Here is a 57,671-nt window from a genome sequence, read left to right as displayed (position 1 = left end):
ATAGCGCAAGCAGCAACGAAACCAGCACTGCGCGGAAGCCGAACAGGGCTGCTGAAGCCAGCGGAACGCCAGCCGGAATCCATGAGGATTGGACGTTCGACATTTTCCTATCCTAGCGAATTCGGCGTTAACGCTCCATGAACCATAGGCTCGCGACGGATCACTTCTTTGCGATCCCTAAGCGGAGGTTTGCTTAGGAGCGATGATAGGGGTGGCCTGACAATATGGTGACGGCGCGATAGAGCTGCTCAGCCGCCATGATGCGCACCAGCTGGTGTGGCCAGGTCATGCGGCCAAAACAGATGATGGCGTCGGCGCGGGCATGCAATGCGGGGTCCAGCCCATCGGGCCCACCAATCGCCAGCACCAGGTCGCGCCGCCCGTCGTCCCGCAGCCTTGCCAGCCGATCGGCGAAGTCGGGGGAATCGGGCGTCTTGCCGCGTTCGTCGAGCAGGATCAGCGCGGCGCCATCGGGCAGGCTGCGCTCGAGTAGCGCAGCTTCCTCGCGCTTGCGCAGTTCCGTGGTGGCGGCACGGCTTTCTGCCACCTCGATGACGCGGGCGAAATCCAGCCCGATCGCGGTGCCGGCCTTGGCGAAACGATCAAGATAGCGGGTCGCGAGCTCGCTTTCGGGCCCGGACTTGAGCCGGCCGACGGCAAATAGGGTGATGCGCATATTGGAACCTGCAGTCTTGCCGGCCGCGCCGCGTTTTGGGAAACGATGCGCAACGGATGGAGTCTGGGCGCCACCCCCGAGCCCATGCAAACCGCATGGCTGGAGTGACGCGTGAATTCGCACACGCCCGACAGATCCTTCAGGCCCGGGCCCCGGATCTGGGTTCATTCAGTCGGTGCAGACAACCGTATGAGACCGATCCGACCGGGACGGTCAGTGCAGTTTTTCGTCCTCGGCTTCTGCCTGCCACATCTTCTCGATATTGTAGAATTCCCGGATTTCGGGTCGGAAGATGTGGATTATGACATCACCGGCATCGATCAATACCCAGTCGCCGGTCGCCAGACCCTCGACCCGCGGGGTACCGAAACCGGCATCCTTGAGTTCGCTGATCAGACGGTCGCAGACTGCGGCAACATGACGGTTGGAGCGACCGGAGGCCACTACCATGAAATCAGCCAGGGCCGATTTACCCTCAATGTCGATGAAAACGACGTCTTCCGCCTTGGAGTCCGCGAGATTTTCACGGACCAGTTGAAGCTGGCGCAAAGCGGTACGTTCGCCGCTACCCGCCGCCTGGGAGAAACCGCTCGTCGCGTTTCCCTTATCGTGTGCTGTTCTCAGGGTGGTTCCTTTCCTTGTCCTGAACAGTCCAACAAACGACGCACGCGTCAAAACAAATGCGCCGTACCTTCAAGATAGTCATGGACCCATTACAATTTCAAGACGTCGAATTTGACGGGTCTGCGCGGGCCTGGCGGATTGCGCTGGAAGACAATGGCGAACGCGGGCCATGGATGAAGGTCCATGCGGGAGCCTTGAGGAACGGCAAAACACCAGCGTCATCCTCGTCGATGCGGGCCTGATCGTAGGCCTTGGCCATTTTCGATGACAGATAGGCGAGTGTCGCACCAGGCCGGTCGATCACGGCGATGGGGAAGGTTTCGGCAATGCCGCGCCAGTTCTGCCAAAGGTGGAAATATTTCAGATTGTCGGCGCCCATCACCCAGACAAAGCGCACGCCGGGATTACGGGCCTTGACGAATGCCAACGTCTGCGCCGTGTAATGCAACCCATTGGCCGCCTCAAACGCAGTGACCTTGACCCGCGGGCCGGGGGCAATCTGCCGGCTCAGTTCGACGCGTTCTTCAAGGGTTGCCAGTTCTCCATGGTTCTTGAGCGGATTTCCTGGCGTCACCATCCACCACAATTGATCCAGACCCAGTCGTCTCAGGGCGATCTCTGCAACCAGCACATGGCCTTGGTGGGGCGGATTGAAGGACCCGCCGAACAGACCGACGCGCATGCCTTTCTCAACATGCGGCATTTTCAGGAATGGCGGCGTATAGGTGTGCTCCACCGTCAGGGCCGGGTCTGGCCCGCGCCGTGCACGCGATATTTGAAGGATGTCAGCTGTTCGACGCCAACCGGGCCGCGGGCGTGCATCTTGCCGGTGGCGATGCCGATCTCCGCGCCCATGCCGAATTCGCCGCCATCGGCAAACTGGGTCGAGGCGTTGTGCAGCAGGATTGCGGAATCAACCTCGTTGAAAAAGCGGCTGACGACGCCGGCATCCTCGGCGATCACCGCTTCGGTGTGGCCCGACGAATAACGGGAGATGTGGTCGATGGCGCCGCCGATGTCATCGACAAACCGCGCCGAGATGATGGCGTCGAGATATTCGGTGCGCCAGTCCTCATCGCTGGCAGGTACGGCCTCGGACAGCAATGATTGCACTGCATCATCGCCGCGCACTTCGCAGCCGGCGGCGGCAAGGTCCCCGAGGATGCCCTTTGCCACCTGCGGTTCGAGGTGACGGTCAAGCAGCAGCGTTTCGACTGCGCCGCAGATGCCGGTACGGCGCATCTTGGCGTTGGTGACTATGGCGCGGGCCATTTTCGGGTCGGCGGAAGCGTCGACATAGATATGGCAAATGCCCTCGAGATGGGCGAACACCGGCACCCGTGCATCGGCCTGTACCCGGGCGACAAGGCTCTTGCCGCCGCGCGGGACGATGACGTCGACAGCACCATCAAGGCCGGTCAGCAATTCGCCGACAGCGGCGCGGTCGCTCAGCGGCACCATCTGGATGGCGTCGGCGGGCAGGCCAGCACTTTGAAGACCATCGACCAGGCAGGCATGGATGGCGCGGGAGGAATGAAACGAATCCGATCCACCGCGCAGGATGACGGCATTGCCTGCCTTGAGGCACAGGGCGCCGGCATCGGCGGTGACATTGGGGCGGCTTTCATAGATGACGCCGATGACGCCGAGCGGCGTGCGGACGCGCTCGATCTTCAGCCCGTTGGGTCGTTCCCAAGCGGCAATCACTCCACCAACCGGGTCATCCAGTTGGGCGATGGCACGAATGCCTGTGATGATCGCGTCGATGCGGGCGTCATCCAGCTGCAGCCGGTCGATAAAGGAACTGGCCATGCCACCGGCTCGGGCGGCTTCGACGTCGCGCGCATTGGCAGTCAGGATCTCGGCACGGCGATTGTCGATGGCGTTCGCCATGGCTTCCAGTGCGCGGTTCTTCCGCTCGGTGCCGGCAATCGCCAGTGGCCGGGCTGCTGCCTTGGCGCGGCGGCCGATATCGGCCATCACTTCGGCGACGTCGGATTGTGGACTGGTCTTTTCAAGCATGGCGGGTCTCCCGGCGGGCGATCAAGCGCATTTCTTACGCAATCAGCGGGATGGCGTAAAGCGGCGTTGCGCCATTGCCACGGATCAAACGCCCAAGCCCTTGCCGGAGGTAATTACCATGTCGTCGCGGTGGATCATCGCGGCGCGACCGGAATAGCCGAGAATGGCCTCGATCTCGCTCGACTTGCGGCCGGCGATACGGCGCGCTTCCTCTGCGTCATAGCCCGACAGTCCACGGGCGATTTCGCGGCCCGACGCATCGCAGAGGGCTACCGGGTCGCCGCGGTGGAATTCACCGACAATGGATCGAACGCCGGCCGGCAGCAGGCTTTTGCCCGAGCGCAGCGCTCGTTCGGCTCCGGCGTCGATCAACAATCTCCCCGATGGATCGAGCTGTCCGGCTATCCAGGTCTTGCGCGCCGATTGCGGCGTGCCGGAAGGTGCAAACCAGCTTGAGCGGGCACCGTTGTCGATGGCGGAAAGCGGGTGGTCGGTCTTGCCGGAGGCGATGATCATGGCGCAGCCGGCGCCGGTGGCGATCTTGCCGGCGTCGATCTTGGTTTTCATGCCGCCGCGCGAGAGTTCGGAGCCGGCATCACCGGCCATCGCCTCGATATCCGGGCCGATGGCGTCGATGATCTCGATGTACCGTGCGTCGGGATCGGTAGCGGGTGGTGCGGTGTAGAGCCCGTCAATATCGGACATCAGCACCAGCAGATCGGCGCCGATCATGGTGGCAACGCGGGCGGCCAGCCGGTCGTTGTCGCCATAGCGGATTTCCGAGGTGGCGACGGTGTCGTTTTCGTTGATGATCGGCACCGCGCCCCGGCGCATCAGTTCGGTCATGGTGGCGCGGGCGTTGAGATAGCGCCGTCGTTCCTCGGTGTCGCCGAGGGTGAGCAGGATCTGGCCGGCGACAATGTCATGGCCCGACAGCCCGGTGGACCATGACCGGGCGAGGGCGATCTGGCCGACTGCGGCTGCGGCCTGGCTTTCCTCAAGTCGCAGCGCACCGGCGTGAAGCCCGAGCACGGTGCGCCCCAGCGCGATGGCGCCGGAGGAAACTACCAGAACCTCGGATCCGGCGGCCTTCAGTTCGGCAATGTCGGTGCAAAGCGAATCCAGCCAGGCCACCTTGAGGCCGCTTTTGCGGTCAACCAGCAACGCCGAGCCAATCTTGATGACGATGCGCTTGTGCGCCGAAACAGGCTTGCGGTGGACGGCCATGCTCAGTCTTTCTTGCTGCCCGCATCGGCCTTTTCGGCGTCTTCGGCCTTGGCGCCAACAATGATGTCGCGCAATGCCCTGAGCGCCCCGGTCATGCCTTCACTGGTTATGGCGGAGATCTCATAGGGTGTGTGGCCAGCGGCCTTCTTCAGCGCCCGCACCTTTTCGGCGCGCTGGATGGCATCGACCACGTCGACCTGGCTGAGCGCCACGATCTCGGGCTTTTCGGCAATGCCCTGGCCGTAGGCTTCAAGCTCGTGGCGAACGGTTGTGTAGGCCTGACCGACGTCCTCCTCGAGTGCGGAAACCAGATGCAGCAGGACCCGCGTGCGCTCGACATGACCCAGAAAACGGTCACCGATGCCGACACCTTCATGCGCGCCCTCGATCAGACCGGGAATGTCGGCGAGCACGAATTCGCGGCCGTCGATGGTGGCGACACCGAGATTGGGGTGGAGCGTGGTGAAGGGATAATTGGCGATTTTTGGCCGGGCCCGGGTGACGGCGGCGAGGAAGGTCGATTTACCGGCATTGGGCAGGCCGATCAGGCCGGCGTCGGCGATCAGCTTGAGCCGCAGCCAGATGGTTTTTTCCTGGCCTTCCAGACCGGGATTGGCATGGCGCGGGGCCTGGTTGGTTGCGGTCTTGAAATGGGCATTGCCGAAACCGCCATTGCCGCCGGCAGCCAGCCGGTAGCGCTGGCCGATCTCGGTCAGGTCGCAAATCAGGGTCTCGTTGTCTTCTTCAAAAATCTGGGTTCCGGCGGGGACCTTGAGGGTGACGCTGTCGCCGCCGGCGCCGGTGCGGTTGCGGCCCATGCCGTGGACGCCGGTCTTGCCCTTGAAATGCTGCTGGAAGCGGTAGTCGATCAGCGTGTTGAGCCCATCGACGGCCTCGACCCATACATCGCCGCCACGACCTCCGTCACCGCCGTCGGGACCGCCGAACTCGATGTATTTTTCGCGCCGGAAGGAGACGCTGCCGGCGCCGCCGTCGCCGGAGCGGATATAGACCTTGGTTTCGTCGAGGAACTTCATCTGGCTGGACCGATCCGGATTTCATGCGTCAAGCGGTCAGGCCCTGTCGGGCGGCCGCACGTGCGGGCATCGATAAACGCCCGCGGCTTAGAGGTCAAAGAATATCGCATTTCGCGTGCACCGGCGGCCCCAATGCCGCCGGCGTTGATGTGTCGTGTTGACCTGACCCGGGGGCTGACCTCAGGCGGCCGGGGCGCGGTGTTCCCCCGACCAACTGATCAGCGAGAACCAGGTCTTGCGGTCAAGCCGGAACCACTCCATCGACGCGGCAGCCCGCAATGCCAGCACCGGGACCATTTCTGTGCCCTGGAACTGGAAGCCGCTCTTTTGCAGCACCCGCCGGGACGCCGGGTTGGTGACGCGGACCCTGGCATCAATGTGATCGATATCGCGGGTCCTAAACGCCATGCCGACCAGGGCATGGACCGCCTGTGTGGCAATGCCCTGGCCCCAGAACGGCTCACCCACCCAGTAACCCAGTTCGGTGGCGTTGCCATCCTCGGCGCATTGCAGTGCACAACAGCCGAGAAAGCGGCCACTGTCGGCCTCGGTGATCGCATAGACGCAATTGCCATTCTCGCGTTTGGCCGAGGTTCGCACGAAGGTTTCGGCGTCTGAGCGGCCATAGGGATACGGCATGCGTGCCACCATGGTGGCAACCGCCGGATTGTTGGCGAGAATGGTAATGGCGTCGATGTCTTCGACATGGGGTGCGCGCAGCACCAGGTTCTCGGTGAGCAGAACCGGGCAGTCAAACACATCGACGGAGCACTGGCCGGCGCTGTCGGGCAGGGGGAGCGTGGCACTCAAGCCGTCGCTCAGACTAGTGCATAAACCGTCTCTGGGCGCCCGAACGCCGTCACCGGGGCTGCAACTGGGTTCTTGTCTCATGGTCATTCCTCCGTTTGGACAAAAAGAAAGGGGAGATGGTGTCCCATCTCCCCTGTCCATTTTCCGGTAGTCCGGAGGATGCCTGCAAAGGCCGGGTCGATGAGACGCCGGCCTGCAAAATGCGATCCGGCTTATTCCGCTGCTTCCGCTTTCGCGACAACGGACACATAGGTTCGGCCGTTGGCTTTCTTGCGGAAGTCAACATTGCCAGGCTGCACGGCAAAAATAGTGTGATCCTTGCCAAGGCCAACGCCTGTGCCGGGATGCCACTTGGTGCCGCGCTGACGCAGAATGATGTTGCCGGAAATGACGGATTCGCCACCGAACTTCTTCACGCCGAGGCGCTTGGATTCGGAATCGCGACCGTTACGCGTTGAACCGCCAGCTTTTTTGTGTGCCATGGGTCTGCTCCTGTTCCGCCCTTGGGGGCGATTGTCTGTTTGCGGCTTTTGGCCGCCAGGGCCCGAACGGGCGGTTAATTACTTGGCGAGAGCCTTGGCCTGATCACGCCAATCCGAGATCTGCTCGGCGCTGAACGGCATGGCTTCGTCAATGCGGGTGATGTCGGCATCCGAAAACGCTGCGACCTGAGCAAAGGTGGTGATGCCCTGTTCGGCAAGCTGACCGGCTGCGACCGGGCCGATGCCCTTGATCTTGGTCAGATTGTCGGGCTCGCCCGCCGGTGCGGTGAACAACGGCGACGCCGATGTTGCCGCGGGAGCAGCATTTGCTGCTTCAGCCTTGGGGGCGGCTTCCTTCTTCGCGGCAGCCTTCTTGGAGGGCTTGGCGCCCCCGGTCAGAATGTCGATGATCTTGACGACCGTCTGATGCTGACGATGACCGCGCATGCGCTTGGAGTTCTGCCGGCGGCGCTTCTTGAAGGCGATAACCTTGCGGGCGCGACCCTGCTCGACAACTTCGGCAACGACCATGGCGCCTTCGACAAGCGGAGCGCCTACGGTTGCGCCTGCGCCTTCGCCGACCATCAGGATTTCGTTGAACTCGACGGTATCGCCAGCGGCGCCCTCGAGCTTTTCGATCGCCAGAACGTCATTGGCGGCGACGCGGTACTGCTTACCGCCGGTTTTAATGACTGCGAACATCTTTTGTCCTTTCGTGTTCGTCCGGCTCTCACCTTGCGGCGGGCCGTCTTTTTGCCAGTCGGAACTGATCGGCCGGTCCGTTTGTCGGATGGCCGGGTGAAGCCTGCCTGAGTTCCAGTTTCATGGAATTCTCAACCAAAGGCCAACGGCGCCGGAAGCCCCACGCCGCATTCGGTTCGCGGGATACGTGAGCCAGTGCCGTGAGTCAAGCCAAATTGGCGGTTTCGGCCCGGCAAGAGAGGCAACAGGCAAACTTACCCCTTGTGCAAGCGGGCCGCGCCGGTTATGGAGGCGACCGCGCACTGATGTTGCGCCGACCAAAGACGCGGAGAGGTGGCTGAGTGGTCGAAAGTACCGCACTCGAAATGCGGCGTGGGGGCAACTCCACCGTGGGTTCGAATCCCACCCTCTCCGCCAGCCCCTCGGGGCACCCAAAGCGGAAACTTCCAAGTTTTTGATAGATAAGGTTTTTTTGAGACTGGCCGCCCAGAACAAGGGCTTTTGCCAATGTCAGAAAGTCAATTTGTATCGTTGCCTGTATCGTCGGGGGTATCATCCCAAAACGCGGAAATTATTTCCGCAAATCAGCCCAAGACACGTCGCCCTCGCTCCTCACCCGGTCTTTACCTGATCAAAACGGGTTCGGCCTATATGTTTCAGATGCGACTGCCCAAAGCGATCGCCGGTGAGGTCAAGCGGCCTATCCGGGTTGGCCTCGGTGTCATCCCGAAACCTCAGGCCCGCAAGATTGCCGACAAGCTGGCCACGATCGCACGTGAAAAGTTTGAACGGATCGAGATTGCCATGTCCAAGGCGAACAACGATGAGAACGGTTTCTGGCCATTGATGGAAGACATGTTGGGCGGCGATGTTGATGGCCTCGATGAGGAAGCCAAAGGCAAGCGCGCCTGGCAAGCTGTGACCATGAGCCTCAAGTCGGCACTTTACGACATCAGCAGTCCTCCTCCTCCGTCAACAGCCGAAGAGGAAGGCAATTTTGCAATGATGCGCGGGCTTGTGCAGATTGCACAGGAAAAGGCGCGCAAGGATGCGGGTGAAGATTACAACAAGGCACTCGGCGATAACGCCGAATTGCTCGCAAGGCGTTTGGTCGAGAGAGCAAAGGACGATCCAGTGTCGCTTCTCATGCCCCCACTTGGAGGCGGCTCAATAGGCAAGGGCAAGATCAGCGCACGGGCCGGACTCGTCAATGCGAAGGTAAAAACGGAGGTCGACAAGGATCGGCGATTTGTAGAACGTGAGCCATCCGACAAACCGTTGTTCAGCATTGCTGCTAGCGAATATCTTGCGCAACGGGTCACGGCCATGGGAGAGGCCAGCGGCGACATCAAGACTGCCGAGATGCGTCTGAACATATTCGTGGAGCTGATTGGCGATCACCCGATCGATCGCTACACGCCGACCGATCTTCAGGCTTTCATCAATTTGATGCAGTTCTGGCCGAGCAAACATAATGATAAACCGTCTCATCTGTCAGCTAGAGAGATCATCGACAGCAATCGGGATTTCAGCAAGAAATCGATTGCGAAGAACACGCTGCAGAATGGTTTCATGGGTGTCATCAAGCCGGTCTTCAGCAATGCAGCCACGCAACATGATTTCGACAACCCAGTGAAAAATGTTGCGCTTAAATACCCCAAGGCTGCCCGGGATGCGGTTTCCGCAGAGCCGTTGTCAGCGAAGAAGCTGACGCAGCTTTTCCGCACGGGCGTTCAATCGCCGTATATCGACGATGTCATGATGCCTCTGCTTGGTTTGCTGACCAGCCGCCGTCTGGGTCTGCTCACGCATCTAGTGGGGACCGACATCACGGAGAAGTTCGACGGAATCTGGGTAGCAGAAGTGGAAGGGATTGCGATGGTCGGAGGTAAGTGGGTCCGACGACCAATCAAGACGACAGAAAGCGGCCGGTATTTTGTACTTCACAATTTTCTGGTCGAGATCGGCTATGTCGAGTGGGCCCGAAAGCAGGGCGACAACTTCCTGTTTCCACAGCTTATGCAACTTGCTAATCCCGCGAAAAATGCGTCGAAATACATGAGACGTCTTTTTGACAAGGCAGGCATCAAAGATTCGCCAGGCGAACGCTTTCATTCTCTGCGCGGTGACTACATTAGCCAGGCACGTGAGGACAAGAAGATCGGCGAGCGTGAACGGCGAATGCAGGCAGGGCATGCGCTCGGCGGCGACGATCACAACAAGTACGGATGGAAAACCCTGACTGAGTCCGAAGCCGAGATGTTCGCTACTTTGCCGCTCAATCCAAAGATTGATTTTTCGATGTTCCGAGACCTGGATTTTGATCAGCTAGCAAAAACGCGGCGGCGGCCCGAAGACCTATAGCAAATGCCTGATCGGAAAGGCCAAAGCCCCGCTGGGGAATTGAGCGGGGCTTTGGTAGGTGTTTGGGGCAGGAATTGAGCGGCGTAACCGCCGAACTCGTGCCCCCTGTTATCGCGACATGCGTGCTTCAGCGGGTGCCTTGTTGACCGCCATAAGGTTGTCGAGTGTTGCATCCAATTCGGCATATGAAATGCTTGGTGTGGTCTCATCAGCGTCGGTTTCCTTATCGACCACAATTTGATCATTTTTCGTGACGTCGTTGTCAGCTTTTGCGACATCCAAGACGGGAGCAGTGGCCGGTTTTGGGCTGACAACATATGGTTCGCCATGGACTGCGAAACGTAGCGCCGGGTGCGCTACTTCGATCACCCATTTTTCCATTTCATCGCGGTGAGGCCATGAGCCAACACCGCCCAAACGATAGAGGCTGTCCTGGACGGCTCCCCAGCCGGTCTGATCGCCAATCTTCGCATGGCTAAGATTGCCACGCGGAAGATGGTCGACAGGACGAAGTGGTGCGGCGATGTCTTTGAAGAGGTCCGATGCATGCCGCGCTCGGAGTTCAACTCCAGTGGCGAGTGCTCGCAGGATGATCCGTTTTCCCGCGGTAACCCGGGATATGGCTTCCTCAAGCTCTTCAAGGACCAAGGCTGCAAGCCGATGAAACTCCTCCATGTCGGATTTGAGCTTGGCAGCAGCCATTTTTTGTAACCCTGCCTGGCCGCCCAGCTGTCTCGGATCGATATGCTCTTCAGCTTCATTCTTCTTGCCGCCGATGAGCGCCTTGATTTCCATGGGCTTGAGGCTCTTGCCTTCGTCAAATTGCTTGATGACATCCTCGATCTGATCCGGCTCACCTTTCGCCAGCTCGAAGAGTGCGGTTGTTCCCACTGCATGCTGTTCAAGTCGTTCGCGGTGATCAGCAAGTCGCTCGTGCACGGAGATAAAACTCCAGGCCGAACGGACACTGTAGCCGCAATTTTCTTTCAGCCAGCGGCCATAGCGCTTGATTGGCTGAACAGACTTTGCTTCAGCCAGGCACTCACCTAGTTCAAACACCTGCCCGGTCGACTTGCGATGCAATGAGACGATTCGCTTAACGAGTTCAGACAGGCGCGCTTCAGCTTCTGGCGAGAGCGGCTCGTCAATTTCCTTCGGTGCCCGCGCTGCGCGCACCTTCTTTTCGCGGCAGTGTTGTTTTCCGCACGTGTTTTCTTGGTCTGCTTGGCTGCGGCTGTGCGCTGTACTTTTCGGTCTATCGAAGACATGGCTTACTCCATTTACTTTTACCACTACAATGTTGTAGATATAACCATTGTACTTCAAAATATTAGGTTGTAGCAAATACACTATTTTGAATATAGCCAAAAACAATACATTCCGGAACGGCAATGTAAGGCTTAGATTGATCCAGATAATTATTTTTACAATTTTTGGTTGCTACAAATTGTGGTATGGAGTCGCTTCACAATTCTTTATGAAAGCTGTCATGACTACCTTTCCGAAACAGTGGAGCGTTTCATCCCTTGAGCCGACCCTCGGTTGGGTAGGGAAGTTGCTACTTTGCCCACTTTAAACTGGTCCTAACAAAAGTTCTGTCCTGAAAGGCGACTGCCTTTCGGACGTAGGTGCGCATGCATACCTTTCGAACTGATCGTCAATGCGGGCAGCGGCCTTACGCCCTGGTTTGGGCTTTCTGAGATCGGAGCAATTGCCCGAATACGGCGGTGCATTGGGGAAAGTTCGAAAGGCTTAGGATGTCGGGAACCACAGTTGATTGCGCCCGTGACAAATGACTGGAATGGGGCCGGGGACTGTCTGCTTCCTAGCGCCGAGCCGGCTAAGCTGACATTCACCCGCACTGGACGCTTTGGCGCTTCCGGCCCTTTGCGGACCTTGCCGCATTTCGCAGTTAACGGCAGGAATGAGCCCATATTGACCGATGCGCGATACTCCAATGTCAGATGTGCTGACTTTGCATGCTAAAATTACACGTGTCTGATGTCAGCATTAAGGGACAAAATAGCGGTATTTAATAAGAGAGCGTTCTTGGCCCATCGTAACCGCTGAGTGGTCAACGGTGAGACAAACAAATCGAATACGCAAAGGGTCTGGCGTCACTGCGAGGGGTTGCAGGGCCGGTAATATTGATCCCGCAATCGCCACCCAAAATTACCCGATATCAGATAACTTCCGCTTCGTTCTGATGCGTAATCGTACAGTTAAGAAACGTCTCAGTCCCCAGAATTACTGCGCTCTCGCCCGGCCCAATCGGGAAATAGCGCCGATCACGGTTCCAAATTTTCGTGCGTATCATCACCGGCCCGTCTATCGAGCACCGAAACGCTGACTGTGTCATCATGCAATTTGGCATCGATTGCCCAGCCGCGGTTCGCACCTCAAACCGCATGATTTGCTTTTCTTCTGTAAAACGTGGTGTGAAGTCGAGGCCCTCAATCTGGCCGTCGATTCTAAGCACCTCATGACAATCCATGCCATCAGGAAGCCGCGTTAACCACCATTTCGAGCCGAAGCTAAGTCCTAGAAACCCCACGATCCCGACAGCTATGATCACGATCCAATTACGGCCATGCATCGCTTTACGCGTTTCGTCGTTAGCTTGAGACATATCCGGCAGCCCTGATTTAGTTTTCAGCATTCATCGGTAAGTAGAATAAATGATCGAAATTGGCATCTGGTGTGCAAATCAAGGCTTAGGCATTCTCTTGAAATGAGGCCTCCGCCCGAAAAACTGAATTCGACATATCTGCGACAGCTTGTACAGATTTGAGAAATCATATCTCATTAATTATTCATATAGCTTGTTTGGTGGATGCGTGGCCAGATTGAAATAACCTTCACCATCCAGCATTCACCAGCCGTTGGAGCAGATGCAGCGAACTGGCGCTTTGTCCGCAAAGCAGACCTCGATCCATCCCGCAGCGAACTTCCGGTTTCCGCCCAAATTGACGACGGCTCATCGTTTTCTGTATTGCTCCAACAGCCCCGCTAGAACTGAATTGTTCTCTGTCAGAACTTCGGAACACCCGCGTCATCTATTAACCATGCCGGAGCTCTTGTTCCGGATACGTTCTTTTGGTCTTGCCGGAGAAGCAACCCCGGACTATTTTTGTTTTGTCGCCAGAAACTGATGTTCTGCAGCGACTTAACGGCCCCCGCCGATGCGGCTAACATCGAACGAGGGCCTGACCCGCAACCTTCTCTAGAAAGGCCTAAGGCTATGTTGACCTTTACCGTTATCTCCCCTGTTGGGAAAGACCCATCGCATCCATCTCCCGTTGAAGCCCGATCGCGGCTATATCTGGCCGGCGATATATCGCCGTTACCGATGTCAATTTCGCACAGCTGATCGTTACACCACAAAGCGATCTCGCTCAGCTTCTCGCCGACACCCATGGTCCGGCCGCCCATCAGGGGCGATCAATGCGGAAATAATTTCCGCATCTGACCCTCCGTGTCTGGACGTATGCTGCGTTATCGCTCCTCAACAGGAGACCCCCATGAACATGAATACCCTCAAGTCTACTACCACACCCGTGTATGCATATTCCGCCGATTGTCCGGAATTGAAGCTGCAGTTTAAAGAGCTCATCAATGAGCTTGTCGAATCCTCGCTGTCCGCGGATGCCTTGGCAGAAGCGCTCTCTGGCAGCATTGACGATCTCGCGACAATGCTGCGGTCTATGCCTGCACTGGAAGGCCGGCTGATTGAACGCGGCATTGCTGCGGTCGCCAAGAGCAATCCAGACCTGGAAGTAATCACGCAGAACCTGCGCCTGCCGGTCTTACCGGCAGCTCTACAACTGGTTGAACTGAATGACCCAGCGAAATATCGGTCATTGACGTTCGATGCCGATCAAGGTGGTCGCAAAACCTATACGCCCGATCTTATTGTTCTCAATCGGCTCACGAAGGTGGCCCATGTGGTGGATGCGAAACGCAGCATCAATACTTATGACCGTGCGCGGATCGAGGAGCTGATGAAACGCATGAAAGCGGCTGGGCTTGTGGTGTCTGACTTCCTCTATAAAGAGCACAAACGCTTGATCGCCGAAGAGGTGAGAGTCGTGATCCTAACGGCCGATAATCGAAAGACTGATCTTAATGGCGGCATTTGGCATATCTCGCACCTTGATCACCTCGTCGAAATCGCCGGCGCCGGCGAAGCAATCGGATTGCTACAAAGGAAATTCCGCTCGCGCATCCAGGCAAACTGGGAGCTGGCTTGTGAAACCTTCTCCAGCAAATCCGGTCATCAGATAACGACGGCGGTCGATGTAATGACTGCGGCAGAAGAGACTGAGCCTGATGATGAGGATGATCAGACCTGTGGCGGAAGCTCTGGCATCGGGACCCGCAGAGAGCCGCAAATGATCAAGCTGGGATTTGCTCAAGTGCCCGTTCGGCACTGACAGGCAATCAGCTCAATCCATCAATCTACCTTTTTGTTCACAACAGCCGCCGATCTTCCGATCTGGCGCTTGGAGAAATTTGTCATGCGTAAATCCAATTCCATCCCCCCAACAACAACGTCGTGCCATTCCCTCAAAAAGCGGATGTTCAACATCATGCTGGTCCGATGACCACTTCTCGAAAGCAGTCAACTGCTACCAAACCTCGGAAACTGAAGCCAAACCGCAAGGCGCAAAGTCCGGCTGAGATTGAGCTTGAGATTTTCGCGATGTCTTGCGAGGGCAATCCGACGCCTGACCTCGTTGACGAAATGGCACCGAGGACAGTCCAGAAAATTATTGATCACGCTGGAACAGCTGAGGCCGGCAACACCAGGCTGCCCAGGGCTTGCAGCGCAGACTTGAGTTGTTGTGCCGGTTCAAGCACCCAGCAGGCCTAATTCTTAAAGACTGGCTTGATGGCAATCGGCGGTTTCTGCCTGCGAATTTCCAGACAATTGCAGATTACTCTGCATGCTCTGAGGAGGAACAATCATGAGCAAGATCAGCAAACGTGTTTCTCGGTATCTCCTATCCCGCCAAAGCCGCGCTGCCCGGCTCGAAGCTTTTGGTCGTGCCGCAGAAGCTGGCGTTCTTGAAGAGCATCAGCTCGGCGTAACCTCGCGTGACGGCACAGTCTGGCGGCTTTCTGCGGACCAGGCAGCTCAGTTCTCGGGTGATGTTGATCATGATCGGGACCTGACGCGGAACCTCCTGAAGGTGTCATCATGCAACAGGAAACGGCTCGAAATGAAGCTTGAATCTGGCGAGTTCAATGATTTCGACGATGAGGAGTTTGGAGAGGTCGGCGAAGTCGACAAACCTGTTTGTTCAGTGCGCGTCGATCAAAATGGGACCACGCCGAGTTCATCGAAGTTGCTCAGGCTTCGGGACCACGTACTTTCAATTGTAGGGGGCTTTGCGCCCACGCTGAACGTTCGTGAAGTCGCGACAGCCCTATTGCTCGCGAGGGCTTTTGAGAAAGATAAGAAAATCCTCGATCGACTGCTCGCGGTCATGAAGTCCGAGTGCCCGATCATCGCGGTGCAGATTCCGGTTCACGGTTTTGAAAAACAGCTCGGCCGTATGCTTGAAAAGGGCTTGATTCTGCCATTCTACACATCTCTTGAACCGATCTCGGATGGCCCAGGCCTCACAGGGCACTATAAATCATTGGCGGATTCAAAACGACGAAGGTCACTCGCTTGCTGCGGGAGCGCTTTGTTAGAGCGGCTTGATCGTCATGATGATATGCGGCGGCTCGTGTCGAACAAGGTGCTTGCTGCATCCAAGCCTTTGATCATCTCTGATGAGAGAGAACAGCCACTAGCGGCACGTCTTGCTGCCGTCGCGGACATTGTGATCCAGGGTAACGGAATTGATGCAAGCCTGATCGCTGATGTGCTCGCCATCTGTTGTCAAATCCCTGTTGGTCGCTCGTGGTTTCTGATGAGCGAACTCGAATTCGAGCCGCTCCATCTCGGCATCGATGATCTGGCTATCGCAATCCGCCCAGGTCGATCCCTGACAAAAATCATCGGAATCCTGACCACGCTTGAAGCTGAAAACGCGGCACGAGCAGAAGCCAAGGATGACGACGAGAAAGATTGCGAGCTTGGTTCGTTGCTGAACAGATCGGGCCGCTCGGACGCAAGGAAGCGCGAGAAATACTCTGGCTGCTTCGACATGATCGAGCCAGTCAAGACAACGACCGGGTCAGAAACAGCCAGGGGGCAGAAGGCAAAGCAACCTGTCAAACCACCATCCGGAAAGGATTGCCTCTTTGTTGAACGGTTGGCCGGTTATGGCGATGCCCGGCATTGGGCTCTTGACCTCAAGATCGACCTTGAGGCGTTCGGGAGCAAGGAAGTCGAGTGGTCCGATCTCAGCTCACGGCTGCTGCTCTCTGGGCCGCCCGGTACGGGCAAGACGACCTTCGCCAAGGCGCTTTGCAACACGCTGGGTGTGCCACTGATCGCGACGTCGGTGGCGAGATGGCTGGAAGCGTCGAATCTTGGCGATGTTCTGGCAGCCATTAACGCCACTTTCGAGCAAGCCAATAGCTATGCGCCTTGCATCCTCTTCATCGACGAGATCGACAACATTGGAAATCGCGGCGGCAGTGACCGACCTTACGACGATTATTGGTCGAGCCTCGTAAATCGAGTGCTCGAATTGCTCGATGGGGCAGCGAAAACCGTAGGCGTCATTGTCGTTGGCGCGACCAACCGGCCGGAAAAAATCGACCCTGCTCTTCTGCGTTCAGGGCGTCTTGAGAAGCACATTGTTATCCCGACCCCAGATACGACTGCGCTAGCGAAAATCATTGCGCATCATTTGGGAGATGATCTCGACGCGGTCCTTAACAGCAGTGAGACCGGCAGTTCCGCCGGTTCCAAAAGTGCATCTGGTACTTTGCGCGTCCACTGCATCGACAGCACTGCCCATGACGGCAGCGATAAACACTGTGACAGCAAAGAAGGAGTGCTCATCAATGGATAAGTCTCATATCTCCGCCGCAGCACCCGATTTGAACCCAGCGCTCCAGCCCTTGGCGCTGGCTGCCGCCGGCAGGACAGGTGCAGACATCGAACGGCTGATCCGTGAAGCACGTCAGAAGGCCCGTCGGGAGAAGCGATCGCTGTATTACAGTGACATTCATGCAGCGCTTACTGCTGGCCAGTCGGCAATGTCACCAGAGCTTGTCTGGCGAATTGCAGTTCACGAAGCTGGGCATGCATTTGCATGGACCGCTTTTGATATCGCAACCGTTTCAACCGTAACGGTCGGCAATGGCTCCGGTGGCTATGTCGAAAGTCAGATGCGCAAAAATGTCATTCAGACTGAAACATGGCTCAATCAGATGATCGCCTGTACGCTCGCTGGCAGGGCCGCGGAAAAGCTCATTTTTGGTGATCATGTTGTAGGCTCCGGTGGCAATGACACGTCTGATCTTGCACATGCCACGAGGCTGGCGACAGATGCAGAGGCCAATCTCGGATTCGGGACAACCCAGCCGCTATTGTACCGTTCAGTGAAGGATCACTCATCGATCCTTTCGCTCGATCGCCAGTTGGCGCATCATGTCCATGCAAGGCTTGAGGTCGCAGAGACCATGGCCGTCGAAATGCTATCGCAGCATCGCGATGCGCTCCTGTCACTGGCAACCCGTCTTGCTGAGGCAAGGACCCTTGATGGTAGCGAAGTCAGAGCGTTGCTTGCTCAGGAAATGAACGTAGCCGCAACGGGCCTAGAAAAGCCGGCGCCCTGAAAGCACGATTCAGAATTCGGCTTCCGCGTTACCCATCCGGGCGCCAACGATTCTAAAGTACGTCTTTGCGATTCTGTACTCTGATACGGCGTTTCCGATTTAGGCTTCGCAGTTTCAGACATCAGTCCTTGCGTTGCCGGACTCTGCCTCGGCGATTCCGGTTTCAGCCCAACCGATTCCAAACCAGGAATCTGCGATTCTGGTCGGGGAACTTAACTGTATCAAGCGCTTCCAGCAGCCTGCAGTTCTGAAGTCACTGAAACTTAACCCAGCACGGCTACACACTGAGGTTGCAGTCGGTAATATTTATAGCTTTAGGTTAGAAAGATGGATAGCGGCATTATCGTTTACTTGCCCGTTTCGATTATCAGTCTCATCTCACTCGCATTCTTGATACTCTGGCATCTCAGGATTGCGACCTCTTGGCAATGGAGTGCAGGGTTTGCTCTCACGGCTACCGGCTTCGGATTTTCGGCATTCCCGATAGCTCCGGCATTCGACGCATTTGTATCCGGCTTTATATTCATTGGCGCAGCTTACTTCTACAGCAGCGCTGTGCTCTTGCATTTTGATGCGCCAATGCGGCGGTGGGAACGGCGGCTATTTGCTTTCACGTATGTGCCCTTTAATGGCTATACTGTATTCATATCGGCCAACCTGAACGACCAATTGCTGGTCACAGACGTCGCCTTTGCAATTTTGCTTGGCTCGGCATTGCTGATGGCGATACCGAGGGCTTCCCGTCCAGCCGATAAAATCATGATCGTCGCAGGCTGGATAGTTACCATCGATACGCTCGTACGCACCACGTTCTTCTACTTTTTCACCGAGTCCAGCGATCAGCTCGCTGACTTCGTAAATTCCGACTATAATCTCGTCGTCCACATAACAACGATAACGATTTGCATGCTCTTCCCATTCTCCGCATTGGGCGCAATGGCATCGGCGGCAATTGACAAACATCGTGATGCTGCGGGAAGAGATGCACTGACGGGACTCCTCAACCGTCGCGGTCTCAATGAAGTTGTTGAAATGTTGACGAAGAACAATGCGCTCAACGGCTCGATCCTTATCTGCGATATCGATCACTTCAAGCAGATCAACGACAAATATGGACATGCGGTAGGCGACAAAGTCATCGTGGTTTTGGCCAAAGAGTTGCAAAACGCGACAGGTTCCCATGGATATGCCGCCCGACTTGGTGGCGAGGAATTCGTTGCTTACTTTCCTGGAACCTCTCAGGAAGACGCTACGCGTCTTGCTCAGCTCCTGCGGGTTGCCTTTTCTGGGCGCGCCTGGAGGCTTGACGGAGTTTTGTCAGAAGTGACTGCGAGCTTTGGTGTATCGGCTATCCGGGATGGTGAGATTACACTGCATCCCGCGATAGACCGGGCTGATAAAGCACTTTATTCAGCGAAGGCCTCGGGCCGCAACAAGGTCGTCGTTTCACCTGCGGAGGACTTTTGGTATTTTGCTGCCGGGAACCGCTTTGAACAATCGTCCGTATCCCTGGGAGCTAAGGGCAAATTTCTCAGATCGCATTAGGGGCTGTTGACGTTTACCGTGTGTGAATGAGCGTTGCGGCAATTGAGATGAAGGCTTTGAAACTCTGGTCGGTTTTGCAAGAGCGCATTGCTATCCCTCTGTTTTCCTGCAGTTTGCCAAAGTAGTTTTCGATCAAATGCCGCCATTTGTAGGTTTCCTTGTCGAACTCTGCCGGGAACCTCCGGTTGGATTTTGGCGGTATGACCGGGGTTATGCCGCGATCCAGCAGGCCATTGCGCAGCCAATCCGCGTCAAAGGCCCTGTCCGCCAGCAAATATCCGGCGGACAAGCCGCTGATCAACGCATCGGTCTCGCGCAGATCATGAGCTTGGCCTGGCATCAGACAGAAATCGACGAGATTACCGAGCGCATCCGTCAGAGCCAGTATCTTCGACGTTATGCCCCCCGAGAGCGTCCAATGGCCTGGCAAAGAGTCCCCCTTTTGCGCCTTGTCCTGAGCGATGAACCTTGACGATAGTACCGTCGATCATTGCGTATTCCAGATCGGCGTCTGAGGCTAATGCTTTGAACATACTATAGAAAGCATCCGCTTTGACCCATCTGCGGAACCGCTTGAATACAGAATTCCATTTGCCAAACTCAGCGGGCAATTCACGCCATTGCGCGCCCGTGCGGACGATCCAGAGGACTGCCTCCACGAAAAGCCGTGGGTCACGTCCGGTTTGTCCGGGATCGGTGGTTTTACCCAGGCAGTAAGGTTCGATGATCGCCCATTGCGAATTGGATAGGACTCTTCGGGTCAAGGTTGCTCTCCTCCGTTTGCAACCTTGAATCAGAAGTCAGGTGATTTGGGAATCCCGAACGTCAACAGCCCCTAGTCCTTACGGGCCCCTCCTCCTTATCATGCCGCTCAATTATGGAAATTGCTGCATATGAATCAGCTTACAAAACGCGTCGCAACTTGACTTCCATTAAGGGGACTTGCGAGGGATAGGTTTCAAGTCTCCGGTGAATTGAAGCCGACTGCGATGACGTGCGGGCAACTCGAAAAAAATCATCGCAATTTATCCTGTTACGATTCTGAATTCTGTCCTGCCGATTCTAAACAAAGAAGCTGCGATTCTTCTTCGCACGGCGTTTGCAGACAGAAGGTTGGAAACCTCGAAACCAACCCCGCTGCGCAATTCCGTTCCGGATTGTCAACATTGACAGGCAGACGGCGTTTGTTGCTTGCATCGTCGGCTAGCAGACTGAGTCTCCATGATGAAAAAGGAGATCAGGATGACAAAGAAATCAAAACGGGAAATCAATGCCAAACAGCGAGCGCGGCAGCAAAGAGTGAGGGACGAGGCCCGCAATCGGCGTCGGCCATCACGGGATGACCTTGCTCGGATGCTGTTTTGGAAAATGATCATGAGCGCCAGGAAGCACCATCTGGGACGGCGCGAGGCGTTGGATCGTCTGCGTGATGAAATTGTTGATGGCCTTGAGCTTCAGGGTTTTGATGTCCGAGAAAGCGAAGATGTCTTCGAAGAGCTTACTGCACGTTATGCCGATGGCCTATTCCCGTTCCGCCCGAAGCGGCATCTCAACTCAGCATGATCGGTCGCTATATAGCGCCGCTATCCAAATGCTGTTTGGTCCTTCCTGCCTGTCTTCCCCCCATTACTAACTATAACGACGTTTGAACATGAATCGCCTATCCATGACGTAATTCCTGCCGTCCCGAATGTGCTGGCGTGAGAGCCATTTCTGACCAATTGATCATCCATCCCAATTCGATGAGGTTTCACAAAGATGTTCAAAATGCGTTGCGCATCCGTAGGCTGTCATTAGATTGGGGAGCCGATGATTTGATGGCGACAGGGGTACTTGATACGGATAGTCGACAACTCCACAACCCTTTTGGGGAATGACTTGAAGGGCGAACTTAATGGGGCGGCCAAATTCTGCGTGGCTGCAGCCTGTTTTTCCATTTACGCGTAGGACGCCCTCAAATCCGACTTGGGCGAGGTCACGATCAATTAGTCAAACCGCATCTCCGGAAGGGTATGCCGCATATCCAAGTCCAATCCTTGAAACACTGGCCCCAACTCTCTGAATATAATTGAGCGCATACTCGTATCGGAGTTTTGCAATTACTGTTCCTTTAAACTCAGGCATTTCAACGGTCGAGTCGGTAAGTTTGAGCTGAACAATTTTGCAAATACCGTCCGAAATTAATCCTTGATCCTTCGCTAGGAACGTTCGCCAAGTTACCTTCTGCGTAGCAGGCTTCTTTTCGTCCGGGATCGAGCGAAGGCCGAGACAGATGACCTTCCCAGTATTTTGATCGTGAACGAAGCAACAGGAGCCGCTGTTTATGTGGTCATTTTCCAGCTCTTCGGGCTTTATTGGAAGCAGTTGCAGTGCTGTGAACGGGCGCAGTTCATTGCTCGAACCGGTAAAGGCAATCGTATTCTGACCGGGTTGCAGATCACAAGCAGGTGTGGCGCAAACCCACCAGTCATTGCCAAGTTTAAAAATGTGTCCACTGTCCAGCTGGTCAGAGCCTGGCTTCATTGGCAAAGTTGATACATAACTATTGAATTGATCGACTGCAGATTTCTTGATTTTCCCATCGGATAGATCGATACCGTAATGGGAAGCGAAAGTTCTGCCGCTGGCTTCATCAGCCTCGATGATGCGCTCGCCGAATGCCACGATTTCGTCCGTAATCAGAAAAGAGATTGCCTCAGATTGTCTTGAGACATGTTCTTTCAGTTTGAATTCTCTTGATAGCGCTGCTTGCGGAGGAGGAACTCCTTCCCGGGCGGGCTCCAGAATGCTGTCATAGAACTGCGCAAAAACATGTGTCTTTACGAGAGATTTATCTTCAGCCTCGACACCCATGCTACTAAGCTCGTGCCGATATTTGGCGGAGAGTAATCGGGAAGGCGTAGGCTGCCAGTCTTCGAGAGCTTTTTGCATCTCTCCAAGCAAGTCATCAGGACCTTTCTCCACAAATGTCACGAAACCTTTCGAGCTGCGCAACCACTTGCACCCACCTCGATCTTTCCATTTAAGCCCTTCAGGCGGGGCTTCAGTGAATTCTGAAAGTTTAGTTTTCTCAAATTCACGAATTGCCCAATATAGAAAGGTCTTTAGCTTCCCCCTTTTAATCCAAGATCCTTTCCCCACTTTTGAAGTGGCGCAAGCCGCCCCTCACCTCGCATGAAACTAGCTATTCCCAAAGCGTCTTTCTGGCGTACTTCAAGATACTCTTGGGTTGAAAAAATATTGCTCAGGTGATTCCGGTCAAATTCTTCTTCGTCTCCCATTTCGTCCAATATGTCATCCAGTAACTTTAGCTCAGCAAGCAATTTTCCATCGAATTGCGAGGTGCAGCTCTGCATTAGGGAAAGCAGGCACTCCGCCATCACCTCGTCCAGATCATCCTCACCGGTATGAACAATGATCAAATTAAAGTGGTTGTTCGAAAGAACCATGCGAAGGATTTCCCTCGCTTTTTTGCCTCTTAACCCTCCAGGGCCTTCCAGATTGTAATCGAGTACCAGAAGGTCTGATTGATGCAAGTGGTCGGCGAGTTCTGATGGGCTTTCTTGCGGCTTGGTACCTGCCGCAATCGCAGCAGGGGAAGGCGCAAGCGCATCGTGAATATCAATTACGAAACCGGGTTTCTTGTTGCGGAATTCTTTGATTACTTTCAAAGGCCCGTTTGGTTGCGTGGTCCACTCTTTTTTTCCGAGCGCGCATCCAAAGCGTCGTTCTTTGCGCCAGCCTCTATCTTTGAGTTAAGTATCTCTTCCCAGGTTGGATACTGATCGTCGACGATCAAAACCGAGCGCAGCGGATCAATAAAGGCCTCACGGACCAAATCGGAAAAAGAAGCTGGGTCAGGCAAATCTTGCTCCCCTAAAATCAATCAAGAAATTTGCTCCTGAAAGTACGCGATGCTTCCGTTCGCTCGCATACTCAATCGAATGCCCACCTGCCATTAGATTGACGCGGCAAAGATACAATCCAATCCCTCGTCCGCCACTGGATTTCCGCGTGAAAAACATCTTGAAGAGGCTTTCCTGATCAAGCGGATCGATCCCAGGCCCATTGTCGGAAACAATGACCTTTCCATCTTGCACTGAAAGTAACACCTCGGGATTTGCTGTAAGAGAATTGACGAGCCAATAGACACTGTTGTTCACCAAATTCACGAAGACCGGCAGAAGCCTGGAAGGCTGTTCCTCAATGGAAAATGCCTTAAAATCGCTCGAAGCACTTATCCTGATCTCTCTATTGTTAGCTACGGTTTCGAAGAAACGTGCAAGATAGTCCACGATTTCTTCGCCGGTGATTAGCCGACGCGTCCGGCTTCCGGAAACTTTCAATGGCGAAAGGAAATCGAGCTGCTGGCTAAGGGCCTCAAACCCTTCTTGGACCAGACGGGTACCCGGCACGTCCCCCGCAGCCCGAATCTGCCGGATGCCTTCACGAATCATACGTTCGTTGCTGTTAAGCTCATGTCCCAAAATCTCGACGGTTACTCCCAGCTGGGCCACCTGATTGAGGCGGTTCAGATCGTCGCGGAGTTCTACATTTTCCGCCATTCCTTGTCGGGCGATCAACTCGATGTTGATGTTCTCGCTCATCACCTCCAAGGCATCCAAGTAGGACTGGAAGGTGTCTTCATTTTCCGTGTCGAGTTTGATTTGCAGCACCTTCATGTGTTGCAACGCATCATCAAGCCCAAGTCGCCCCATTCGAACTTGATCAACAAGCGGAAGTGCTAAGGCATGGAATGCTTTGTTTCGCTCATCAAACAAGGCGCTGACTCGATCTCGCTCGGAGCCCTGGAGTTCGTCGATGGCCTTGCGCCATGACTTGAGACGACCATGAAGACGACTGGCATAGCTGTTCAGCTGTCTCTGGGCAACTTCATCAGGTCTAGCCGGATTTATTTTCTCGATGGCTTCCGCGCGCGTCTCTTCTAGTGATCTTATGCGTTCCTGCATTTCAACATACATGGTCCGATAGGCTCGATAGTCGTCTTCAGCGGAGCCAAGTTTTGTTGGTGCAGCTGTGAGTCTTAGGTCACTTAGCTGCTCGCTCAAATCGTTGATCAACACTTGGGCATCCTCAAGCCCCTGCTGATCCTCAATTGATAATTCTGACGGCAGCTGGCTTGTGCTTTCAATCAATTTTGACAGTTGAGGCAGGTTGTTCCTGAGCTGGGCTCTGAATTTACGAGCATTCTTTTTGGCGAGTTCTTTGCGCTCAGCATCTGCTTTCTCTCGCAAATTCCGAGCTTGAATATCGGGCAGTACCGTTTTGCGAAGATCGGATGAACTGCCAAAAAAATCATATGCAGCTCGCCGTAAAATGTGCTGAACTAACGTCCGCAAAGCCTTCGCGCTGCGATTATCAATAAAACCTTCTCGGCCAGCCTTGTCCCGGAGATTGGGGTTCCTCTCACGAGAGATTGCTACCCGACCAAACATTCTTCGGGCGTTCCAAAATTCTCGGCCAGCATTGATGCTGCGACGAGTTTCAATCTGGAAGAAGTCATTATCAATTCGGCCATAAGGCAATACCCGTAGTCCATTTCTAAACACCAAGAAACCGCTGTACGATTGACCAAGATCCAAGAAATAGGAGTGCTCTGCGTCCGACAAAGTAGAATTCGAGCGACTGATTTCAAAAGTAGCAACATGCAAACTAAATGGACCGACAAATGTTGTTGGACCACTCGGCATCTTGAAATCCGCTGGTGGTCGTATTTCATAATCTGCGCCAAGCTTTCGCCACTCTCCGAAGGCCTTTATTTGGCCTCGGAACACGCCATCTGCGTCAATATTGCCTGAGAGAACATGCTCCATTTCTTCCGTAATAGAACGATTGATAGTTTGGCGATCGTCTTCAATTACAACCTTTGCGCCGCGACCGTTCCAAGTCTTGACCTCATACGAAAACTCGGGATCAAAAGAATTGTATTCGGTGGCACCAGGATCGACGTATGGATCCGTAAAGGCAGATAGCGTCGCGAAAAACGACTCCCGAATGCCGGTTACATTAGCATCTGGCTGTACCGAAGGTAGTTGTGCTCTAAGATCATAGTTGATGTCAGACACTATCAAAGCGGTTCCGTGTTCCCGGTCGCCCTTCCAGATCAGCCAAGGTTCAAAATGCCGTTCCTCGAAACGTGCATTGATGATCGTACTTGCAATGAGTTTGGAAGGCTCTTCTGCATCCGGATTGCCTTCCAAAGTTACACGATCATAAGTTTCCCAAGCGAGTTTCAAACGCTGTGCCCGCTCCGTATCCCGCGAGCTGCCCCAAATGTTGTCCGTTAGCCGGTCGAACATTTCAGGCAAGAGATGGAAAAGTTCATCCTTTTGTCCGAACTGCGTAACCGGAACTTCGATGTCTGATAGAACAAGGTAGGGGTTTTCAAAAATGCGCCAGTCGATCAGGGCAGCAACGAAGTCCTCATTCCTTCTTTTGCTCACGACCAAAAGAAGCGGGCCAAGATTTGCCGAGGAAAGACGGCCAATGCCTTTTTGGCCTTGTTTGGTTCGCTTGGGCAGGCCATCGCGGTCAGCCTGATCTGCTATGCTCTTATCGAATTTTGAATCCGTTCCGACGACAAGCCATCGGTTGACAAATTCATCGTAGCTCATGCCATGACCATCGTCGAAAATGGCCGCAACCGGTTCCTGATCGTCGAAGATGTGAAGGCTCACGTTGCGCGCATATGCATCATAAGCGTTCTTCCAAAGCTCGGAAATCGCAGTGGGACAGTCCGCTATTTGTTCCCGGCCAAGATGGTCGACTGTTCGGGCGCGCGTTTGGAAGGCCACTGAATTTATCATGCGAACCGCACTTCGCCATCGACTTGATTGAGCTCCAACGGAAGGCCGGTCTCACTGGACAGCAATGCCGACATTTGCCGTAATATTACCTCGCCAAGTTTGACCGGTACAGCGTTCCCAATTTGCTTCCCCGCGGCCATTAAGCCGCCGGCAAATTGGAAATTATCCGGAAAAGTCTGAATCCGTGCCGCCTGCCGTGCAGTAATTCCATGGTTTTCGCGTGGGTGTACGAAACGCCCCTTCGAAGGATTGATGCAAGCCGTTGTCATTGTCGGTGCCGGCTGGCTGGGGTCGATTCGGCCGTAGACATCCTTATGGCCATTGTGTTTTTCATGGCACGGCAAAGTGCGGCCGGAATCTCTCCGACTTCCACCATTGTGCGGAGTTCTGGCGAAGACCTCAGTCAGCGCCTCAGAGTGCTGCATATGAACATTGTTGGGGTCACCCGCTTTCACCGGACCGAAAACTCTTTGACATGGTACCCAGGGAAGTAGGTCGGGATTTTCCTGTCGCAATTTTTCAGAGCCATGTGTTGGAGGAGGCGGCCAGGCAAAAGAGCCTCTGTCAACGTTTTGTTCAACACCCAGAACAAAAACCCTCTTTCTTCGCTGCGGCAGTCCGAAATCACGCGCATCTAATACGACGGGGTCATACATATGATACCCCTCGCGCCTGCCTTCCTCATAGAATTGCTCAAGATACTCGCAGTGCCGCTCCCAGAGAATCCCCGGCACATTTTCCATAACGAACACCTTCGGTCGCAAGGCGCGAACAAATTCGAAGTAGCGGTGGATCAATTTGTTTCTCGGATCCTTGATACCTGCATTCTTTATTCGATGAGTTGAAAAACCTTGGCAGGGAGGTCCGCCAAGCAGAATGTCGCAATTCCCGTTGTCGCCAAAATGCTTTTCTCGCAGTTCATCCGGACATAGATTTGCGATGTCCGCTTCATAGAGGGTAGGTGAATCTGGATCGCCTTCCTTGCAAAAGTTCAATCGATACGTTTCAGCAGCCCATCTGTCCAACTCAACGGCGAATACGACATCCATTCCGGCCTGTTTAGCAGCAAGCGAAAGGCCGCCAGCTCCAGCGAAGACGTCTACTACTTTAACTGGTCTGGGTTGGCTGCTGATCATGTAAGCTCTTCATTGGTGATAATATGCTTCTTCTGCGTAATTGGTTTAATCGTTAAAGTCCAAAGGAAGAGCCACAGAATTTGTCACAATTTGCAACGCCCGTTGGGTACGATTCGAACGGTGTGATCCTCTCACTTTGCGCGTAGGTAGGCCAGTAGGCGATCTGTTCCGGCCGCTATCTCGCATTCCCAGATTATCCAGACCGTCCAGCCGAGCTTCTCAAGGGCTTCCACGTTGGTTTCGTCCCGTTTGAGGTTTCTGTCGAGCTTCTCCGTCCAGAACGCTTCGTTGGTAGTAGGGCGCTTCCCGCGTTTGCAACAATGGCCGTGCCAAAAGCAACCATGGACAAAAACAGCGACCCGGTGTTTCGGGAGAATTAGGTCAGGCTTTCCTGGAAGGTCTTTCCTATGGAGGCGAAAACGATAGCCGGCACAATGGAGAGCAGATCGGACGCTAAGTTCGGGCTTGGTATTCTTGCCCGCTATGCGGGACATGATGTCGGATCTTTTTGCTTTGGTGAATACGTCGGCCATGTTCATCCTGATAGTCGGTTGCCTTGGATTGGCGGATGGTTGAGGCACAGAGGGTGATGGCAAGGGGGCACAGTGTATGGAGGGTTGACAATTGGCTCTGCGCAAAACGATCTGGCCATCAACTTGCTCCTCAGACCGAGGTAATCAATCAACCCAAATACGTCCACCTTTGCAAACTGGAATGCGTATTTATCTGCAGCCTGCAGTTTTCGGAATGCGGAAATTATTTCCGCATTGAGCGATGGCTGCGCAACTTAAAAGCTACAGGTGGCTGAGGCGACTTCCTCAGCCCGTTCCAGTCGTAAGGACCCCCACGTATATCGCGACCCTAACGACCCTAATTGGAGCCAACGAGCGGTGCTGGTGACGACAAGTTACGAAATCGCTGTCTTGCGATCGAATAATTTCCGGGGTATCGTTCAATGTATCGTTGAACACGCGGTCAGGCTTAATTAGGCAATTTCTATCAATATTTTCAGGAGTTTGGTGGAGAATCCCACCCTCTCCGCCAAATTTCTGTCTAAGTAATTGTATTTACATTATTAAATTCTATTGGTGTGCTGAGTGTGCACTAGAGCCCGGCGGTTGGTTTCTGAGACACCCAAGGCCGCCTAGCGCCTGAGAGCAGCAAACGTCGGGGCGCAACAGGGAGTTTTGGTTCAACGATTTTCACTTATGGGCGAGGTTGGATCACAAGGATACTCAGGCGATTCTGGATATCTTCACAGAAGACGCCACCTACAGTACACCCCGTTTCATGATCTTATCCTAGGCAAGGCAGCCATCAAAGACTATATAGATAGTGGGGCGGGGGAATACCAGAAAGACATCAAGTTCTCTTATGAACTTCTTGGTGAAACTGATGATTTCGCGGTGGTACGTTGGAAGGCTTCTTCGGGGTGGATTCCTACGGATGAAACCATACGGTTTGATGGAATCTGTCACGTGTATCTAAACGACGACGGCCTTTGCTTCCGCTTCGACGAATGGTGGCACAGCGTTCCGCCACTTCCGGAAGAAAACGCGCCAAACAATTGAACTCTAATTTGCTGGGCGACCAATGCTGCATAGTCTACGAAAATTGCTCAAACCATTTGGCAATGCCATCATTGAGTGATTAATTTGCTGCCGGGCTAGCGTTAACGCTCAGGAGACGCTAAAAAGGCGCAGACATATTTGGCAATCAAGCCTCGGACCGTTCGCAGAACCGCGAATCGGTGCGGGGCTTTTTGATTTTGTGGCCCATGATGAAGCGAAACATTGAGATCGGCCTTTTACACTCGCGCAGCGGCGACTATTCCGCCTTGGCGATGGTTGCGCGCACAGGCATTCTGCGCGGTGTCGCCGAGATCAACGCGGACCCTGCGCTGGACGTCGGGTTTTCGGTGGTGGAGCGCGACCCTGAAGGCCGGCTTGATCGCTATGCGCCTCTGTGCCGTGACATGCTGCAAAACACGGGTGTGCGACATATTTTCGGCTGCATCACCTCGTCGAGCCGCAAGGAAGTCATCCCTGAACTGGAGCGTTTTCACGGCGCACTCTGGTATTCCGCGCCCTATGAAGGGTTCGAGGCCAACGAGCATGTGGCTTACACGCATTCGTGCCCCAATCAGCATCTTTTGCCGCTGCTGGAATTTGCGACGCCCAGGTTTGGCAATCAGGTCTGCTTGGTGGGGTCGAACTATATCTGGGGATGGGAAATTGCCCAGATAGCCCGCGAAAAAATCAGCACGTTGGGCGGCCAGATCCTCTCCGACCGTTATCTTCCGATTGGCGATACCGGGCTCGACCAGATCCTTGAGGAAATCCGGGCACTGCAACCTGATTTCGTCGTCAACTCGCTGATCGGCGAGAGCTCCTACAGCTTTCTTGCCCGGCTGGGGAAAATGCGCGCCGAAGCGGGTAACGCGGAGATGCTGCCGGTTTTGTCATGCAACTTCACCGAAGGCGAAATTGCTGCAGCGGGCACTGCGGCTGAAGGAATGTATGCGGCTGGTCCGTTCTTCGAGCAAGATGTGGTCGGGCACGGGTCGATCGCCGAAATGTCCAGACTGGCGGTGCATGAACTGGCCGGGTATCTCAATGCCAATCCGGGCGCAGAAATGCTGCCGCTGACCGACCTGATCGCGCTGGCGGCGAAACAGGGGCGCCCTCTGCGTCTGGACAGTGAAAACCAGCATGCCAGCCAGCCGGTGGTGATCGCACAGTTGCGCGGCCGGAAATTTGAAGAAATCCTGCGCCTTCCCGAGATTGCCGCCGACCCCTACTGGACGCGGCGCGATCGGTCGTCCCTGCCCCGCTCCAACCTCAGGGTGGTATCATGACGCGGATCCGCACCGACAATTTAGGCGAGGCCAAGGCTTTTGTGTTGCACCGCCCGCATCCCTCCATGCAGCCGCTATTGCGGCAGTTGCATGTGATCGGCCTGGATGTGCATGAGGCCTGGCCCGAGCTCCCGGCTGAGGCAGTGATGGCAGATTTCGTGTTCTACGACGCCGACATGGCCCATGAGGAGCAGTTTCCCTGGAAGCCCGGCGCTTCGCCGATGCCGTTGATCGCTCTGATCGGCTCTGAAGCCCCGGGCCGGTTGCGGTGGGCAATGACGATGGGTGCCCATGCACAATTGCTCAAGCCCGTCAGCGACAAGGGTGTCTATGCAGGACTCCTGGTCGCGCGCAGCAATTTTGACCGCACCAACGAGGCCGCGGCCCATATCACCGATCTCGAGGCACGGCTTTCGGCGCGCCAGACAATCGTGCAGGCGGTGATGATCTTTGTGCTTCGCGGCAAAAGCCAGGCTGAGGCCTATGAATTGCTGCGCCAGACGGCAATGGCCTGGCGCATAACCATCGAAGAGGCTGCCCAACGTCTGGTTGCCAACCACTCAAGCGAAAAGGTGTCGGATGACAGTAAACGCGTCGATCTCCCTTGAGCCAGTTGCCGTCAGTTCGCATTCGGTTTGGCGGAAGCTGGCCCAGCGAAAGCTGGCAGTGATTGGGCTCGTGATCATGTTCATTTGCATTCTTGGCGCGACGCTGGCACCCTGGATTACGCCTTTCGATCCCAACGAGCAGCATTTTGACGGGCTGACGATCGAAGGCGCCCCGCTGCCCCCCGGTGCGGTCTATTGGCTTGGCACGGATCTACTGGGCCGCGACCTGTTTTCACGCCTGCTTTTCGGCGCTCAGACGTCGCTGGTGATCGGAGTTGTGGCCAATGGGGTCGCACTGCTTATCGGTACGCTTGTCGGGGTTACCGCGGGATATTTTCGCGGCGTGGTGGGCGCGGTTTTGATGCGCTTTACCGATCTCATGATGGCCTTTCCAGCGTTGCTTCTGGCGATCTGCCTTGCGGCAATCTTTTCCCCATCGCTGTGGATCGTGGCAATGGTGATTGCCTTCGTGAACTGGGTGCAGACGGCCCGGGTGATCTTTACGCAGACTTCATCGCTGGTCGAGCGGGATTACATCGCTGCAGTAAAGACGCTGGGTGCGGGCCATGTGCGCATTCTCTTTCGTCATATCCTGCCGCATCTGGTGCCAACCTTGATCGTCTGGGGCACGCTGGGCATTTCAACCACGGTTCTGCTGGAGGCGACGCTGTCGTTCCTCGGCGTCGGCGTGCAGCCGCCAACACCGTCTTGGGGCAACATCATTTTTGAAAACCAGACCTACTTCCAGTCGGCGCCCTGGCTGGTGTTCATTCCCGGCGCGGCCATTCTGGCGCTGGCGCTGGGCTTCAACCTGGTCGGTGATGCCCTGCGCGACATTCTCGATCCGACACAACAGGGGCGTGACTGATGCCAGCTTATATTCTGCGCCGCCTGATCCAGTCCGCCTTGATCCTGCTGGGCGTGTCTTTCATCACTTTCGTGCTGCTATACATCCTGCCCGCAGACCCGGTGCGCCAGATCGCCGGTCGGTCGGCCACGGCTGAGACGGTCGCCAGCATCCGCAGCCAGCTTGGCCTGGATAAACCCTTCATCGTGCAATACGGCACTTATCTGTGGAACCTGTTGGGCGGCGATCTAGGGCGCTCCTATCTGCAGAAAACCGAAGTGGGCGCATTGCTTGTTTCACGGCTGCCAGCCACGCTTTTGCTGATGGTCGCGGCGATTTTTTGTGAGCTGGCAATCGGGCTGACACTGGGCATGATCGCGGCGCTCTACCGTGGACGGCCGTTGGACAACGTGCTGATGCTGGGAAGCTTTGTCTCGGTATCCGCCCCGCAATTCGTTGTTGCGCTGCTGCTGCTCTATGTCTTTGCCGTCAAATTGGGCTGGTTCCCGATTGGTGGCTACGGCACCTTCGCACATCTGGTGCTGCCGGCGCTGACCCTGGGTATCCTTGGATCCGGCTGGTATTCACGCATCATGCGCTCTTCGATGCTGGATGTGCTGCGCGCCGATTTCATCCGCACCGCACGCGCTAAAGGCTTGAACCGCACCCGCGTTATTCTGGCCCACGCGTTGCCCAACGCCATTCTGCCGATCATCGCCATGGTTGGCATTGATATCGGCATGTTCATGTCAGGCATTGTGGTGGTGGAAAGCGTCTTCGGCTGGCCCGGTATTGGCCAGTTGGCCTGGCAGGCGATCCAGCGCGTCGACATCCCGATCATCATGGGTGTCACGCTCGTGTCGGCCTTTGCCATCGTGCTCGGCAACCTCTTGGCCGACCTTATCGCCCCCCTTATCGACCCGCGTATCCGTTTACGCTGAATGCAACCTACCAATGGGAGAGAAAACGATGAAAAAACTACTATTGTCTACCGCACTTGCCGCTCTGATGGCGGTTCCGGCGTTTGCGCAGAGTGACGAACCCAAGCTTGGCGGCAACATGATTGTCACCTACAAGGACGACGTCGCCACGCTTGACCCTGCCATCGGTTATGACTGGCAAAACTGGTCCATGATCAAGTCGGTGTTTGACGGGCTGATGGATTATGAGCCAGGCACCACCGTGCTGCGCCCCGGCCTGGCCGAAAGCCACACCCTGTCCGATGACGGGCTGACCTATACATTCAACCTGCGCCAGGGCGTGAAGTTCCACAACGGCCGCGCGATGACGGCCGATGATGTTGTCTATTCGCTCAACCGTGTGGTCAACCCGGCCACCCAGTCCCCCGGACAGGGCTTCTTCAGTATGATCGAAGGCTTTGATGCAGCTGCGGCGGGCGAGGCAGATGGCCTTTCGGGAGTGACTGCGCCTGACGCAAACACTGTGGTCATCAAGCTGTCGCGGCCAGACGCCACCTTCCTGCATATCATGGCACTGAACTTCTCGTTCGTGGTGCCGAAAGAAGTAGTGGAGGCCGAAGGGGCCGATTTCGGCAAGAAGCCCGTCGGAACCGGCGCTTTCAAGCTCACCGAATGGTCTTTGGGCCAGCGTCTGACGTTTGAGAAGAACCCTGATTACTGGATCTCGGGCGTGCCTTATCTCGACAGTTTCACCGTCGAGGTTGGCCAGGAACCTATCGTGGCCCTGCTGCGCGCCCAGAACGGCGAAGTGGACATTCCCGGTGACGGAATCCCGCCTGCAAAATTTGTCGAGGTAATGAATGACCCCGAGCAGGCAGCGCTGGTTGTCGAGGGTGGCCAGCTTCACACGGGCTATGTCACCATGAACGTCACTGCCGCCCCTTTCGACAAGGTCGAAGTACGTCGCGCCGTCAACATGGCCATCAACAAGGATCGCATCGTGCAGGTCATCAACGGCCGCGCGGTTCCTGCAACCCAGCCGCTGCCGCCCACCATGCCCGGTTACACCAAGGACTACGCCGGCTATGCGTATGATCCCGAAGCTGCGAAAAAGCTTCTGGCCGACGCGGGCTATGCCGATGGATTTGAAACCGAGCTGTTCGTGATGAACACGGACCCCAACCCGCGAATCGCCCAGGCCATCCAGCAGGACCTGAAGGCGATCGGTATCGATGCAGCGATCAAGTCGTTGGCACAAGCCAACGTGATCGAGGCGGGCGGCGCAGGCACCGCGCCGATGATCTGGTCTGGTGGCATGGCATGGATTGCCGACTTCCCGGATCCCGCCAACTTCTATGGACCGATCCTGGGATGCGGTGGCGCCGTGGAAGGCGGCTGGAACTGGGCAAAATACTGCAACGAGGATCTGGACGCCAAAGCTGCAGAAGCAGATTCCATTGTCGATCCGGCCAAGGGCGATGAACGCCTGAAGATGTGGTCCGATATCTACATGGCCGTGATGGAAGACGCGCCATGGGCGCCGGTGTTCAACGAGCAGCGCTTCACCATGAAATCGGCCCGCCTTGGCGGTGACGATGCGCTTTTTGTTGATCCAGTGTCGATCCCTGTCAACTACGACTACGTCTTCATCAAGGAGTAAGGCACGGCATGTGCAAGCACTGTAACCACACTATCCACGCCCATCAGCACCATTTCGGCTGGGACAATAGCATTGCCCCTGCCTTGACTGCTGCGCCGGGCGAGACAATCCTGTTCCAGTGCCTCGACAGTTCCGGGGGCCAGCTTGGCCCCCGTTCCATCGTCGAGGAAGTGGCAAAACTGGATTTTGGCAAAATCAATCCGGTTTCCGGCCCCATCTTCGTCGATGGGGCAAAGCCCGGCGATGTGCTGAAGGTGACCATTGAAGGTTTCACCCCGCAACTGCGTGAAGGGGCGGGATTTGGCTGGACCGCGATCATTCCAGGCTTTGGGCTTCTGGCCGATCAGTTTGCCGAACCGGCGCTGACGGTGTGGAAATTCGACGTCGATGCCAAGGAGCCGGCACTGTTCGGCAAGAACGGTCGTGTGCCGCTCAAGCCGTTTGCCGGAACCATCGGCAATGCGCCCGCGGAGCCGGGGCTGCACTCGGTTGTTCCCCCGCGCAGGGTGGGCGGCAATCTTGATATCCGCGACCTGGCGGCGGGCACCACGCTTTACCTGCCGGTGGAAGTGGAAGGCGCCCTGTTCAGCGTTGGCGACACCCATGCCGCGCAAGGCGACGGCGAAGTGTGCGGGACAGCGATCGAAAGTCCCTTCGACGCGATCCTGACCCTGGATCTGATCAAGGATCAACCGCTGAAAACCCCACGCTTTACCACCCCCGGCCCTGTCACCCGGCATCTCGACGCCAAGGGTTATGAGGTGACAACCGGAATTGGTCCTGATCTTTGGACCGCAGCAAAAGACGCCTTGTCCGGCATGATTGATCTGCTGTGCGCCACACAGAAACTGTCCCCAGCCGACGCCTATATGCTGGCATCCACCTGTGGCGATCTGCGGATTTCCGAAATCGTGGACATGCCCAATGTGGTCGTCAGCTTTTACTTCCCCCGAGTCGTATTCGAATGACAGTTGCTGAACCGCTTTCACCGGTGCTGGATGCGGACAGGCAGGACGTTGTCCTGTCGGTCCGTGATCTTCATGTCTCGGCCCGGTCAGAGGATGGGCTGGTGCCGTTGGTACAGGGCCTTTCCTTTGATCTCAACCGCGGCGAGGTGCTGGCCATCGCTGGGGAAAGTGGCTCAGGCAAATCGATCACGTCACTTGCCTGCATGGGGCTTCTGCCCCAGCCGGCCGTGCGGATCACCCAGGGCTCGATCCGGCTGGGCGAGATTGAACTGACGAGCCTGCCGGAATCGCAGATGCGCGCGCTGCGCGGCGCCCGCATCGCCATGATCTTCCAGGAACCGATGACTGCGCTGAACCCGGTGATGAGCATCGGCCGGCAACTGATCGAGGCGATCCGCGCCCACGACCCCGTATCCGTGAGCGATGCGCGGGCACGCGCGCTGGAAGCCGTGCGTGCCGTTCGCCTGTCACAGCCCGAGAAACGGCTTGAGCAATTTCCCCATGAACTTTCCGGCGGCATGCGCCAACGGGTGATGATCGCCATGGCCATCGCCCTGCGTCCCGACGTGCTGATTGCCGACGAGCCGACCACCGCGCTCGACGTGACAGTACAGCGCGAGGTGCTGGACCTGCTGCGCGATCTTCAGCGAGATCTGTCCACTTCGGTCATTCTGATCACCCATGATATGGGCGTTGTGGCTGAAATGGCCGACCGTGTGATCGTCATGCGAAAGGGCAGCACCGTTGAAAGCGCCGCCACGGTCGAACTGTTTGAAAACCCGCGCGAAGACTACACACGTGAACTTCTGGCCGCTGTGCCACGCATCGGCGGCGCCGAGGCGCGTGCGCCGCTCAAAAAACATGAACCCCTGGTGCGCATTGAAGATGTTTCGGTGCGCTTTCCCGTCCGTCAGGGTGTACTCGGCCGGATCAAGGCTCAAGTCCATGCGGTGGAGCATGTCTCGCTCGAGATTATCCGCGGCGAGACTCTTTCGCTTGTCGGGGAAAGCGGCTGCGGCAAATCCACGATTGCCAAGGCGCTGGTCGGACTGGTGCCCTACAGCGGCAACATAGAGGTGAACGGCAACAGCCTGGTTCGTCTGGACGCAGCAGGCCGCAAGGCACTGCGCCGCGATCTGCAGATCGTCTTTCAGGACCCGATGGCCGCGCTCGATGCGCGGATGACGGTTGGCGAGCTTATCCGCGAGCCGTTAGCCATCCACAACATCGGTACCATCGAAGAACAACGCGCACGCGTCTACCAGTTACTCGAACGGGTCGACCTGTCGCCTGCCTATTACAACCGCTATCCGCACCAGTTCTCCGGCGGCCAACGTCAACGCATTTGCATCGCCCGGGCGCTGGCGCTCAAGCCCCAGCTGATCGTCTGCGACGAGAGCGTGGCCGCACTTGATGTCTCGATCCAGGCCCGGATCCTGGACCTGCTGCGTGACCTTCAAAAGGAAGTGGGGGTGACCTACCTGTTCATCAGCCACGACATGGCTGTCGTCGAGAACATTTCCGATCGGGTGGCGGTCATGTATCTGGGCCAGATCGTCGAAATGGGAACCCGTGAACAGGTGTTCGGCGACCCGCGCCACAGTTACACCAAACGGCTTCTTGCCGCCGTCCCTGTCCCTGATCCCCGCAGCCCGCGCGCAGGCCTGCCTCGGCTGACTGGAGAGGTTCCAAGCCCTGTCTGGCCTCTGGGTTCACGCCCCGCGCGGCAGGCCCTGGTCGATGTGGGTGCTGGTCATCTGGTTGCCCCGGAATCGGGATAAGTTGTTCACCGGTAGTGTCGTGTATGGATGCCGCCCGCTTGGCAAGGTTTCTCGTTGCGCCACTGCCCTTCCATCGAAGTCAGGAACAACCCCGCGCATTTCGCAAAAGTTGGTTCTTCGGACTTGCGCTGAACGGCCATAGGATCTTTGCCAGCAGCAACCAGTTCTCGGTATTCTCCTGCTTTCCTTTTTTTGGTTCAAGAATCATTGATTGCAGCTGGAAGATGCCGGTAGCTGCGATACAGGTGGCAGGCTTGGACAGTGCGGGCATCGCATTTAGCAGATATGGAGTAATTACCCACCCCCGAATTCGTGATTTCCGGTTCTTCTACCGGCCTATGCCAGGACGGATGCGATGACCTGGAAGGGGTTTGCGCCTTTGAGGCGGGCGGTGTCGATGGTCGTGCGTACATCCGCCTCGGCTTGGGCGGCCCACATGGCGCGATATCCGTTTGTCACCTTTCGCTGAATGACCCATGGACGGAGCTTTCGCTCAGATGTGTTGTTGGTGACATCGACTTCTCCGGGATAGTCGCAAAACGTCAGCAGCTGATCGCGGGCCCGCCCGATCTTGGCCTGGAGCTTTTGGGCCAGGTCGCACGAAGTCGGGGCGCATAGAAGCCCGGCAAGCTGTTTATCGAATTTGCGCTTCTTGCTTGCGACGGTAGACGCAGCGAATGTGCTTATGGCTCTGGCGAAATCAAACACACGGCCAAACCAAAGCTGGAAGCGAAGAGGGAGATCATCCTCGCCATGTTCCAGCGCAAAGGCTGTATCACGCGCCAAATGTGCAAGGCAGGTTTGATGTCGATGGCCGTGAGATTGCTGGGCTGAATACCGATCAGATATCCATACCTCGGGGACATGGCCGCCCATGGTCTCGTGAACGACCCGTGCTGCACGGGAGTAATCGGGCTGGTGGACAACAGCATCCTTGCAATGAAAAACCCAGTGTTGGGCATTTGTGCCCTCGATACGCACACCGGTTTCGTCGCTGGCGACAACGCGGGCGGCTCGAAGGCTGGCCTTGGCGGCCTGTGCTGTGGCCTGGAAGCTCGGACGGGAGCGGGAAAACATGTTCATGATCGCGCCCTCGCTCACATTAAGGCCGAAGATATCCATGAACACACCGCTCAGGCGTTCGTAAGACAATGCATGGAAACTCTTGAGGTAGATCGCCAGCGCGTGAATGCCTGGCCCGAACGGCGTTGCGGTTGCCACGGCAGGTGCGGTGGCTTTTGTTGTCGTGCCGCATTGCGGGCAATGACAGGAAAAACGCCGATGCCGGGTGACATGAGGACGGATCGCAGGAATATCGATCTCGTCATAGGCCCCGGCCAGCACCATCGTATCATCACCGGAAAACGCATGGCCGCATCTCTTGCAGGCGGTCGGTTCATGATCGCGAAACATGTCGGCAAAATCCGCCAGCACCCTATTGTGGGGTTCATGCCCGGGCTTGGCTCCACCCGGTCGTGAGTTGACGCGTTTCTCTTTCTTGTCCGTCGAGGGCGGCTTGGAAGACGTCCGAGAATCCTTGGAAGGCCGTTGGAGCCGAAGCACCATCTCGATCAATTCGTCCTTGCTCAGCTGCTGCAAATCAGTCCGATCCATATCATCATGGATTCAGACATTGTGGTGCATGGCAAGGGGGTGGGTAATTACGATATGGATTTGCCGCGCTCAATCAGCTTACCGAAAGTCCTTTCGATCTTGGGGTGTTGACGATCGAATATTCGGGTTTTCGAGATCAATTTTTTCGGTTTGCCTTCAATGGGAAAGTACGGTGCAGTCTGCCGACTGCTCGCCACACCCCGTGCGGCCATGGAAAGTCCAGCCTCTTCATCTCTTTATTAGCTCACGACACCAGCGGCAGGAGTTTGAGGGCGAGGTGATAATGCAGCCTGAGCTTGGGCTGCAGCGCCTTTTTATGGGTCATCGAAACCACAAGACCAATGCGATAGCGCACAGTGTTATGGTGGATGTTCAATGCCCGTGCGGTTTCCCGGTAGTTGGTATCGCAGTCGAGAAATGTGCGGAAGGTTTCGAGCAGGTTTACCTTGTTCTTCTGGTCATGCTCTATCAGCGTGCCAAGCCATTCGTGAACAAAGCGCTGCACGTCGGGCTGCATCGAGCTGCGTGAAAACAGGCGGTAAAATCCCGTTTCATCATACAGGTGTACGCCAACCCCGTTTGCACTGCGACCATGGTCCAGCGCCTGTTTGGCCTGTTCGTAGGCACGATAGAAATGATTGACCGTGGTAACCTGGCTTACACCGGCAGACCAGATCGCCGCATGTGCACCGATCTTGCGCATTTGTGTGTTGATTTGTTCTGTCAGAACGTCGGGGCGGCAAATCCCGTCGTCGTCCTCCGGAACCATGACAACAACCTGTTCGTTATTGATGACCCCCGTAATAGGTCCGTCAGATTTGGTGAAGTGCACCCGCAAGGCGCTGGACAGGGCTCGAAAATGATCGGTGTCAACTTCCTGAAAAGCGATGATGATGCAGACATAACGGGGATGAAGCCGTTTGCCGATTGCCGCGTAGCGTGCGGTGAGCGCAGAAACGTTCTGGCTGCCTATACTGCGGTCGGTCAAGGAAAGAACGAACTCGTTTTGCCGTTCAAAGATAACGCTCTGGTCGGTTCGGTTTTGACGAATCTTGAGCGAAATCAGCATTTTGGCATAAACCAGATCTTCCAGATCCGCACCGGTGAGCTTTCGTGTCTTCTCCACCACGACGAGGTTGCCAATCATGTCATTGGCACGTTCGTAGGGCGAGAATACAATGCTCGTACCCCGGCCTGTCCGCCGGTGGAGATCATTGGCCGGGTCAAGGCACTCGCTTTTCCAGCCGTCCTCCTCCAAAAGCGTCAGGGCTGCCTGAATGTCCGCTTCGCTTTTGTGTGGCGCGCTGAGAGACAGGCCATCCATCGGACTGATCACCACGATCGGGTTCGACATCATCTTGCTGAGCTCGGCAAGCAGTTGCTCAAGAGAGATGTCCGGCAGCATGATCTGGCCGAAACGCCCGCCTAGCGACTCGGGCTGCGCCACCCTCGGTGCGCGGGTTTCGAAGAAACTCGACATCACGGGGGTGATGATCTCGACCCAGGCAGCATTTTCCGGAACGACCAAAATGGGGAAATCGAGGGCATTGGCGCAGTCGATCATCTCCTGTGGAACGCTCTTCATGTACCTGTTCAGCTTGAGGCCGAGGCCGGACGCGCCATGATCGACCAGATCATGAACAAACTTGTCCAGATTGTTGCGCAGCTGAAGCAGCGGGTAGGTCGACGTAAGGACCAATTCCCGGCCCCGTAGCCAGCGCACAGCATCGGGTGCATCCAGCACCGTCGCAGTCTCGACAATTCGATTGGTTCCGTTTTTGCCGGCAAGCAATGCACTTCCGTGCATCGCAGGCAGGTCAAGGACCTGCTCGACCGTTAAGGCCATGAAATCAATCCCCTTCGGCAATTCGAAACCAAAATTGCGCGGCCCTTCTTTGTATCCTCGGTACAAATATCTAACACTCTTTTCATTGCCGTGGTCAATAGTTTTTTGCCGACAGGCCGGTAGGCTCACTGCAGGTTTCGGAGGACTGGTTATTGAGTGAACATCCCCCCTTGCGTACAGAACAGCGTGACGCGCTTGCCTTTCTCCAGCAGGTCGTGAGTTTTGACTCGGTTTCACCTCCGGGGAACGAATTGGCGCTCGCACGCATGCTTGAGGCGCGGTTGGCAACAGCCGGCATTGCGGCAACCATCTTTGAAGAAAATGCAGTTCAGGCAAATCTGGTCGCGACCCTGCGTGGTGGTTCGCCGGGTCCCCGGTTGGTTCTGAGCGGTCATTTGGACACGGTGCCGATTGGTGATGCACCATGGCGGCATGATCCTTTCGGCGGCGTGATCGAAGATGGCTGCATGTATGGCCGCGGCACAGCCGACATGAAGGGCGGCCTTGTTGCCCTTCTCTATGCATTCATGCGGCACAGCCAGTTGGCGCCTTCGCAATGGTGTGGCGAACTGGTTTTCGCCGCCACCTATGCTGAGGAGATCGGCGCGCTCGGTGCGTTGACGATGGTTCGCGAGCGACAGCTTTCCAATTTCGATGCGATGATCATCGCTGAACCGACAAGCGGGCGGCTGGTGATCGAGCACAAGGGCGTGCTGTGGTTGCGGATCACGTGCTTTGGAAAAACCGCCCATGGCTCGATGCCTGAAGCGGGAATCAATGCCGTTGAAAAACTACATCTGTTCTACCAGCACCTGAAGGCCGTGCCGATTGGCAAGTCTTCCTCGGCGCTGTTGTCTGACCCGACCTGCGTTGTCACCTCCTTCAACGGCGGCAAAAGCTGCAATGTCATTCCCGATCGATCGCAGTTAACCATCGACATCCGCACGGTTCCGGGCCAAAGCCACCGTGACATCATCTCGCAGATCGAAGCGATAACAGCAAAAATTGTGGCAGAGGATGAAGGCGTCCGGTTCGAGGTTGAGACCATCCTTGATCTCACGGGTGTGTCAACAAAGGACAGCGCCAGAATCGTTGCCGACTGCCGGTCCGTCCTTTCTGAAAAGACCCCCGATGGAGGCGCCGTGCATGGCGCTCAGTACTTCACCGATGGGTCGGCCTTTGCCGAAATCGGCGGCGACATCGTCATCCTCGGTCCGGGTGATCCGCAACAGGCACACCAGACCGATGAGCATCTGTCGATCGACGCCTATCTGGGCGCGATCGACACCTACAGCCAAATCATACAACGGTTCCTTAGCAAGCCCTAACGGGAGAAAAGAGAGAACATGCAGTACATAGCAAAAAGAACAGCATCGCTCATGGCCGGATTGGTGAGTGTCGGCATTGTCATGGGCGCCGGTTTCGCACAGGCGGAAACGACGTTGAAGGTCGGGCATGTGTTTGCGGCCGATCACCCCTGGCAGATCGCTTTGGAAGGGATGGCCAAGGACGTTGCCGAAGCAACCGGCGATGAAGTCATCATCCAGGTCTACCCAAGCTCGCAGCTCGGCGGCGACCGCGAAATGGCTGAAGGTCTTCAGCTCGGCACAGTCGAGATGGGTCTGTTTGGTACTGGCGCCCTTCAGGTGCTCGACAAGCGCCTCATCATCGAGGAATTGCCTTATGCCTGGCCGACACGCGAACATGCCTATGCCGCTCTCGATGGCGAACTCGGCGACGCGCTCGCCGAAATTCTTGCCACCAAGAGCATCAACACGCTGAGCTGGTGGGAGAGCGGCTACCGTCACATCACCAACTCGGTTCGGCCGATCAATACGCCCGACGACCTGAAGGGCATCAAGCTGCGCGTTCCGGAAGCCGAGCTGCGCCTGGACACTTTCCGCGAGCTTGGCGCACTGCCGACACCGATGGCGTTTTCGGAAGTCTTCACATCGCTGCAGCAGAAGGTTGTCGACGGTCAGGAAAATCCGCTGGCGACTATCTATGCTTCGAAGTTCAACGAAGTTCAGGATAACCTCGCGCTTTCCGGTCATATCTGGGGTTCGGCCGTGCTGACCATCTCGAAACAGGCTTGGGAAAAGCTGACCGAGGAACAGCAGACGATTCTTCTGGAAAAGGCCGAGATCTGGAAGGAAAAAGAGCGCGAGATGATCCGCAACAGCGACGAGGAAGTTCTCGCCAAGCTCGAAGCTGCCGGTATGAAAGTCACCCGGCCTGATTCGGCCGCGTTCAATGAAAAGGTCCAGCCCGTCTGGGACAAATATGAGGGCGTCTTCGGTGAAGACCTTCTCAATCTGGTTCGCAAATACTCTAAGTAAATCAAGTGTCTTGGGCGGGGTATTGCACTCCGCCCAAGCCGTCTCGGATCGGATCGACCATGGGTCAACCTTTTTTGCAATCAAGAAAACCATCATCAAGCTGGTCGAGTGGATGCTGATGCTGATGCTTCTGGCCATGACCGGCGTCATGTTCGGGCAAATCATCTGGCGTTATCTGCTGGAGGCGCCGCTTGTCTGGTCTGAGGAGCTGGCGCTGCTGCTGATGGTGTGGATGACATTTCTGGGCTCGGCATTGATGCTGGAGCGCAAGGAGCATGTTGCCATTGACGTGTTTGTCGATCTGCTGCCGGACGGATTGAAGCGCTTGATGCAGATACTCGGTGCGATTGTGATCCTCATTTTCAACTGCGCCCTGACCTATGGCGCCTTCGTTATCGCAGAGACGGCCTGGGAATCCCTGATGCCCGGGCTGAAGATCTCGGGAAGCTGGCAATACATAGGCGTCTTGTTGGGCGGCGGGCTGCTGACGCTGGTTTCTCTTGAGGCACTTGTTCACGCGCTGCGCGGGACTTCGGGAAATGAGGTCGCGCAATGAGTATCGTTCTCTTCATCCTCCTTTTTGGACTGATCATCATCAACGTACCGATCGCCTTTGCCATCGGTTTCGCCTGCCTTACCTATCTCTGGTTCATGGACATCAATCTCGCACTGGTCGCGCAACGATCAGCGGCGGGGATCTATTCCTACCCCTTCCTGGCCTTGCCGATGTTCGTCTTCGCCGGCGTACTGATGGAACATGGGGGCATCACGCAGCGGATGATGCGTCTGGCCAATGCCATGATCGGGCACATTGCAGGCGGGCTTGCCGCGGTTACGGTGTGTGGCAGCGCCCTGTTCGGCGCGCTGTCGGGATCGGCGATCGGCGACACGGCGGCGATTGGCTCGATCATGATTCCGGCGATGAAGGCCAAGCGCTACGCCGCCGGCTTTGCCGCCGCCCTTCAGGGCTGCAGCGGCGTCCTCGCCTCGCTCATTCCGCCCAGCCTGACGATGGTCATCCTTGGCGCTACCGGTAATATTTCGATCGCCGGCCTGCTGATCGGCGGCCTTGTCCCAGGTATTCTGATGGCAGCGGCGCTCATCACCATCTCGTTCATCATCAGCAAACGTCGTGGTTATGGTGGTGGCGAGCGTGCCGGTTTGCGTGAATTCATCGCTGCACTGTCGGACTCGGTGTTGCCGCTGCTGCTTCCGGTCATCATTCTCGGCGGCATATTGGGTGGCATCGTCACGGTGACGGAAGCTGCGGTGCTGGCCGTGGTCTATGCATTCCTGCTGTCGGTGGTGATTTACCGCGAAGTCAAAATCTCCGACATGATGGCGATCAGCATGAAGGTCGTGCGCATCGCCGTCCCGGTTCAGTTGATCGTGGCGATTTCGCATCTGTTCGCCTGGATCATCACCACCGAACAGATTCCCCAGCAACTGACAGGGTTCTTTTCAGCCGTCGCGCCGGATCCGTTGACCTTCCTGATCCTGCTCAATTTCCTGCTGCTGCTGCTCGGCACGTTCATGGAAAGCAATGCGCTGATCATCATTCTGATCCCGATACTGATGCCGGTGGTTGTGCAATACGGTATCGATCCGCTGCATTTTGGCGTCATGTTCGTCGTCAACTTGTGCATCGGGGCCAATACGCCGCCGCTGGGCGTGACCCTGATGACGGCGGCGAAGATCGCCGATGTCCGGTTTGCGGAAGCCTCACGAGCCGTGTTGCCGTTCCTTGCGGCGATGCTGCTGGTGCTTGTTCTGACGATCCTGTTCCCGCAATTGTCGACCTTCCTGCCTCACCTGTTCATGTAGCCCACGGAGTCTGATTTTGAAAAAGACCGCCATTCAGATCAAAGAGATTGACCACGTTGCAACTGCAACGGCCGAGCTGTTACCGTCGGAAACGGTGCTGGTGACCGGCATTGGCAACGGCATGCCGCTTCAGGTCGAAGAGCGTATTCCCCGGGGCCACAAGATCGCGCTGCGCGACATCGCTGCCAATGAACAAATCTGCAAATATGGCGAAGTGATCGGCGTCGCCTTGGCAGCCATCAAGGCCGGGCATTGGGTCCATGTTCACAACTGCCGTGGCGCTAAAGGCAGACGTTTCGACGCAAATCCAAATGAAAACGGAGGTGGATATGATGAAGTTTAAGGGTTATCGCCGCACAGACGGATCCATCGGCATCCGCAATCATATCCTGGTCATTCCCACGGTCTCGTGCGTCAATCGGGTGGCGCTCGACATCGCGACCAAGACCGGCGCCGTGACTTTCATGCATCCTTACGGCTGCACTTTCGACGCTGTGGAAAACACCACCACCGAAGACACATTCATCGGCCATGGCTGCCATCCCAATGTCGGCGCTGTGCTGGTCTTGAGTCTGGGATGCGAAACCGCGTCAGCCGTGCGCATCACCGATGCGATTAAGGCGACAGGCAAGCCCGTGGAAATGCTGGTGGTGCAGAAACAGGGCGGCGCGCGCGCGACACGCGATACCGGTATCGAGACCGTGGAGCGCTTGCGTCAACAGATCCCGAGTGAACCGCAAGACGATGGCGATGTCAGCGAACTGATCATCGCTCTGGAATGCGGTTCATCGGATGCGTTTTCCGGACTGACCGCCAATCCGGCAGTTGGAGAAGCCGCTGATGTGCTGGTGGGCGCGGGCGGAACCGTGGTGCTTTCCGAGATCACCGAGATGGTCGGCGCAGAACGGGTGTTGTGGCGCCGGGGCAAGAACGACCAGATCAAGCAGGATCTGATGAAGCTCATCAAGGAATATGAAATCGAGTTGTCGATGACCACCCAGGATGACAGCGGTGTGTTCATCTCGCCCGGTAACATCGAGGGTGGACTTACCACCATCGAGGAAAAGTCGCTGGGGTGCATCTACAAGGCGGGAACGCAACCGATCGTGCAGATCGTCAAATATGGCGAGCGGCCGACGGAAAAGGGCGTGGTTATCATGGACACGCCGGGCTTCGACATCGCATCGGTGACCGGCAAGGTCGCCGGCGGCGCCCACATGGTGCTGTTCACCACGGGCAAGGGCACCCCGACGGGTTCCTGCATTGCACCTGTGCTGAAGATCAGTTCCAACAACGAGACCTATCGGGCGATGGAGGACGATATCGATCTGAGTGCCGGGGATGTACTCGAAGGCACCAAGTCGCTGAAACAGGTCGGCGACGAGATCGTTGAACTGGTGATGCAGGTCGCTAATGGCAAGCAGGGCAAATCCGAGTATTTCAATATCCAGGAGTTTGCCATTCCCAATGTCAGCGTTGTCCGCAAGGAAGTGATTCATCAGAAGCTTGCAGAACAAAACGACTTTCGGTTTCAGCCGTCATGAAGCTTGCTTACATGTATGCAACGCCTGACGTCGAGCCGGCGCAGGTGACAGCAATCCAGGGTCCGATTGCCGCCACACTAGAGACCATAGCCCGCACCGGTTACACCGGTGTGGAGCTGCTTGTCTGCAATCCGGCACAAATCGACAGGCGTGCCCTTGCAGATGCAATCGGCAAGACTGGCCTGGATATGCCGGCAGTCTGTACCGGCGAAGTTTACGGCCAGGACGGACTGTCATTTGCTGACCCGGATCCGCTGCGCAGACAGCAGGCGATAGACCGGATGAAGGCGTCGATGGATCTGGCCGCAGAATACGGTGCCATGGTCAATATCGGCCGGCTTCGCGGTCGCTACCGCGAGGACGTCGCCAGCCAGCAGACGCTGGACTGGATCGGCGAGGCCATCGAAGCATCGACGCGTGCTTTTCCCGAGGTGCCGATCGTGCTTGAACCCGTGAACCGGAACTATGCCAACTGCCTCATGACCACGCGTGAGACCTGCGCGTTCGTTCGCGAACTTGGCGTTGCCAATCTTGGCGTCATGCTGGACACGGCGCATATTCTTACCGAGCAAGAAACGGTAACTGACGCCATCCGCGAGGCCGGCGATCTGTTCTGGCATTTTCACATTACGGATTCCGACCGGCTTCCGGTTGGTGACGGCAGCTACGATATCGCCGCCGCCATGAATGCCGTCGTGGAAAGCGGATTTGACCGCTACGTCACGGTGGAAACCTTTCAGATTCCCGATGCGGAGCATTCGATCCTTGCAAGCCGAGAGGCCATGCAACCTTATTTCCCGTCCGCGTCTTGACGCGATCCACTCTGAGGTAAAACAGATGAAAATCATCCGCTTCATTCATGAAGGCAATACATCCTATGGGGTACTGGAGGGCGACAATGTTGCTGTCCTGTCCGGCCAACCCTTCGATTCGATCAACAAGAGCGGCCAGGTGCTGCCGCTTGATTCCGTCAGCGTGCTTGCGCCAGTGGCGCCGAGCAAACTGGTTTGCGTCGGCCTAAACTACACGCTCCATGCCAAGGAGTCGGGTGTTGCCGTGCCGGCCGAGCCGATGTTGTTCATGTGCGCGCCTTCGGCCATCATCGCCGATGGCGAGGAAATTGTACTCGACAGCCAAACCCAGCGCGTCGACTTCGAGGCGGAAATCGGCATCGTCGTCGGTAAAACCGCGCGCAACGTTGCCGCCGGGGACGCTGCAAAACATATCCTTGGCTACACCTGCGCCAATGATGTCTCCAATCGCGATTTGCAGCGGGCCGATGGCCAGTTCACGCGCGCCAAGTCCTTCGATACCTACAAGCCGGTCGGTCCCTGCATCGAAACAGATCTCGACGCCGACAATGTAGATATCAAGCTCTGGCAGAATGGTGAGTTGCGCCAGTCGTCCAACACCAGCGACATGATCTTTCCGATAGCCAGAATCTTTGAATTCGTGTCGAGCATCATGACGCTGTTGCCTGGCGATCTGATCATTACCGGTACGCCGTCGGGTGTCGGACCGATGAAGTCAGGTGACGAGATCGTTGTGGAGATCGAAAAGATCGGCCGCTTGCGCAACACCGTTGCCTGACGCGGCAGGCTGAGAGCCTGATACGCCCCATTCAGGCTCTCTATCAAGTTCATCATCACGCCGTGCCTCCCTTTGGAAGCACGGCGTTTTGGTTTCGGTCGGACCGGTCTTGCGGCTCGGATGATGTAAGGCAAATGCAAGAAAGGGCACCCGGTTTTCCGCGGGCGCCCTTTCCATATTTTGTCAGATCCGGCGTGGCTTTCACCGGATGCCAAGCGCCGGCCTAGTCCCGATCACCGCAACAATGCGGTCGGATACAAGGCGAGTGCGGGTATGTAGGTAATCACCAGAAGCGCGATGATCAGGGCGATCAGGAACGGTTTGATCGCTCGGATGAACTCACCGATGCTGGTTCCCGAGATCCCGCAGGTCACATACATCAAGACGCCAAGCGGCGGTGTCAACTGACCGATGACGAGGTTGATGATCATGACAATGCCGAAATGCACCGGATCGATGCCCAGCGACTGGATCAGCGGCAACAGGATTGGAACCAGGATGATAATCAGCACCAGCGTCTCCATGAAGGTGCCGAGCACCAGAAGGATGATGTTGATCAGCAACAGGATGACGAAGGGATTATCGGAAACACCGGTCAGGAACGACAGCATCTGCTGCGGGGCTTGCCCGACAGACAGGATCCATCCGAACGGTGCGGCGGTTGCCGCGATGATGAGAATGGAAGAGGTGTCGCGTGCCGCACCCGCAAAAATATCAGGCAGTTCACGGAAACTCAGCGTGCGGTAGACAAACAGTCCGACGACAAAGGCATAGCCGGCAGCGATCGCGGCAACCTCTGTTGCGGTGAAAATGCCCATGCGGAAGCCGACGATAATGATGACGGGCATCAGCAGTGCCCAGGATGCATCGAAGAATGAGTTGAGCAAGGCCCGTCCGGAGAAGTCCGGACCACGGCCAAAACCGCGCTGCCGGGTTATGACGGCGACGGTGCCCAGAAGCGCAATGGCGATGACCAGGCCCGGGACGATGCCGGCCACAAAAAGATCGCCGATCGAGACATTGGCCTGCCAGCCATAGATCACCAGCAGGATGGATGGAGGGATCACCGGAGCCAGGACCGCGGACGAGGCGGTCAGTGCAACGCTGAAGCCCTTGTCGAAACCGTGCTTGACCATCTGGGGCACGAAGACGCGCGTTGTGGCGGCGCAATCGGCAAGCGACGAACCGGATATTCCCGACATGAAGACGTTGGTCAGAACATTGACGTAGGCCATGCCGCCGCGGATATGGCCAACCAGTGCACCGGTCAGCGCGAACAGGCGCTCCGAGATGCCGGAGGAGTTCATCAGGGTGCCGGCAAGAATGAACAGCGGAATGGCAAGCAGCGGAAACGATTGCAGGCCGGAAGTCATGCGTTGCACCGCAATCGTCAGCGGAATGCCTTCAAGCCAGATCACCGCGATTGCCGATGCCGCGAGCGCGTAGGCGGTCGGGACGCCGATCAGCAACATCAGAACAAGCACAAGAACCAGGGTAACGATCATGCGCTGATTTCCACTTCGTTCTGTTGCTCAAGCGTGCTCTGCAGTGCCGTCCGAACGCCCGTTTCAAGGCAAATACGAATGACATGCAGCGCCGCGCACAGGCTCGTGACCGGAAGCGCAAGTGTGTAGAAGCCGAAAGTGACGCCCATCATCGGGGTCAGATCGTTCCAGGTGGTGTGAACATATTTCAGGCCGAAGTGAATGAGCACGGCAAACACAGCCAGACAGACGAAAACCGCGGCAATCGCGGCCAGTTTGTCAAACCGTGCCGGAAGTATGCGCAGCATGAAGTCGATGCGGATATGCTGATGGGTCGACAGCGCCGAACTGGCGCCGATGAACACCATCCAGGTAAACACCATCGTCAGGAATTCTTCAGTCCAGGTGATCGGTGTTCCGAGCACGTATCGGCAGAAGACGGTGGCTGTGAGGATGACGAAAATCGTGGCCAGCAACACCCACAACAAGTGATGCTCGATCTGCCGTATGCAATTGTCGAGCTTGATAACAAACTTCACTGCGGCCTCCCAGCGTGAGTGAAAAATGCCGGACCGGGTTAAGCGGTCCGGCATTCATGCATGACTTATTGTTCGCGAATGCTCTTGATGGTGGCGCGCACCCGCGAGATGTTTTCCTCACCCCAACGCTCGGAAAGCGCGGTGAAGACTGCTTCGGTCGACTTTTCGGCAAAGGCGGCGCGATCGGGATCATCGATGACGGTGACCTTTCCGGTGGCGACGATTTCTTCCAGCATGTCTTCCTCTGCGCGCTGCTGCAGCAGGGTCATCTTGGCAGAGGCGGCGCCGACTTCCTCGAGGATGATGCGCTGATGACGCGGCTCCAGGGCAGCAAACGAATTCTTGTTCATCAGGATCAAATTGTTCTGCAGCATGTGACGCGACAGAACGATGTATTTCTGAACCTCATAGAACTTGCGTGCATAGATCGTCGGGATCGGGTTTTCCTGACCGTCGACAGTGCCCTGCTGCAGCGCGGTGTAAACATCGCTGAACGGAATAGGGGTCGGTGCGGCGCCGATGCCACGGATCATCTCGACCCAGACAGGCGATTCCGGCACGCGGATCTTCAAGCCCTTCATGTCGTCGGGGGTGCGTACTTCCTTTTCAGAAAGGGTGAAGTTGCGCCATCCCCAGTACCAGATCTTGGTCAGCGAAATGATGTTGTGGGTTTCCTCAAGCTCGTCAAAGGCTGGCTGCATTGCCGCGCCGGAGATGACAGCCTCGGCTTCAAGCCAGTTGCTCCACAGGAACGGCGTGCTGGGGATTTCCATAGCCGGAACGAGCGTACTCGCCGCAGCCATCGAGGCAGCGGTTATGTCAAGCACGCCATCCCGCAACTGCTGGACCATATCGGTTTCCTTGCCGAGCTGCTCGCCGGGGAAAACCTGAATCTTGATTTCGCCGTCCGTCCGTTCGGCAATCCGCTCGACGAACTCGTCATAAAGCTTGCTTGAAACTTCGCCAGCGACATTGGGATGCCCAAAACGCAGGACCGTTTCTGCCTGGGCTCCCGTCGCCCAGATTACAGCTGCCGCTACACAAATGCGGAATGTGTTCTTGAGTGCCATTCTACCCTCCAAAGCATAATTCAGCGATTGGCACCGGCTTGCAAAACTGGTCCGCAACGGCACCAAGACAGCCCATGTTATTGGGGAGGGGGACAAATTCTATTGACCAGCACAACGAATTTGCCCAACCGTTCTTGTGCTGTGGATACAACGGAGCCGGAAACGGAGTCAGGGAAGAACTGATGTTTGATTGTGCGTTTTGATGGAGTTCCGCTAAAAAATTCAGCCGACCATCTTTAGTCTCGATACGGGCTGAAGCCGTCGATATCCCTCTTGAAAATGGTCTTGATGTGATCTGCCGCCACCTCTTCTGATTGGACGAAGGGGACATTTGTCAACGATAATCCACTGGGGCCGAAAGAGGCAAGTTCGACGGCCCAGACGGCTGAATAGGGAGTTGGCCCACGGGTTGCGGCGGGTGGCTCGACTTAGGAAAATGTCAGCGTTCGTTCCTGAAAAAGTTCGGGGCAGTACCAGTTCTGGCCTGATATATGTGGTTGCCGTACTAAGGGAGTATTAACAACAAAACTCCAGTTTGAGGGAGTCTCGGTTCCAAAAGCCTTGGCATAAACAAGAGCCATGGTGAACAACTCAGTATGTTGCAAAATCGAAATTTCGTATTTCTGGTAAAGACGCTTCTGATTGCCGGTATCTACTTTTGCTCGGGGCAACTTGGCTTGTCACTGGCAGTCCCGCCTGGCTATGCCACCCTCATCTGGCCTCCTTCCGGAATCGCGCTTGGCGCATTGGTTCTTTATGGCTGGCGCCTCTGGCCCGGCATCTTTCTTGGTTCGCTCATCCTCGGCAACTACATATCGGGCGCGTACTCGGGTGAGTCCGGTCTGGACCAGGCAAAAGCGCTGACTGCCCTGGCAATCGCGACAGGGTCCAGTGTTCAGGCTTTGGCGGGGTATGCGCTGGTAAGGCGGTTGCTCGGCCTTCCTGTGGGCCTCAACAATATTCGCGATGTGTTGGTCCTGTTCTTCGCTGTCGGTCCGATCGTTTGTCTGGTGGCTCCCACAATAGGCGTTGCGGCCTTGTATTTCTCTGCAGCCACACCGGTTGATAAGCTGCTGGACAGTTGGGTGACATGGTGGACAGGGGGCATTTTCGGCGTCATCGTTTTCCTTCCGTTGGTGCTGATAGCCCCCGGAGGCTCGCCAAGACTTTCCTGGCGCGGCAAGCCACTGGGCAATCTGCAGGTCACCGCCATGCTGCTGCTTCTGATTCCGCTGGGCCTGACGTTTTACGCGTGGAAGATCTCGTCGGAGGCAGCCCACGACAATGGCAGGATCCAGTTTGAAGCAATGGCGCTGGAGAGCAAGAAGGCGCTTCTGAGTCGGATAAATTCCTATGAGAATGCGCTTCTGGGTGGGGTTGCCTATTTCCAGGGATCGCATTCCATCAATCGCCATGAGTGGCATCGCTATGTCGATGTGCTGGATATCGAAAGCAATTTTCCCGGCATCAGTGGCCTGGGGTGGATCGCATCGCTGGCGCCGAGCGGGGCTGATCAATTCGTGCGGACGACCCAGGCCGATGGCGCCAGGAATTTTGCGATACATCCCGACGTGCCTGGAGATGCCCGTTACGTCATTACCTATATCGAGCCTGAAGCTACCAACCGACAGGCGGTGGGGCTGAATATCGCCTTTGAAGAAAACAGGAAGCAGGCCGCCGATCTGTCCAAGATGACCGGAAAGCCGGCCATCACCAAACGTATCATCCTGGTCCAGGACGAGGAGAAAACACCCGGCTTCCTGCTGTTGTACCCGATGTATCGGGATGGGTTTCAACCCGGATCGTCCGTTGAAAAATGGGCTCTGTTCGACGGTTGGATCTATGCGCCGTTTATCGCCAAGAATTTCATGCGCGATCTGACTAAAAGTCAGGGAAGCACCGTCAGTTTGCGGGTCTATGATGATGGCCGGGAAATTGCTGGTACCCTGATTTACGAAAGCAACAAGGCCCGCACGGACGGCCATGAGCCAGCATTCTCCAAGCGTGAACACATTGATATCATGCAGCAGAAATGGCTGATCGTGTGGGAAAGCACGCTCGGTTTCGAAGAAAACTGGCACAGCAACAACCCGATTCTGATCCTGTCCGGCGGCCTGTTGATCACCTTCCTGTCCGGCTTGTTTTTGTTCGTCACCAGCGCTCGCCTTACCGGACCTGCTGAGAGGATCTATGGCAGCAAGGCGCTATTGTTGCCCGCCTTCGTATTCGCCGTTTTGGCGGTGGGGTCGGTGTCGCTGTATCGCGCTCTCAATGACAAGGAAGTGGCCCATCTCAAGGCCATGATCTCCAGCGAAATCAGCAAGATCGATTTGCTCATCAATGCGGAAACCGAAGGCAAGCTATTGGCCTTGAAACGCATGACCTCGCGGATGGAAACCGATCCGGATCGCCCTGGGCATCCGTGGCAAGTGGATGCGCGCAATTACATTGACGACCTTGCAGGCCTCAGAGCCGTTGCGTGGGTCAATGCAAAAGGCCAAATGCTGAATACGCAGCAATCGACACAAAACCATCGGTTGGTCTGGGTTGATGCCATACAACAGGGCCCCCAAGCCGATCTGGCGCAGATGGCGGTTCTGCAGGACATTCCCAAAATCAGCCCTCCGATCAAGTTAGCCAGAAAAGACCAGGCTTTCATTGCCTATTTCCCGATTAACAGGAAAGGCATTTCCGACGGATATCTTGCCGCAGTATTCTCGGTGCGTGAGTTTTTCAGCAGCGAGATTCTGCCTGAAACATTGGGCCGCTACCAGTTTCTGATCGCCTATGACGGCGATCCGCAACTTGAGTTCGGCAATTTGACGCAGCCTGTCGCCTTGCCCTGGTTACTTGAAAGCACGATACAAATCCCTGACAAGCTTTGGTCGATCCAGATCATTCCGACAACGGGGTTCCTCAAATCGCAACAAACCTTGCTGCCTGACGTGGCGTTGATCGCCGGCCTGCTGATTTCGATCCTCACGGCCATCACGGCACATATGACGCTTCTGTCACGGCTCAAGACTGCTGATCTGGAACAGTCCAGCGAACGCATCAAGCAGGAATCAACCCGGAATCTGACGGTGATGAACACTGTGTTGGATGGTGTTCTGACCATTGGTCCGGAGGGCATGATTGAATCGATCAACCCGGCCGGCCTGCGTATCTTTGGCTATGCGCGGGGTGAAGTGGTCGGCAAGCACGTCAGTATGCTGTTGCCGCCTGACGATGATTACATCAGTCATTACCTGAAGACCGGTGAGGGACTGGCTATCGGCAGCGGGCAGCAAGTGTCCGCACGGCGCAACAACGGGGCAATCTTCCCCATGGATCTCTCCGTCAACGAGATGCATCTCGATGGCAAGCGGATGCTGGTCAGCACGTTGCGGGATACCAGTGAAGCTGTTGCTGCAGCCCGGGCGCTGAGCGAGTCCAACGCACTCAAATCGGCCGTCATGGCCAGTACGGAATACATGATCATCGCCACGGATCTTGAAGGCAAGGTGATGGTCTTCAACGAGGCGGCTGAAACGGCACTGGGTTATTCGGCCGAAGAAATCGTTGGCAAGCAAACGCCGGCATTGTGGCACGATCAAACGGAAATCGAGGAGAGAGCGCTTGTTCTCACCACCGAGCTAGGCGCTTTCGTCAGCCCGGGGTTCGAGACCTTCACCCGGAATGTCGACGCCAACGGCATTGATGAAAACGAATGGACCTTCATTCATCGGGATGGTTCGCGGATTCCTGTTCTCATGACCGGAACCGCCTTGCGCAATGATGCCCATCAAACCACGGGGTATCTGGGCGTCATCATGGATCTGACCAAGCGACGGGAAATCGAACGTCTGAAGTCAGACTTCATATCCATCGTCAGCCACGAATTGCGGACCCCGTTGACATCGATCCGCGGCGCGCTTGGCTTGGTCATGGGGGCGATGTCAAAGGAATTGCCGGACAAGGCCATCCGCCTGATTGATATCGCGCACAAGAACTGCGAGCGCTTGACGCTGCTGATCAATGACATTCTCGATATCGACAAGATCGCATCGGGACAGATGCGCTTTGAGATGAAACTGGAAGAAGTGGGTCTGCTGCTCAAGCAGGCGGTTGAGGTCAATCAGCCCTATGCGGAAAAGCTTGAAGTGACCATCAAAGGCGTCGGGACAGATCCGCAACTGCCAATCAATGTGGATCCGGAACGGTTCGCGCAGGTGATGGCAAATCTTCTTTCCAATGCCTGCAAGTTCTCCAACAAGGGTGACCAGGTGGAGGTTTCTGCTCACAGGAACGGTGATCAGGTCCGGGTTGTAGTCAAGGATTATGGCGAAGGAATTCCCGCAGATTTCCGTCCGCAGATTTTTGGAAAATTCCTGCAAAGCGATTCCTCCACCACACGGGTAAAGGGCGGCAGCGGCCTTGGCTTGCACATCAGCAAACAGATTGTCGAGAGAATGGGTGGGACCATCGGCTTCGAGACCGAAACCGGCCGCGGCACCACTTTCTGGGTCGATTTCCCGTTGCCTATAAAGGATGTTGCGCCGGAGGCGATCGAGCCGGAGGATCGTCAACGCGCGTTGCTGCACTACCGTCAGCGGGATGTCCCGACCCTGCTCCATATCGAGGATGACGAGGATCTGAGCCGGGTGTTGGCGACATATCTGCACGGCACTGCCACCGTCGTCACAGCCACGACCTTGAAAAGCGCGGAAGCCTTGTTGCACTCCAAGCACTTCGACCTGATTGTCCTTGATATTGGTTTGCCGGACGGCTCGGGGCTCGAGTTTCTCGACACCTTGGCCAAGCTCGTTGAACTGCCGGTTCCTGTGATGATCCTGTCAGCCTCGGAAGTGTCCGACGACGTCAAGCGTTCGGTCGCCTCGGTGATGGTGAAGTCACGCGCCTCGGAGGCGAAGATCGTCAAAAAAATACAAAGCCTTGTGGTGAGGTAAAGCTTGCCAACGCCCGTTACGACGATAGGTGTCAGAATATCGGCCCGGACCATCGGGCGCACCTGGCCATCGAACTCGGCATCTATGCCAAGCCTTTATATCAAACCGCTATGCGCCTGAGCACGAAAGTACCCATGACTGAACCCTTGAAAATACTGTACGTGGATGACGAAGATGATATCCGCGAAATTGCCGGAATGTCGCTTGAGCTTGATCCCGATATTGAACTGAGAACCGCCGCGTCGGGTTCAGCGGCGCTGGCCATCGTTCAGGAGTGGCTGCCGGACCTGATCCTGCTTGACGTGATGATGCCGGGGATGGATGGCCCGGAAACCCTGGCCCGTCTCAAACAGGACGAGGTTCACGGATCCGTTCCGGTGATCTTCATAACGGCGAGAACCCGGCCGGAAGACATCGAGTGTTTCTTGGGATTGGGTGCTGAGGGTGTAATTTCCAAACCGTTTGATCCGATGACCCTGGCCACGCAGGCAAGGGAGCTTTTTACACGGGTCAAAGGCTGAAGCAGGGCGCAAGCCCCGCATTCAATCTAGCGATACCCAGCAGGGCGCACGCTGCAACAGGGTCGCTCATTCATGGATGTTCAACCCGACATGCATTGCCACCGGTGACTTAGCCAGCCGACAGTCAACTTCATGGCCACTTGACCAGCCGGGCCATGACTGCTTCAGCCGAGCGCTGTGAGCTGGTCGATCAATACATCGATAACCAGGGCGGACTCAGCCTCGATATAACTGTCTTCGCGCAGCGTTGATTCAACCATGGATGCAGCGCGGCCCAGTTCCTGATATCCGAATATTGCCGATGCGCCCGCCAGTGAGTGGGCCAGTTTGATGAGCTCGGAATCCCGCGTCGACGGCCCGTTTGCCTCAGCCCGTTGGTCCAGCACCTGCTTGATCTGCACCAGATTTTCCTGACACCGTGCCACAAAGAGGAGGCGCAACTGTGCAATCCGGTTCTGTGCCTCATCCGGCAGCTGATCGAATTTGTTGATGCCCTGTGAATGGCTGACCATTGGTTGGTATTCCCTGTTCTTGAAATCAGCGGACATCAGGTCCGCCAACCGTCGTTATTGCCGAGCCTCCTGGCGGACGCGGCTGGGACTGAAGCCGCTCTAACTTGCTTCATCACAGAATTCGACGCCGATTTCATCATTGATGTGCCAGCATTTGCGGACCCGTCTGAGAGGCCCGGAGCGGGTGATCTTGAGCAGAAAATACTCCGGCAATGCCAGGGGCTGCTCCAACCGGATACGCGCGCCGCCATCGGAAATATTGCGAACGGTGCAATTGATCTTTGACGACCATTCTTCAACCGCGATGAAGGCAGGTTTCAGGGTCCGCATGCGAACCGACTTCCGCCGTTCCTTGACTTCGGCAACGCCCGCACTGGCTGGCAAGGAACCGTCAGGCAGGGCGCTCCAGCCATTGGGGTCGCTTTCGGCCCGCAACGCGTCCAGCTGCTGCTGCTGCTGTTCAGCCAGCGACTGCATCATTTGCGCGAGATCGCCATGATCACTGGAGACCGAAACCCTGATCAAGGGCACGATTTGCAGTTCTACTGATTTGAGATGATGGGAGAATGTCAGTTTTTCGGTGAGGCGTCTCTGACACTCGATGATACTGGCGTCGGAAACATTCCGGTCCATGACATAACGGAAGCTGTCTTCGTCGAAACGGCCGCAGAAATCATCTGCTCTGATGGTTGTCCGGATCTTGCCGGCAAAGCTGCGAAGAATTTCGTCGGCATTGGCAATGCCGTAATTGGTGCCGATTGTCTGGTAGTCGGCCAGGCAAATCGAAAAGATCGCGAATTTCGTCCGCAATTTGGCCGCCGATTTCGCAACATGGGCCAGTTTGGTGTCCAGTTCGTCGCGGCAATACATGCCTGTGAGATCATCGAACAACGCGTTTTTACGCAGTGCTGAAACCTCATCATAGCGCGCGGTTTCGCTGTCGTGGCGGATGATGGTTTTCTGAATGATGGCGGTAATTTCCTCAAGCCGCAGGTTCCGCTTC

50 protein-coding genes, 1 tRNA gene and 1 pseudogene (2 of these 52 only partly in view) are annotated in these 57,671 nt (G+C 56.1%); 25 read left to right on the top strand and 27 right to left on the bottom strand.

Annotation, left to right across the window (positions count from 1 at the left end; all coding sequences use genetic code 11):
- The 10 genes from OEG84_RS14370 to OEG84_RS14325 all read right to left on the bottom strand — a co-directional run.
- A protein-coding gene (locus tag OEG84_RS14370) for a murein hydrolase activator EnvC family protein (protein WP_267654383.1) crosses the window boundary here: on the bottom strand, window positions 1-103 show its beginning. 1,307 nt of this gene lie to the left of the window's left edge; the window shows 103 of its 1,410 coding nt (coding positions 1-103); the start codon lies at window positions 101-103; the stop codon falls past the left edge of the window.
- 90 nt (window positions 104-193) lie between these two features.
- The gene (rlmH, locus tag OEG84_RS14365) at window positions 194-676 is read right to left on the bottom strand and encodes a 23S rRNA (pseudouridine(1915)-N(3))-methyltransferase RlmH (protein ID WP_267654382.1); all 483 of its coding nucleotides are present in this window, start codon (window positions 674-676) and stop codon (window positions 194-196) included.
- A 213-nt stretch (window positions 677-889) separates the two neighbouring features.
- Window positions 890-1,351, bottom strand: a complete 462-nt coding sequence (gene rsfS, locus OEG84_RS14360; RefSeq protein WP_267654381.1) for a ribosome silencing factor — start codon at window positions 1,349-1,351, stop codon at window positions 890-892.
- 46 nt (window positions 1,352-1,397) lie between these two features.
- A complete protein-coding gene (locus OEG84_RS14355) occupies window positions 1,398-2,003 on the bottom strand; it encodes a nicotinate-nucleotide adenylyltransferase (RefSeq protein ID WP_267656188.1) in 606 nt (201 codons plus the stop codon).
- Window positions 2,004-2,038: 35 nt separating this feature from the next.
- A complete protein-coding gene (locus OEG84_RS14350; RefSeq protein WP_267654380.1) occupies window positions 2,039-3,322 on the bottom strand; it encodes a glutamate-5-semialdehyde dehydrogenase in 1,284 nt (427 codons plus the stop codon).
- A gap of 84 nt (window positions 3,323-3,406) precedes the next feature.
- Window positions 3,407-4,549 carry a glutamate 5-kinase gene (proB, locus tag OEG84_RS14345; RefSeq protein WP_267654379.1) on the bottom strand — a complete coding sequence of 381 codons (1,143 nt, stop codon included), beginning with the start codon at window positions 4,547-4,549 and terminating at the stop codon, window positions 3,407-3,409.
- Between the two features lie 2 nt (window positions 4,550-4,551).
- On the bottom strand, window positions 4,552-5,586 hold the full coding sequence (obgE, locus tag OEG84_RS14340; protein ID WP_267654378.1) for a GTPase ObgE: 1,035 nt from the start codon (window positions 5,584-5,586) through the stop codon (window positions 4,552-4,554).
- A 180-nt stretch (window positions 5,587-5,766) separates the two neighbouring features.
- Window positions 5,767-6,396, bottom strand: a complete 630-nt coding sequence (locus OEG84_RS14335; RefSeq protein ID WP_267654377.1) for a GNAT family N-acetyltransferase — start codon at window positions 6,394-6,396, stop codon at window positions 5,767-5,769.
- Between the two features lie 212 nt (window positions 6,397-6,608).
- Window positions 6,609-6,878: a 50S ribosomal protein L27 gene (rpmA, locus tag OEG84_RS14330; protein WP_267654376.1), complete on the bottom strand. Its 270-nt coding sequence runs from the start codon at window positions 6,876-6,878 to the stop codon at window positions 6,609-6,611.
- A 78-nt stretch (window positions 6,879-6,956) separates the two neighbouring features.
- The gene (locus OEG84_RS14325; RefSeq protein WP_267654375.1) at window positions 6,957-7,580 is read right to left on the bottom strand and encodes a 50S ribosomal protein L21; all 624 of its coding nucleotides are present in this window, start codon (window positions 7,578-7,580) and stop codon (window positions 6,957-6,959) included.
- 327 nt (window positions 7,581-7,907) lie between these two features.
- Here OEG84_RS14325 and OEG84_RS14320 point away from each other — a divergent pair.
- Both OEG84_RS14320 and OEG84_RS14315 read left to right on the top strand, forming a co-directional pair.
- Window positions 7,908-7,997, top strand: a tRNA-Ser gene (locus OEG84_RS14320).
- Between the two features lie 90 nt (window positions 7,998-8,087).
- The gene (locus tag OEG84_RS14315; RefSeq protein WP_267654374.1) at window positions 8,088-9,944 is read left to right on the top strand and encodes a site-specific integrase; all 1,857 of its coding nucleotides are present in this window, start codon (window positions 8,088-8,090) and stop codon (window positions 9,942-9,944) included.
- 108 nt (window positions 9,945-10,052) lie between these two features.
- Here OEG84_RS14315 and OEG84_RS14310 read toward each other — a convergent pair whose 3' ends face one another.
- Window positions 10,053-11,312, bottom strand: a complete 1,260-nt coding sequence (locus tag OEG84_RS14310) for a hypothetical protein (protein ID WP_267654373.1) — start codon at window positions 11,310-11,312, stop codon at window positions 10,053-10,055.
- An 814-nt stretch (window positions 11,313-12,126) separates the two neighbouring features.
- The gene (locus tag OEG84_RS14305; protein ID WP_267654372.1) at window positions 12,127-12,603 is read right to left on the bottom strand and encodes a hypothetical protein; all 477 of its coding nucleotides are present in this window, start codon (window positions 12,601-12,603) and stop codon (window positions 12,127-12,129) included.
- 862 nt (window positions 12,604-13,465) lie between these two features.
- Between OEG84_RS14305 and OEG84_RS14300 the strand changes: the two genes are divergently transcribed.
- The 4 genes from OEG84_RS14300 to OEG84_RS14285 all read left to right on the top strand — a co-directional run bounded on the left by OEG84_RS14300 (window position 13,466) and on the right by OEG84_RS14285 (window position 19,232).
- Window positions 13,466-14,377 (top strand): hypothetical protein, encoded by a 912-nt coding sequence (locus OEG84_RS14300; protein WP_267654371.1) that lies wholly within the window; start codon window positions 13,466-13,468, stop codon window positions 14,375-14,377.
- Between the two features lie 534 nt (window positions 14,378-14,911).
- Window positions 14,912-16,918, top strand: coding sequence for an ATP-binding protein (locus OEG84_RS14295; RefSeq protein WP_267654370.1), 2,007 nt, complete (start codon window positions 14,912-14,914; stop codon window positions 16,916-16,918).
- Window positions 16,863-17,687: an ATP-dependent metallopeptidase FtsH/Yme1/Tma family protein gene (locus OEG84_RS14290; protein ID WP_267654369.1), complete on the top strand. Its 825-nt coding sequence runs from the start codon at window positions 16,863-16,865 to the stop codon at window positions 17,685-17,687. The genes OEG84_RS14295 and OEG84_RS14290 overlap by 56 nt, the downstream gene beginning before the upstream one ends.
- A gap of 327 nt (window positions 17,688-18,014) precedes the next feature.
- Entirely contained in the window at window positions 18,015-19,232 is a 1,218-nt protein-coding gene (locus tag OEG84_RS14285) for a GGDEF domain-containing protein (protein WP_267654368.1), read from the top strand.
- Window positions 19,233-19,245: 13 nt separating this feature from the next.
- Here OEG84_RS14285 and OEG84_RS14280 read toward each other — a convergent pair.
- A pseudogene (locus OEG84_RS14280) lies at window positions 19,246-19,996 on the bottom strand (IS5 family transposase).
- A 478-nt stretch (window positions 19,997-20,474) separates the two neighbouring features.
- Here OEG84_RS14280 and OEG84_RS14275 point away from each other — a divergent pair.
- Window positions 20,475-20,795, top strand: coding sequence for a hypothetical protein (locus tag OEG84_RS14275; protein WP_267654366.1), 321 nt, complete (start codon window positions 20,475-20,477; stop codon window positions 20,793-20,795).
- A gap of 426 nt (window positions 20,796-21,221) precedes the next feature.
- On the opposite strand, the gene OEG84_RS14270 is transcribed toward OEG84_RS14275, so the two are convergent.
- The 6 genes from OEG84_RS14270 to OEG84_RS14245 all read right to left on the bottom strand — a co-directional run bounded on the left by OEG84_RS14270 (window position 21,222) and on the right by OEG84_RS14245 (window position 27,728).
- The gene (locus OEG84_RS14270; protein ID WP_267654365.1) at window positions 21,222-22,205 is read right to left on the bottom strand and encodes a hypothetical protein; all 984 of its coding nucleotides are present in this window, start codon (window positions 22,203-22,205) and stop codon (window positions 21,222-21,224) included.
- Window positions 22,206-22,336: 131 nt separating this feature from the next.
- On the bottom strand, window positions 22,337-22,903 hold the full coding sequence (locus OEG84_RS14265; RefSeq protein ID WP_267654364.1) for a response regulator receiver domain: 567 nt from the start codon (window positions 22,901-22,903) through the stop codon (window positions 22,337-22,339).
- A complete protein-coding gene (locus OEG84_RS14260) occupies window positions 22,900-23,097 on the bottom strand; it encodes a hypothetical protein (RefSeq protein WP_267654363.1) in 198 nt (65 codons plus the stop codon). The genes OEG84_RS14265 and OEG84_RS14260 overlap by 4 nt, the downstream gene beginning before the upstream one ends.
- Window positions 23,090-26,059, bottom strand: coding sequence for an ATP-binding protein (locus OEG84_RS14255; protein WP_267654362.1), 2,970 nt, complete (start codon window positions 26,057-26,059; stop codon window positions 23,090-23,092). The genes OEG84_RS14260 and OEG84_RS14255 overlap by 8 nt, the downstream gene beginning before the upstream one ends.
- Complete coding sequence (locus tag OEG84_RS14250; protein WP_267654361.1) at window positions 26,056-27,195, bottom strand: DNA cytosine methyltransferase; 1,140 nt, start codon at window positions 27,193-27,195, stop codon at window positions 26,056-26,058. Before OEG84_RS14250 ends, OEG84_RS14255 begins: the two co-directional genes overlap by 4 nt.
- 131 nt (window positions 27,196-27,326) lie before the next feature.
- Entirely contained in the window at window positions 27,327-27,728 is a 402-nt protein-coding gene (locus tag OEG84_RS14245) for a very short patch repair endonuclease (RefSeq protein WP_267654360.1), read from the bottom strand.
- A 675-nt stretch (window positions 27,729-28,403) separates the two neighbouring features.
- On the opposite strand from OEG84_RS14245, the gene OEG84_RS14240 reads away from it, so the two are divergent.
- The 8 genes from OEG84_RS14240 (at window position 28,404) to OEG84_RS14205 (ending at window position 36,836) form a co-directional block, all read left to right on the top strand.
- Window positions 28,404-28,766 (top strand): nuclear transport factor 2 family protein, encoded by a 363-nt coding sequence (locus OEG84_RS14240; protein WP_267654359.1) that lies wholly within the window; start codon window positions 28,404-28,406, stop codon window positions 28,764-28,766.
- Between the two features lie 206 nt (window positions 28,767-28,972).
- On the top strand, window positions 28,973-30,052 hold the full coding sequence (locus tag OEG84_RS14235; RefSeq protein WP_267654358.1) for a transporter substrate-binding protein: 1,080 nt from the start codon (window positions 28,973-28,975) through the stop codon (window positions 30,050-30,052).
- The gene (locus OEG84_RS14230) at window positions 30,049-30,660 is read left to right on the top strand and encodes an ANTAR domain-containing response regulator (RefSeq protein WP_267654357.1); all 612 of its coding nucleotides are present in this window, start codon (window positions 30,049-30,051) and stop codon (window positions 30,658-30,660) included. The genes OEG84_RS14235 and OEG84_RS14230 overlap by 4 nt, the downstream gene beginning before the upstream one ends.
- Window positions 30,602-31,528, top strand: a complete 927-nt coding sequence (locus OEG84_RS14225; RefSeq protein WP_425602854.1) for an ABC transporter permease — start codon at window positions 30,602-30,604, stop codon at window positions 31,526-31,528. Before OEG84_RS14230 ends, OEG84_RS14225 begins: the two co-directional genes overlap by 59 nt.
- Window positions 31,528-32,448 (top strand): ABC transporter permease, encoded by a 921-nt coding sequence (locus OEG84_RS14220; protein WP_267654355.1) that lies wholly within the window; start codon window positions 31,528-31,530, stop codon window positions 32,446-32,448. The genes OEG84_RS14225 and OEG84_RS14220 overlap by 1 nt, the downstream gene beginning before the upstream one ends.
- 28 nt (window positions 32,449-32,476) lie before the next feature.
- The gene (locus OEG84_RS14215; RefSeq protein ID WP_267654354.1) at window positions 32,477-34,087 is read left to right on the top strand and encodes an ABC transporter substrate-binding protein; all 1,611 of its coding nucleotides are present in this window, start codon (window positions 32,477-32,479) and stop codon (window positions 34,085-34,087) included.
- A gap of 8 nt (window positions 34,088-34,095) precedes the next feature.
- Window positions 34,096-35,055: an acetamidase/formamidase family protein gene (locus OEG84_RS14210; protein WP_267654353.1), complete on the top strand. Its 960-nt coding sequence runs from the start codon at window positions 34,096-34,098 to the stop codon at window positions 35,053-35,055.
- On the top strand, window positions 35,052-36,836 hold the full coding sequence (locus OEG84_RS14205) for an ABC transporter ATP-binding protein (RefSeq protein WP_267654352.1): 1,785 nt from the start codon (window positions 35,052-35,054) through the stop codon (window positions 36,834-36,836). Before OEG84_RS14210 ends, OEG84_RS14205 begins: the two co-directional genes overlap by 4 nt.
- A gap of 79 nt (window positions 36,837-36,915) precedes the next feature.
- Here OEG84_RS14205 and OEG84_RS14200 read toward each other — a convergent pair whose 3' ends face one another.
- From OEG84_RS14200 to OEG84_RS14190, 3 genes are all read right to left on the bottom strand, one after another.
- Window positions 36,916-37,107, bottom strand: a complete 192-nt coding sequence (locus tag OEG84_RS14200) for a hypothetical protein (RefSeq protein ID WP_267654351.1) — start codon at window positions 37,105-37,107, stop codon at window positions 36,916-36,918.
- A gap of 65 nt (window positions 37,108-37,172) precedes the next feature.
- Window positions 37,173-38,450 carry an IS66 family transposase gene (tnpC, locus tag OEG84_RS14195; RefSeq protein ID WP_267651873.1) on the bottom strand — a complete coding sequence of 426 codons (1,278 nt, stop codon included), beginning with the start codon at window positions 38,448-38,450 and terminating at the stop codon, window positions 37,173-37,175.
- Window positions 38,451-38,694: 244 nt separating this feature from the next.
- Window positions 38,695-40,425, bottom strand: a complete 1,731-nt coding sequence (locus OEG84_RS14190) for a PucR family transcriptional regulator (RefSeq protein WP_267654350.1) — start codon at window positions 40,423-40,425, stop codon at window positions 38,695-38,697.
- Window positions 40,426-40,448: 23 nt separating this feature from the next.
- Here OEG84_RS14190 and OEG84_RS14185 point away from each other — a divergent pair, with 23 nt between their 5' ends.
- From OEG84_RS14185 to OEG84_RS14150, 8 genes are read left to right on the top strand one after another with little or no spacing between them, the layout of a single operon-like run.
- Window positions 40,449-41,624 (top strand): M20 family metallopeptidase, encoded by a 1,176-nt coding sequence (locus OEG84_RS14185; protein ID WP_267654349.1) that lies wholly within the window; start codon window positions 40,449-40,451, stop codon window positions 41,622-41,624.
- Window positions 41,625-41,675: 51 nt separating this feature from the next.
- Entirely contained in the window at window positions 41,676-42,635 is a 960-nt protein-coding gene (locus tag OEG84_RS14180; protein ID WP_267654348.1) for a TRAP transporter substrate-binding protein, read from the top strand.
- A 10-nt stretch (window positions 42,636-42,645) separates the two neighbouring features.
- On the top strand, window positions 42,646-43,191 hold the full coding sequence (locus OEG84_RS14175; protein WP_267654347.1) for a TRAP transporter small permease: 546 nt from the start codon (window positions 42,646-42,648) through the stop codon (window positions 43,189-43,191).
- Complete coding sequence (locus tag OEG84_RS14170) at window positions 43,188-44,459, top strand: TRAP transporter large permease (RefSeq protein WP_267654346.1); 1,272 nt, start codon at window positions 43,188-43,190, stop codon at window positions 44,457-44,459. The genes OEG84_RS14175 and OEG84_RS14170 overlap by 4 nt, the downstream gene beginning before the upstream one ends.
- A 16-nt stretch (window positions 44,460-44,475) precedes the next feature.
- Complete coding sequence (locus tag OEG84_RS14165; protein ID WP_267654345.1) at window positions 44,476-44,802, top strand: UxaA family hydrolase; 327 nt, start codon at window positions 44,476-44,478, stop codon at window positions 44,800-44,802.
- Window positions 44,789-46,003 carry a UxaA family hydrolase gene (locus tag OEG84_RS14160; RefSeq protein ID WP_267654344.1) on the top strand — a complete coding sequence of 405 codons (1,215 nt, stop codon included), beginning with the start codon at window positions 44,789-44,791 and terminating at the stop codon, window positions 46,001-46,003. The genes OEG84_RS14165 and OEG84_RS14160 overlap by 14 nt, the downstream gene beginning before the upstream one ends.
- Window positions 46,000-46,815: a sugar phosphate isomerase/epimerase family protein gene (locus OEG84_RS14155; RefSeq protein WP_267654343.1), complete on the top strand. Its 816-nt coding sequence runs from the start codon at window positions 46,000-46,002 to the stop codon at window positions 46,813-46,815. The genes OEG84_RS14160 and OEG84_RS14155 overlap by 4 nt, the downstream gene beginning before the upstream one ends.
- 25 nt (window positions 46,816-46,840) lie before the next feature.
- Complete coding sequence (locus OEG84_RS14150; RefSeq protein ID WP_267654342.1) at window positions 46,841-47,593, top strand: fumarylacetoacetate hydrolase family protein; 753 nt, start codon at window positions 46,841-46,843, stop codon at window positions 47,591-47,593.
- A gap of 233 nt (window positions 47,594-47,826) precedes the next feature.
- Here OEG84_RS14150 and OEG84_RS14145 read toward each other — a convergent pair whose 3' ends face one another.
- The 3 genes from OEG84_RS14145 to OEG84_RS14135 all read right to left on the bottom strand — a co-directional run bounded on the left by OEG84_RS14145 (window position 47,827) and on the right by OEG84_RS14135 (window position 50,686).
- Window positions 47,827-49,098, bottom strand: a complete 1,272-nt coding sequence (locus tag OEG84_RS14145) for a TRAP transporter large permease (RefSeq protein WP_267654341.1) — start codon at window positions 49,096-49,098, stop codon at window positions 47,827-47,829.
- A complete protein-coding gene (locus OEG84_RS14140) occupies window positions 49,095-49,616 on the bottom strand; it encodes a TRAP transporter small permease (protein ID WP_267654340.1) in 522 nt (173 codons plus the stop codon). Before OEG84_RS14140 ends, OEG84_RS14145 begins: the two co-directional genes overlap by 4 nt.
- A 65-nt stretch (window positions 49,617-49,681) precedes the next feature.
- Entirely contained in the window at window positions 49,682-50,686 is a 1,005-nt protein-coding gene (locus OEG84_RS14135) for a TRAP transporter substrate-binding protein (protein WP_267654339.1), read from the bottom strand.
- Window positions 50,687-51,282: 596 nt separating this feature from the next.
- Between OEG84_RS14135 and OEG84_RS14130 the strand changes: the two genes are divergently transcribed.
- Complete coding sequence (locus tag OEG84_RS14130; protein ID WP_267654338.1) at window positions 51,283-55,635, top strand: CHASE domain-containing protein; 4,353 nt, start codon at window positions 51,283-51,285, stop codon at window positions 55,633-55,635.
- Window positions 55,636-55,769: 134 nt separating this feature from the next.
- Window positions 55,770-56,156 carry a response regulator gene (locus tag OEG84_RS14125; RefSeq protein WP_267654337.1) on the top strand — a complete coding sequence of 129 codons (387 nt, stop codon included), beginning with the start codon at window positions 55,770-55,772 and terminating at the stop codon, window positions 56,154-56,156.
- Between the two features lie 164 nt (window positions 56,157-56,320).
- On the opposite strand, the gene OEG84_RS14120 is transcribed toward OEG84_RS14125, so the two are convergent.
- A complete protein-coding gene (locus tag OEG84_RS14120; RefSeq protein WP_267654336.1) occupies window positions 56,321-56,704 on the bottom strand; it encodes an Hpt domain-containing protein in 384 nt (127 codons plus the stop codon).
- Between the two features lie 63 nt (window positions 56,705-56,767).
- On the bottom strand, window positions 56,768-57,671 hold the 3' portion of the coding sequence (locus tag OEG84_RS14115) for a response regulator (RefSeq protein WP_267654335.1). The gene runs 356 nt beyond the window's last position; the window shows 904 of its 1,260 coding nt (coding positions 357-1,260); its start codon lies off the right edge, out of view; it ends in the stop codon at window positions 56,768-56,770.

It is taken from the genome of Hoeflea algicola (assembly GCF_026619415.1).
GTDB lineage: Bacteria > Pseudomonadota > Alphaproteobacteria > Rhizobiales > Rhizobiaceae > Hoeflea > Hoeflea algicola.
Note: the sequence above shows the minus strand (reverse complement) of the source record. Positions and strands in the feature narration are given on the sequence as shown.

Bases quoted from the DNA above. Each gene is read 5' to 3' on its own strand.
- rlmH (WP_267654382.1), bottom strand. From the start codon at position 676: ATGCGCATCACCCTATTTGCCGTCGGCCGGCTCAAGTCCGGGCCCGAA.
- OEG84_RS14355 (WP_267656188.1), bottom strand. From the start codon at position 2,003: ATGCCGCATGTTGAGAAAGGCATGCGCGTCGGTCTGTTCGGCGGGTCC.
- OEG84_RS14350 (WP_267654380.1), bottom strand. From the start codon at position 3,322: ATGCTTGAAAAGACCAGTCCACAATCCGACGTCGCCGAAGTGATGGCC.
- proB (WP_267654379.1), bottom strand. From the start codon at position 4,549: ATGGCCGTCCACCGCAAGCCTGTTTCGGCGCACAAGCGCATCGTCATC.
- obgE (WP_267654378.1), bottom strand. From the start codon at position 5,586: ATGAAGTTCCTCGACGAAACCAAGGTCTATATCCGCTCCGGCGACGGC.
- rpmA (WP_267654376.1), bottom strand. From the start codon at position 6,878: ATGGCACACAAAAAAGCTGGCGGTTCAACGCGTAACGGTCGCGATTCC.
- OEG84_RS14325 (WP_267654375.1), bottom strand. From the start codon at position 7,580: ATGTTCGCAGTCATTAAAACCGGCGGTAAGCAGTACCGCGTCGCCGCC.
- OEG84_RS14315 (WP_267654374.1), top strand. From the start codon at position 8,088: ATGTCAGAAAGTCAATTTGTATCGTTGCCTGTATCGTCGGGGGTATCA.
- OEG84_RS14305 (WP_267654372.1), bottom strand. From the start codon at position 12,603: ATGCTGAAAACTAAATCAGGGCTGCCGGATATGTCTCAAGCTAACGAC.
- OEG84_RS14300 (WP_267654371.1), top strand. From the start codon at position 13,466: ATGAACATGAATACCCTCAAGTCTACTACCACACCCGTGTATGCATAT.
- OEG84_RS14295 (WP_267654370.1), top strand. From the start codon at position 14,912: ATGAGCAAGATCAGCAAACGTGTTTCTCGGTATCTCCTATCCCGCCAA.
- OEG84_RS14290 (WP_267654369.1), top strand. From the start codon at position 16,863: ATGACGGCAGCGATAAACACTGTGACAGCAAAGAAGGAGTGCTCATCA.
- OEG84_RS14285 (WP_267654368.1), top strand. From the start codon at position 18,015: ATGGATAGCGGCATTATCGTTTACTTGCCCGTTTCGATTATCAGTCTC.
- OEG84_RS14275 (WP_267654366.1), top strand. From the start codon at position 20,475: ATGACAAAGAAATCAAAACGGGAAATCAATGCCAAACAGCGAGCGCGG.
- OEG84_RS14255 (WP_267654362.1), bottom strand. From the start codon at position 26,059: ATGATAAATTCAGTGGCCTTCCAAACGCGCGCCCGAACAGTCGACCAT.
- OEG84_RS14250 (WP_267654361.1), bottom strand. From the start codon at position 27,195: ATGATCAGCAGCCAACCCAGACCAGTTAAAGTAGTAGACGTCTTCGCT.
- OEG84_RS14245 (WP_267654360.1), bottom strand. From the start codon at position 27,728: ATGGCCGACGTATTCACCAAAGCAAAAAGATCCGACATCATGTCCCGC.
- OEG84_RS14240 (WP_267654359.1), top strand. From the start codon at position 28,404: ATGGGCGAGGTTGGATCACAAGGATACTCAGGCGATTCTGGATATCTT.
- OEG84_RS14235 (WP_267654358.1), top strand. From the start codon at position 28,973: ATGATGAAGCGAAACATTGAGATCGGCCTTTTACACTCGCGCAGCGGC.
- OEG84_RS14230 (WP_267654357.1), top strand. From the start codon at position 30,049: ATGACGCGGATCCGCACCGACAATTTAGGCGAGGCCAAGGCTTTTGTG.
- OEG84_RS14220 (WP_267654355.1), top strand. From the start codon at position 31,528: ATGCCAGCTTATATTCTGCGCCGCCTGATCCAGTCCGCCTTGATCCTG.
- OEG84_RS14215 (WP_267654354.1), top strand. From the start codon at position 32,477: ATGAAAAAACTACTATTGTCTACCGCACTTGCCGCTCTGATGGCGGTT.
- OEG84_RS14210 (WP_267654353.1), top strand. From the start codon at position 34,096: ATGTGCAAGCACTGTAACCACACTATCCACGCCCATCAGCACCATTTC.
- OEG84_RS14205 (WP_267654352.1), top strand. From the start codon at position 35,052: ATGACAGTTGCTGAACCGCTTTCACCGGTGCTGGATGCGGACAGGCAG.
- OEG84_RS14200 (WP_267654351.1), bottom strand. From the start codon at position 37,107: ATGCCCGCACTGTCCAAGCCTGCCACCTGTATCGCAGCTACCGGCATC.
- tnpC (WP_267651873.1), bottom strand. From the start codon at position 38,450: ATGGATCGGACTGATTTGCAGCAGCTGAGCAAGGACGAATTGATCGAG.
- OEG84_RS14180 (WP_267654348.1), top strand. From the start codon at position 41,676: ATGGCCGGATTGGTGAGTGTCGGCATTGTCATGGGCGCCGGTTTCGCA.
- OEG84_RS14170 (WP_267654346.1), top strand. From the start codon at position 43,188: ATGAGTATCGTTCTCTTCATCCTCCTTTTTGGACTGATCATCATCAAC.
- OEG84_RS14160 (WP_267654344.1), top strand. From the start codon at position 44,789: ATGATGAAGTTTAAGGGTTATCGCCGCACAGACGGATCCATCGGCATC.
- OEG84_RS14155 (WP_267654343.1), top strand. From the start codon at position 46,000: ATGAAGCTTGCTTACATGTATGCAACGCCTGACGTCGAGCCGGCGCAG.
- OEG84_RS14150 (WP_267654342.1), top strand. From the start codon at position 46,841: ATGAAAATCATCCGCTTCATTCATGAAGGCAATACATCCTATGGGGTA.
- OEG84_RS14145 (WP_267654341.1), bottom strand. From the start codon at position 49,098: ATGATCGTTACCCTGGTTCTTGTGCTTGTTCTGATGTTGCTGATCGGC.
- OEG84_RS14135 (WP_267654339.1), bottom strand. From the start codon at position 50,686: ATGGCACTCAAGAACACATTCCGCATTTGTGTAGCGGCAGCTGTAATC.
- OEG84_RS14130 (WP_267654338.1), top strand. From the start codon at position 51,283: ATGTTGCAAAATCGAAATTTCGTATTTCTGGTAAAGACGCTTCTGATT.
- OEG84_RS14125 (WP_267654337.1), top strand. From the start codon at position 55,770: ATGACTGAACCCTTGAAAATACTGTACGTGGATGACGAAGATGATATC.
- OEG84_RS14120 (WP_267654336.1), bottom strand. From the start codon at position 56,704: ATGTCCGCTGATTTCAAGAACAGGGAATACCAACCAATGGTCAGCCAT.